The organism is Shewanella psychropiezotolerans (assembly GCF_007197555.1).
Lineage (GTDB): Bacteria > Pseudomonadota > Gammaproteobacteria > Enterobacterales > Shewanellaceae > Shewanella > Shewanella psychropiezotolerans.
Genome location: NZ_CP041614.1, coordinates 519,044 through 576,714, shown reverse-complemented (window position 1 = coordinate 576,714; position 57,671 = coordinate 519,044). Strand labels below are relative to the sequence as shown.

Here is a 57,671-nt window from a genome sequence, read left to right as displayed (position 1 = left end):
TAGGAGAGCGGCACCTGGTAACAGGTGCCGCTTATCCGACCGATGCGAGTTAGTACCTGCAATTCGCCCAAAACAGCACTCAACTCTTTGCAATACTTTTTCTCATCAGTTAAAGAAGTAATTCTTTCTGTTTAGCGACAACTCTTTAGTTAACCTGTGCTTGTGTTTATATACAGTATTATTGGCTTTTTGCGGATATCTACCGATTTTTGCGTATTCAGTTCACGATTTACTATTGAGTGATAATAAAAAACAGAGTAGATTCAGGTGATTAAAAACGCACAAGGCGTGTATACAAAGTTAAATAGAGATGGATGTGACAATTTAAAAATGATATTTATTCTAAAAATATTAATTATATTCGGACTTGCAAAATTACTTGAACAGAATGAGAAACCCTTCCTTTATGCAGGTATTTACACATCAATATTCCTTGTTCTGTCTCTTCTTTTTGGTGCAGGATTTGTTGGTAGTCTTATTGGGGCTACTATCTCATTTGTTTTTGCGGCAATCTACTTTTGTCTTCTAGACAGATTTATGAACGATGTATGGTATTGGCCAATTTTTGCAATCGGGATTTTGGTTGGTTTCGTATAAATATATCAATTTGACCAGCAGCTAAATCCAGGTTCGCCAAGGATCTCATGCGATTTTCTAAGCACATGGCTCACGAGCCTGAGGAACTGTGTACATTCCTTATTGCTCTGTACACTATCACGACCGTGGGCACTTACGATGCTATGAAGAGCGCAATCGGTTGCAAAATACCGTATTCTAAAGGCTATAACCCCGAATTTATGTAGAGGATAATATCAATGGCTAAGCAAAATTACAGTTTAGAAAAGCGCCAGAAAGAAATAGCAAAAAAGAAAAAGAAGGAAGAGAAACGATTGAAAAAAGTAGGAGTAGATGGTAATCAGCCGCAGGACGATCAACCTATATTGGAAAACGACGATAAATAGGTGGTAATCGGCACATAACAAGCTAAGTATGACCAGTTGATCTAACCTTATTTTTTTGATTGAATATTCAACTTACACAATGACATGGCAAAGGAATAACAAATTGAATTCTCGCGATTTCACCACTAAAGAAGAGAATGGCCAAATAACAGCAGTGCAAAGTACAAGTTACTGGACTGTTGATAAGGGCGGGATGCTAATCACTGGTAATGTTGATGGGCAAAATATTTTAGAGTTTTCATCAAAACCAATTAAAAATAAATCTGCATTAGTTAAGTGGGCTCTGGAAGTATTCTATTAACAGTTAACTGTAATATAAAAACTCTACAGTAGCTAGTACACCAGTGGCCCAACTTAATCAGGGGCAATCGTTATTGTTCGGGTACGTCTTAGAGTGATAACCCAAGACGTTATTGCCCCGTTCCGAGTTAGCTACATGATTTTGGTTATTTCGAGCATAAGAACATTGACCAAATTTTCGTAATGCGACAAAGTAATTAGCGATCTATTTTCTAACCTATGGGCTACTTCCCTAAACTTCGCAAGGCAGGATGATACCAGCATGAGTACACTCTACGTCATTGGCAATGGATTTGATTTGCATCATGGCTTGTCCACATAATTAAAAGGTTTTCGTAACTATTCCAAATATAGTTCCTTTCATCGCTTATATGAAAATGGTGTTTTTATGATGTTAGCTGAACAGAATTTGTATGAACACTGGGAGCAGCTAGAGATAAATCTTGCTAATTTTGATGTCGATGAACTCATTGAACATGCTAGCGAATATTATGATGATGACCCTCATGAAAATCAATTTGTTTATGAGGTCGAAAATGCCATTGACGTGCTTACCAACGGACTTCGAGCTGATTTGAGCGGGTATTTATCATTGGCTGAAATTCAGGCTGTTGAGCAAAATAATATATTGAAGCTCGATACTAATGCTCGTTTTCTATGTTTCAACTACACCAACACCCTTGAGCGGATTTATAACATATCTCCAGACCATATTTGTTACATTCATGGCAAACTGAATAGCCAAGAAGCTCCAATTGTTATAGGGCATGGTATGGAGGATTCTGAATACAATCCCCAGCCCCAAATTGATATATCCATACTCTCTGAAGAAGCGAGGGAAGCACACTCTGATTCTTACTCACCTGATTACGAGTGTGCTGTTCGTGAAGCTCATGAATATTTTAAAAAGAGTTACAAGGACACAGCTGCTTGTATCAAAGCTTCTAGCGCGTTCCTACAGTCTTTATCAGATATTGATAGAGTGATAATCCTAGGTCATTCTTTAACTGAAATTGATCAAACTTACTTTGACTATGTAAACAAGATTGTCAGGCCAAATTGTCAATGGTGGGTCACCTATTATCCATGTAACCAGAGAAATGTAATATTCGAACGGATTGAGGGACTTGTGGATGATCACAACAGGATACATTTGTTCGAAATGTCCCAGCTGACAATGTGCCTTTGAAATACTTTGTAGCAGCCAAGTACAGTACAATTGGTCGTTAATTTAAAGTTGACTCATGTTGGTATAGAAAAAATTATCTAAAACTTCCCCATAATCAGTATTCCGTTCTCATGAATATCTACAGGCAAACTTAAGTATTCGAGTGGCACGTTTGTGCCCCATTATGTTTTAGCATCAACATTTAGTTACACATATATCCTACCCATTTCCCATATATTTTCTCATAGGTTACAACTCGATTATCAAGATGCTAAGTCATAGCAAATGAAAAGCACACCATCATTTACATGAGAGTAGTTAACTGTATAATTAGCCGCAGATAGGAAATGGTAATGACGCATTAGAGCTTAAGCAATAACGAATTTATGCCCTATACCTGCTCCACACCCCAAAGTCAGCATCAAAAAAGCAAACCAATTAACCTGGACTAGGCAGTGGCCAAGTCTAGCAAGCGATTTGTGCCTTGCAAGCAGTGCAACGCATAAATACTAAGACGTAAAGTCGAATGGGGAAAATTTAATATGGACGCAAATACTATAGCTTCTGTTTCTGAGGCCATGAAAAATGTTACCTATTTTTTCAGTAACATTATTTCTGGGTTTAACGATAAGCGTGGTGAGATTTTGGAAGAGCACATAGAGCCTCTTTATAATCAAATGACTCTAATCCATAAAGATTATATGGCAGGATTTTTAGCGGCTAAAAACTGTATTGAGAATGATGAAGATCCTAATAAAGAGTTATCTAAATTCTTAGAGGGACGTCGGTTGACAGCTTTGGCTGAGCGTGAAGCCTCTGATAGTTTTGCGAATAGTTTAAAAAGTCTTGATAAAGTCCTGCTTTTATCTAGAGAGAAAGAGTTAATTAAGGTGTTTGGGGATGCTTGTATTAATTATCTAAAACGAAGTTCTCGGGTCGGTAACATTTCATGGTATAGCGAAGTGATAAGAATCAACGCGACGTATATTGATATTCGAGATAACTGCTCCCTTCCCTATAAAGCTTGGGAACATCCTGAAAATGGTGACAATGTAAAAGCTCGTATTTTAGAACATATTCACTCTCTATTAAATGGTGAGTTGGGTATGGTATTTAAACCAGTAAATGATGCCTATTACAGTATTAGGCAAGAAATTAGGTAAACCCCCGATCAATTCGCAATGCGTTTAGTTCAGTGTTTAAGACGGTTTACAGCGGCTTTTGTATTGCGTGGCTCAGACTTTAACAGAGCGTTGGCTGATTTGCATATACATTAAGTTTTCCCTGTAATAAAAAATGAGGTAATAAAGTGGATGAATGTGAAAGCTGTAGTGGTAATGGTTGCAGTGCTTGTGATGAAAGTGGTTATAGTGATGAACCAGCTTGGTTCCAAGACTCTGATGATGAAGATTAATTAAAGTAAAAGGAAGTCAATAGTGAAAATATATACAATAGTTACTCCCCTTAAAGGTTGGGATGAGCATATGATCCGATGCTCTGGCTGTAACCAATATGACTGTGTGTGCGTTCATCTCGCAATTAAAATCAGCTAATAAATTGCTTAAACGGACAAAAACAGTTGATTTTGTTCGTGCCTCACAAATTATAACCAACTGTTTTAATCCACTTAGTGCGGTGTTAAGTGCTTACGTTAATAATTTGGAGTCATCATAAAATGACAAGTTATAAAGATATCGTGAAAAAGACGATATCGTGGTTGATGGCAATTCATCTGGAAATAATGATTTTCGGTATTCGATTAGAATTCCATATGTGAGAACGGGTACTCAAATTGCACTTGTAGTCATGATGAATCCAGCAACTGCAAATAATTTAGTATCAGATAGTACTATTAATAATGTACTGACCAGAATCTATAACGAGCGCCGGGAAGTCAAAGAAGTTATTATCGTAAACTTATATCCTCTTTATGAAACTTACTCATCTGAATTGGAGTTGCACCAACAACAAAGTGAATTGAATTTTGAGAGAATTTCTTTGTTATTAAATACTGTGGACTTTGCTGTCTTGGGGTGGGGGAAACCTAAAGGTGCATCAGCGAGAAAGCTGAATGAAATAAAATATCATAATCATGCATTAAAGGTTATTTCGATGCTTCAACAGGCAGATATTCCTGCCTTCAAAGTTGGAGAGTTACGCGAAGATTTGTACCCTAAACATTTGGGCAGAGCTCCTTTTGCAACATTGATATCAGAGATAAATCTTGATTATTTATCTAAAAAACTTCGTGGTATTCTTTAGATCGCACTTAATCGGGTAGCTGGAGGTCTCTAACCTCCAGCCCCCACACCACCCTGCATGCGGCTCCGCACACGACTGAATAGATTCAGGAGGTAGAGCAACGCAGGAGCATATTGCCGAGGGCGGTTCATCTAGAACGCCTAACCTAAACTTTTTTTCTGGTTGTAGATGAACTGCGATCCATCCATCCTTAGTGAGTACAATCCCGTTTCTTAAGATAGTCATTACTTATGATAATGTGAATCGTAAATTTTAGAGCTTAAGCACTAACTAACTTTTGTCCACAAACGAGTTAATGGCCAGTAAAAATTCAAATGTGATCACCAAGGGACTTTGTCGTACCTTAACTACCAAGCGACTTTGTCGTTTTTAATAATTACCAAGGGAAATTGACGGATCTAACTTTTAGTAGTTCTCTGATTGCCACTGTGAGCTTTTCAGAGGTTACTAAGGATGATCATTATGGATTCTCAATCCCAACTTACTGTTGATGTGATTGCTAAGGTTGCTCAAGGCAAAATCAGCATTCTTAACGCCTCAAAACTGCTCAATAAGTCCCGTCGAACCATTGAACGCTATCTCAGTCGATACAAAAAAGATGGCATTCGTTTTGTTGTCCATGGCAATACGGGGAGAGCCCCTGCCAACAAGATCCCTGGCACATTGAAAAGACAAGTTCAGTCACTCATTAAAGAAAAATACTACGACTTCAACCTACAGCATTTGGCTGACATGTTAGAGGTGGTGGAAAGTATTCAAGTTAAGCGTGAGACTCTTCGCTCTTGGGCTCATGATATTCACCATGTGAAACGAGCGAAGCATCGCCGTTCAAAAGTGAGAAGAAGGCGTGAGCGGATGGAGTCTGCGGGATTAATGCTGCAAATGGATGGCAGTCCACACCTGTGGTTCGGTGATAATAAGTCTTGCTTAATCACCATTATCGACGATGCGACCAGCGATATTCATGCCGAGTTCTTCCCGTCCGAGACCACCGTTGGTTGTATGAAGGTCATGAAAGCCTATATCAAGAAGCGAGGGCTGTTTAAGACGCTTTACGTCGATAGAGCGGGCATCTTTGGTGGACCGAAGCGTTGTAACTTCTCACAAATGCAAAGGGCCTGTAAGGAGCTTGGGATAGAGATTATTTTTGCTAACTCTCCTCAAGGTAAAGGGCGGGTTGAACGAGCGTTCGATACCTTCCAAGACCGCTTGGTTCCTGAGCTTCGTCTGGCAGAAATAGCGGATATGGACAGTGCCAATGATTACCTTCAAAACGTTTTCATTCCAGATTACTGGTTGCCGAAACTTACCGTCAACGCAAAGAATATCCGCTCAGAATTCAAACCCGTTCCTAAGTATATCGACCTTGATGCGATCTGCATCCAAAAGGAATATAGAAAAATCCGGCGCGATCATACCTTCAGTTTCAGCAACACCATGTACACGATAGACTCCCCTTAAGGCATTCAATCGTGAACCAGAAAGTTGAAATACGAAAGCAGTTAGATGGCGACTTCGCCGCTTATTTTGCCGATCGTAAGCTCGCCATCTCTGAAATCAAGGAGCCGAGCAAGCTCACGGAATATGGAGAGGAAGTGCAGAGAAAACTCGATGCCATCAAACTTGCAGAAGCGCTAGGTAACTTATCTGAAGCGGCTCGGATCAGTGGTTGCTCTAGGGAAAGTATCTACAATAATCGACGGCTGCTTGAAACTCAGGGACCTCTGGCGCTCAAAAGGATGTATGGCATCCCTCGTCATACCAATCGTATAGACCAAGATACTGAGGATAAAATCATCACCTTAACGTTAGAAAAACCCCACCTGACCCAAATCCATATCAGCGGTGAAATGATGAAAAGGTACAATATATCAATCAGTCACTCTACAATCAGAAACATCTGGGTAAGAGAAAAACTGAATACTAAGGTGTTACGGATCGAGCGTGCAGAGGCATTAGAAAAAACACCTTAGTGAAAGTGATATTAATGGACTAATATCGATAGTGTAAAACGACAAAGTCCCACGGTAATTAATCCGTCAGTCTCCCTCGGTAATCACAGGCCAGTAAAATTCAAATCGAAGAAGCAAACATTCAGGTGTAAACGCGGCTGTGACCGTCCGTGACAAGGATGTCACGGCCGAGGCTATAGGGATATATTTACGCCGTGTCACAGAAGTTTTTGCACTTAAGGTCGCTCTTAGGCATCCATGCCTTCACGACATTCGTATATCCATATACAGCACCCACGGCAGGTGATAGATAAAATTAAAGTTGCGATCTTCAATCAACTAGCCAAACATCAAAGTCGCCCAATGAACCGAACTCAACAGATATTTAAGCAACTTGTTATCCGACAATGTCCAAAGCCTGCGTCTAAATTATCACTGCGCTTTTTTCACGAATTTATAGATAAATCTGTCAGTCTTACCCGTGTCTCTTTCTCGAACACATTGATCGACTTATTGTCGTTAGGATTTCTTAAGTAAAAGGCCTCCTCGACCAGCTTAAAGCCAGCTTCGGCCATCTGATACCTGACGATATTCGAGTCAATCCTATGCACTGAATTTGGCGCATCATAGCCTGAACCTCTGATGGCTTCATGATCGATAATAATAAATACACCATCATCTTTCATCGATGCCTTTATCTTAGCCAGCGCAGCCTTATGATCGACTGCCTGCTCGCGAAACTCTGTTCTCTCACCCGTTTTCTCATCTATGTTATAGGTGAAGAAAAGGTCATGATAATTCAGTGCCGTAAAGGCGATATCTATGCTCTTTGCTGGAATGTCCATATCAGCAATATCTATCTTATCCAGACGAGTAACATTGGACAGACGGTTAGCCTTAGTCCGCTCGGTAATCCCTTCTCGGCGAAGCGCCAAATCACGCTATCATTTTGCGCGTATACCTTGCCTTTACTGCCTACGGCCATCGAAAATAACTCAGAGTACCAACCGCCACCGGCGAACAGATCCAGTACCTTATCTCCCTGTTCCACTCCAGAAAAATGCATCACCTCGGCAGGCTTACGTGCCTCATCGCGGGCCTTATCTTTAGCAGGGCGCCCTGCTCACCATCAGTTTATTGAGATCCAACATGGACAGTGGCGTGGCAAGCACAGACGTTGCGGTAAAGCTTGTTGCCAGCAAGAGAGCTAGAGCAGAGATTCTCATCATCATTCCTTTATATTCAGAGTAAGCAGATATTGGATTTAGCTATCATGATTAACGGGCATCAGGTTACTGATAATATCGATTGGTATTAGTACAGTAATGTCCAATTAATCTCGAGTGATACAGGTGAGCTAATTGTTACAGATTATTTTATGCCGACTGCCAACTACAACTCCTATTCCACAGAGCTGCCAGCCTTGAATTTCCTCTGTTTGATTCCAGCTGCCATCCCCACAGGACTGGCTCTGTTAGCTCAATAAAAGCTGACTATTCATCCTTTGTAACACTCAAACACCTGATAAAAGCGCTTAAATATCTTAAGTTAAGATTGACTCCATCATTCAGGAAACGTCCATATGAAGCCAACGGCACCACAGATCCCCTATCGGGTACTATTGCCTATCGCCGTCGGATTCATCTGCTTTGTTATTTCAGCTCTCGAGCTCAGCCATGCAACCCAGCTCGATATCAAGCATAGTGGATTATCGAAGCAGCAAGCCAAAACGGTAAACCTATGGATCACTCAAGGTATCGATGCGGTTGAACAGACGCTTTCACCTATCCCTATGGACTCGCTGACCATAGAGGTCGTAAGAAAGAGATATGCCCGAGAACCTGTACCTTTTGCGCAAGTGGATCGCGGCTCACCGACTAAAGTGAAGCTTCAGGTTGATGCCAATGCATCCTTGCAGGAATTTGTCGATGACTGGACCCTGTATCATGAGCTGTCCCACCTTTATCTGCCTTATCTTGACACCCCTCATTTTGGTTAAACGAAGGCTTTGCCACCTATATGCAATATCTGACCATGCTAGGCGCTAAAGTAATAGATCTAAGCCAATATGAAGCTCGCATGAAAGATGGCTTTGACCGGGGTAAAGCAAGAACCCGCTCACATCCAGGAAGGCTCAGTGATGTGTCTGATGATATGTGGAACAGAGGTGCCTTTACCCGAGTATATTGGTCGGGAGCCGCCTACTTTGCCGAAGTTGACAGGGCCTTAATCGCCCGAGGAACAGATCTCACCCATGTCATAGGGCAATATAGCCAGTGCTGTTTACGTCAAAATAGCTCTGGCTGGCAGCTCGTCACGCAACTGGACAAGGTAAGTCGTAGCAAGATATTTACCGATACTTACCTTGAGTATTATCAACGTCGGGATTTCCCCTCGATTTCTCCAGGAACACTCCAGAAAATTAGCCACCACTATCATTCAGAAACAGAAGCTTAGACCACTCCTCTCTCTATTCGCAGATCTTGAGAGTTAGCGTATGATAAATAAAGTTGAAGATAACAGGCTGAAATAATAATGGGACATACCGCACTAGTTATAGGCGCAACCGGAGTAGTAGGTCGTGAGCTTGTCGAGCTACTAAGCCAGTCAGCCGATATAGAAAAGGTGACTGCGGTAACTCGCCGCCCCATAGAATACAGTTCGGATAAAATCATTAATTGTGTGGTGGAATTCGACCGACTAGAGCAATATTCATCAGCCTTCAAAGCCGATATTATCTTCTCCTGTTTAGGCACCACATTAAAGCAGGCAGGTTCAATCGAACGACAAAGACAGGTCGATGTCGACTATCAACATCGAGCTGCCAAATTAGCTCGAACCAATGGGATAAAGCACTATCTATTAGTCTCATCCAGTGGGGCTAAGCCTAACAGTTCAAGTGCCTACCTAAGAATGAAAGGCGAATTAGAAGCTAAGGTGGCTGAACTAGGCTTTACGCGGATCAGCATTATTCAACCTTCCCTGCTGTTGGGCAATCGTCAAGATTTTAGATTTGGAGAGAAACTAGGCGCAAGCTTGCTTCCCTTAATATGCCGACTTCCGGTATTGAGTAAGTACCGTCCAATAACAGGTAAACAGGTCGCCGTTAAGATGTGCCAAATTGCACTTCAACAAGTAGCGAGTGTAGATAATAATGACGAGCCTAAGCTGCAATACTATCGACTCGATGAACTGTTTGATTAAGCTCACTTTGAAATTCAGCTCGGGGCTAGATTTAGTCATATTCTGAAGGGCCTAAGTTAGCCTCTAGGTAGCCCTTCAAACCTCCAGCCATAAAAAAGTAATTCTTCATCCCCTCCTTCTCAAGTAAATACTGTAACCAGCGGGTTTGCTTACCTACTGCGTCATAGATGAGTAAGGTTAACCCATCCTTTTTCGCTTTCTTAATTAAGCCTATAATTTTGTCAGATGAAGCGACGCGGGTGACTTTAGTCAATATGATCACATCCCGTTGAAAGTGTTCCCTGATATCTATCACCATGACCTTTTTGCCTATTGCTGCAACAAAATCAGCGGGCGGAAGCAGGTGAGCCTGACGCAAATCATCATCGATTAACTTATCCAAGGAAACCGGGCTCTCACCTAATAAGACTGCCGCATCCGGGTGTGCCTTAGTCCAACCAAAGATCCCTAAGTCAAACGTCGACACATCTTTGATGCCGAACTTAACTGCCTTATCACAGGCCTTATAGGATTTTGCGCAAGTGATGCCATTACAATAAAACACTATGGGTCTTGAGTCCCTTTCTCTAATCTTCATCAAGCGGGTAATAAAGCCTGCGTTGGATATTGAAATATTGACCGCATTCTTAATATGTAAGGTATCGAATTCATATTTTGATCTAACATCTACCAGCACAGTAGAGTCTAACAGCCGATACAAGTCTTGATGAGATATGGTGGGAATGTCACGATATTTTTCTCTGAGAGGAAATTGAGTCACATCGGCAGAAAACGCCATTTGAACGAAGAAAATAACAGACATAAAACTGATGCATAGAAATCTGATAAAACGAGAAGATATTTCCCCTTTCTTAATCATCACACTGTCCACCATTACTGAGAAAACATCACCAAAATTGACTTTCAATAAAGTTTAGTCAGCCCAAGCATGACCCGCAAGCCATTACATTTAAATCAACGACTTGGTAACCCCCTACAACAGTAGGCACCCTATAGAGTTGGCTTAGCCGATTAACCACAAGACAGAGGCTTAAAGATAACGACTTATTAGTTACCCTCATAGTCGAATGGTATATAATAACCACACTTTTTTTATGGTTAAATTAAGGCTTAAGCAAGATGATAAAAATGTTTAAAGAGCTATTAACAATGACACAAGAACAATCAAATCCACAACGTCTTTTACTGCTCTTCGCCAAGGCTGAAGCAAGCAATACTAAAAAGAGCAAGAAACATCAGCGTGGAACTATTTCACCTGTTATGTGTGTTGACAAGTTACCAGAAGAGATCAGCACTTTCGCTACATTAGTTAAAGAGGCCGACGCGATCAATAAAGACTGGGATTTCATTTTTATTGCAAGCTTAAGTGGGGAAGAGGGGCAAGCGCCAAGTACTGAAGATGCAGAGCCGTTTTTAAATAAAATGGTAAATGATATTGAAACAGGCAATGGAATGGGTCGCTATGTCATCTTTGACAAAGATGAAAACCCCATCGAATTAGCCATAAACGATTAATCTTACCTCAGTAGTGACTAGCAGAACTAGTCACCACTTATCAAATAGTAAAAGCATGAACCTGTCATATTTACACGTGATTAAACATGGATATTCTCATCTAGAAATCTCACTTGGATACCAGAAATATCAGCCTTCTCAACTAAACGGTGTATATAGGCTTGAATCGCAAGATGTGATGAACGATGAACCAGATAGCCACGGATCTTATCTGCAACCATGACATAATCAAGTGACTCCCCTTTAATTTTACGTGCTATATTAACAACATGAAGTCCATAACGAGATTCGATTGCCTTTGTCGCTAATCCTTCAGGCAGTAACATCAACTGACGCTCAAACTCAGGCACTGTTTGACCAGCACTGATCTGGCCTAACGCTCCCCCGGTCTCTTTAGAGGGACAAGCTGAATGATGCTTAGCAAGTGATGCAAATAATGTAGGATCTTTTTGCAGTTGTGCAATGATATCTTCTGAATCTGTTTTAGCATCATCACGTCCTTCAAAATCGTCTTTTGCGGCTGCTAATAAAATATGATCAACTTCCATTAATGGTCTGGTAGCAAATTTCTGGCGATTGTTCTCGAAGTAACGAAGGCAATCATCTTCGCTAGGATCATCATAACTGACCATCTGCTCAAGTAGCCGCTGAACGTTTGATTCTTCATTGCTTTCAGAGATATCAAAACCTTTAATTTTTGCTTGTTCAATAAGGAGTTGACGAATAACGAGTGTTTGTCCAGCCTGCTGAACAACCACATCAAAATAACTATTGGCATGATATTGCAACTCATTAGCAAGAGCTATCTCTTCGATGGTGACCCCGTTAACTGTAATAACAGGCAGTGATTCTTTAGAGGGATTATAGGGGTACTTGCGCCACATGAACTCATAATTACGACTCTTTTCATTAGACATGTTTAAAAAATTGGTCTATCTCTATTGGATTGTTCAGCTAATTAAAACGCTTTTTTTCGCCAAAATTATTGATTAGCTAACCTTAATCATTAGGGCTCACTATATAAGTAAAGTAAGCCCTAGAAGTTACCGAATTAGCGCTGACGTACAATCTGGTAGTTACGTGCAAAGTACTTCACTGGCACACTGATTACATGGACTAGACGTGTGAATGGGAAGATCATGATTAACGTAAGGCCGACTAAGATATGAACTTTATAGACAATATTGACCGAATTAATCGCTTCTGCCGCTTGCACACCTTGTAGTGTGACGAGACTCTGTGCCCAATCAGCCAGTAATGCCATTACAGAACCATCTAAGTGGTCCATAGACACAACAATAGTCATCAATCCCAGTAGCACCTGTATCAGCAACAGGCACAATACCAAGATATCTGAACGCTTGGAGTTGGCTCTTACACGTGCGTTAGTTAAACGACGTTTAATCAACATGACCAGACCAATAAGACAGAAAACACCAAATGTGCCACCACTGACCATTGCCAATAACTGTTTATTTGGCGTAGAGATCACATGATGATAGACAGACTCAGGTGTTAATAGACCCACAAAGTGACCCGCTAAAACAAAAATGACACCAATATGGAACAGGTTACTCGCTACGCGGAACCCTTTTTGGTCTAAAAGCTGACTTGAGTCCGCTTTCCATGAATATGGTTCACGATCATATCGAATCCAGCAACCAACAACCAACACAGTTAAAGCAATAAAGGGATATATCCCAAAAAGTAAAAAATTTAAATTTGACATTATTTCTCCTTACAATCCTGCAACTTGCGCAGCATCGGCATCATGCCACCTAATAGGCACTTGATTTACAGTATTAGGATCAAGTGATTTCTGCGAATGGTGAATACCTGATTTCGGGCAGTCCCCAACCATAGGATCATCAAAGCGAATCTCTTTATCTTCCCACTCTTTATCAATTGCCTCGACAGTATCATCTCGTACCTCTTTGCTGACTGTATCAACAATTTCTGCGCGGTCGACTTCGACTCCGGACACTTCGATAAGTAAATCTAGAAGCACATTATAATGGCACTTGCGCTCAATCAATCGCTCTGACAACATTGTTAAAATGTGACAAATATCCCCTAACCACTCTTGGATATACACTGGCAATTTCTCACTCAAATACTCAAGATACAGAGGGATATAATCTGGCAGCTGAGATGAATCAACTTCAAAACCATTAGACTTATAGACATTCATCAGATCTACCATCGCCTGCCCACGGTCACGGGATTCACCGTGAACGTGTTCAAACAAAAGTAGAGAAAGTGCACGACCACGATCAAACAGTAAGTCATAACTTTCCTGAGCGTCATATAACTCCCTTGCAGTCAGTTGGCGGATAAACTCCACCAAGGCCGCACGGCTTTGAGCACTGAGTTCATCCGACTGCTCCACTACACTTATCATTTCATCGGCAGCGCCAAACAGCGCTTCAGTTGGATAATCTAATAGACGTGAAACAACTTTAAGGATCAGCACAGTATTACTCCTCCACACTCACAGTTTTAATAATATGACGGCGAGCGACCTTCTTACCGCCGAACATATTCACGCCATTACTACCATCGCTACAACCATTACCGAACGTGAAACCACAGCCGCTCTTCTCACCGTAAGCCTCTGGTACATTCATCTCACGATGTCCGCTTGGAATAACGTAACGATCTTCATAGTTTGCGATTGCAAGGTAGCGATACATCTCATCAGCTTGCTTCTTAGTAAGACCTGCTTGCTGCAGAACTTCTAGATCTTCAATACCCTCAACGTTTTCAGCACGCTTATAAGCACGCATTGCAAGCAGACGCTCAAGCGCTCTGACAACAGGCTTTTCATCGCCCGCAGTTAGAAGGTTAGCAAGGTATTTAACCGGAATACGTAGGGCCCGCACATCGGGGATAACGCCAGCTTTGCCAAGGGTACCTGATTCAACAGCATTCTGAATTGGGCTTAATGCTGGAATGTACCAAACCATAGGCAAAGTACGGTATTCAGGATGTAAAGGAAGCGCTAACTTCCAATCCATCGCCATCTTGTATACCGGTGACTTCTGTGCAGCTTCGATTACAGAGTCTGCCACACCATCTTTACGCGCCTGAGAAATTACAACTGGGTCAAATGGGTCAAGGAATACTTCGAGTTGTTTCTCATACAGATCTTTTTCAGATGGAGTAGATGCCACCTCTTTGATCTTGTCAGCATCATAAAGCAGCACACCTAAGTAACGAATACGGCCAACACAAGTCTCAGCACAAACTGTCGGCATACCAGCTTCGATACGTGGGTAGCAGAAGATACACTTCTCTGACTTACCTGACTTCCAGTTATAGTAGATCTTCTTGTATGGGCATCCAGAGATACACATTCTCCAACCACGACACTTCTCTTGGTCAATAAGAACGATACCGTCCTCTTCACGCTTATAGATGGCACCTGATGGACAAGATGCAACACAAGCTGGGTTGAGGCAGTGCTCACAAAGACGTGGAAGATACATCATGAATGTATTTTCAAACTCGCCATACATCTGTTTCTGCATGTTGTCGAAGTTTTTATCTTTACTACGCTTTTCGAACTCAGTACCTAAGATCTCTTCCCAGTTCGGCCCCCACTCAATCTTCTCCATACGCTTTCCTGTGATGACAGAGCGCGGACGAGCTGTTGGCTGGTGTTCTACAATCGGGGCAGTGTGCAGATGCTGGTAGTCATAATCGAATGGCTCATAATAATCATCGATCTCTGGCATATTCGGGTTGGCAAAGATACTCGCTAATACACGAAACTTTCCACCTATACGAGGTTGAATATCGCCATTAGACTTTCTTTCCCAGCCTCCATTCCATTTATCCTGATTTTCCCACTCTTTTGGATAACCAATACCAGGCTTAGTTTCAACGTTATTGAACCAAGCGTATTCAACGCCTTCACGCGACGTCCATATATTTTTACATGTAATAGAACAAGTATGGCAACCAATACACTTATCAAGGTTTAGCACCATACCTATTTGAGAACGTATTTTCATGGTTCTACTCCTTAAGCTTCATCTGGGTTAGTTGGTAACGGACGCGGCAGATCATCAGTATTAGAACCCTCTAACCAATCAACTTTATCCATCTTTCTAACCACCACCATCTCGTCGCGGTTACAACCAACCGTTCCGTAATAATTGAAGCCCCAAGATTGCTGTGCATATCCACCTATCATGTGAGTAGGTTTCATCACAATACGAGTCACTGAGTTATGGTGACCACCACGAGTACCGGTCATCTCACTACCAGGTACATTCATAATACGCTCTTGAGCATGGTACATCATGGTCATGCCTTGGTTCACACGTTGTGAAACAACAACACGACAAGCGAGTGCACCGTTGGCATTGAATACTTCAACCCAATCGTTATCCACAATACCCGCATCTTTCGCATCAACCTCGCTCATCCAGATGATTGGCCCCCCACGAGAAAGTGTCAACATCAACAAGTTGTCAGAGTAAGTACTATGAATGCCCCACTTCTGATGAGGTGTGATCCAGTTAAGTACAATCTCTTTATTGCCGTTTTGCTTAGTGTTTTTAACAAGCTCAATAGTCTTAGTATCGATAGGAGGGCGGTAAGAGACGAACTGCTCACCAAATGCCTGCATCCACTTATGATCTTGATAGAACTGCTGACGACCAGTAATGGTTCTCCATGGCACCAATTCATGAACGTTGGTGTAACCAGCGGTATAACTCACATGTTCATCTTCCAGACCAGACCAGGTTGGAGAAGAGATGATCTTACGTGGCTGAGCTTGTAAATCACGGAAGCGGATCTTCTCTTCCTGCTTAGATTTAGCAAGGTGGGTATGGTCAATACCAGTGAATTCACCAAGTGCAGCCCAAGCTTTAACAGCAACGTTACCATTAGTCTCCGGTGCTAAAGTTAAGATGACTTCACAGGCATCGATAGCAGACTCAATGATTGGACGACCTTCACTGATACCTTCATCGGTATTACGATGGTTAAGATCACCGAGCAACATGATCTCATCATCTGTGTTCCAGCTTATTCCCTTGCCACCGTTACCTAGCTCATCCAGCGCCGGGCCAAATGAGGTAAACTTCTTGTAAGTATTTGGATAGTCACGTTCAACGACAACCATATTCGGCGCCGTCAGACCTGGAATCAGATCACACTCACCCTTCTTCCAATCTTTAACGTCAAATGGTTGGGCAAGCTCACCAGGTGTGTCATGCAGCATAGGTACTGTGACAAAGTCAGTCTCTGTACCTAAGTGTCCAACACAGACTTCTGAGAATGCCTTTGCGATACCTTTATAAATATCGAAATCAGATTTAGCTTCCCATGCTGGGTCAACCGCAGTCGATAGTGGGTGAATGAATGGGTGCATATCTGATGTGTTCAGATCATCTTTCTCATACCAACAAGCCGTCGGAAGAATAATATCTGAATACATACAGGTCGATGACATACGGAAATCAAGGGTTACAACCAAATCTAACTTACCAGTAGCCCCCTCTTCGACCCACTCAACTTCCTCAGGCTTGAATTTATCCTTCTTACCAACGTCCTCATTCATCACACCATTTTTGGTACCAAGCAGGTACTTAAGCATGTATTCATGCCCCTTGCCCGATGAACCAAGTAAGTTTGAACGCCAGATAAACATGTTACGCGGAAAGTTCTCTGGAGCATCTGGAGCCTCACAAGCAAACTTAAGCTCGCCAGACTTTAATTGCCCAATGGCATAATCTTTAGGAGACATGCCTGCAGCTGCCGCATCTTTCGTCAACTGAAGTGGATTTCTATTTAACTGAGGAGCTGATGGTAACCACCCCATACGCTCAGCTTTGATGTTGTAATCAAGCATATGTTCGGAGAACTGGGTCTTATCAGCTAGGGGCGATAAGACCTCATGAACACTGACTTTCTCATGACGCCACTGTGAAGAGTGGTTATAGAAGAAAGAAGTACCATTCATCTGGCGTGGAGGACGTGACCAATCTAAACCAAACGCTAATGGTTGCCAACCGGTCTGTGGACGAAGTTTTTCTTGGCCAACATAATGTGACCAACCACCACCAGACTGACCCACACAACCACACATCATTACCATGTTAATAAGGCCACGGTAGTTCATATCCATGTGATACCAATGGTTCATTGCCGCACCAACAATAATCATTGCCTTACCGTGAGTCTTATCAGCAGTATCAGCAAATTCACGTGCAACCTTGATTACTTTATCACGGGATACGCCTGTTATCTTCTCCTGCCATGCCGGAGTGCCTGGAACGTCTTGATCATAGCTAGAAGCAACATTCTCGCCACCCAATCCACGATCAAGACCATAGTTGGCCATCATCAAATCGTATACGGTTGCAACAATAAGCTCTTCACCTGAAGCCGTTGTGACTTTCTTGCTTGGAACATTACGAACCTGCACTAACGCTTGATCACATGCAACCCAATGCTTATTAGCATCGTCGCCAGCAAAGTGCGGGAAAGAAACCGCTGACACATCGCCACCGATCAAAGAAAGTTGCAGCTTGGTATCTTTACCCTCTTTACCTTCACGCTCTTGAATGTTCCACTTTCCTTTCTCGCCCCAACGGTAACCGATGGATCCAGTAGGAGAAACAAACTCATCTGAGTTCTCATCAATCGCAATAGTTTTCCACTCAGGATTATTTTCCTGACCTAAATTATCAACTAGATCTGACGCACGTAGGAAACGAGTCGTCTTAAGTGAGTTATTATCATGCTTGTCAAGTACGACAAGCATGGGGAAGTCAGTGTATTGACGTACATAATCAGTAAAATACTCACTTGGATTATCTAAGTGGAACTCACGCAGAATAACATGACCAAATGCCATTCCCAGTGCAGCATCCGTACCTTGCTTAGGGTTTAACCACTCATCGGTCAGTTTAGAAACCTCAGCGTAATCGGGTGTAATTGAAACAGTTTTTGCACCTTTATAGCGAACCTCCGTGAAAAAATGAGCATCTGGTGTACGCGTCTGAGGGACATTAGAACCCCAGGCAATAATGTAGTTAGAATTATACCAATCAGCAGATTCTGGTACGTCAGTTTGCTCACCCCACGTCATTGGCGATGATGGCGGAAGATCGCAATACCAATCATAGAAACTTAAGCACACACCACCGATAAGTGAAAGATAACGAGAACCGGCAGCGTAAGAGACCATAGACATTGCAGGAATAGGTGAGAACCCCACTACACGGTCTGGACCAAATGTTTTAGTCGTATAGACATTCGCTGCGGCAATAATTTCATTCACTTCATCCCAGCTTGAACGAATAAATCCCCCATCCCCCGCTTAGATTTATAGGAATCAGTCTTAGCTTTATCTTCAACAATAGAAGCCCAGGCATTCACTGGATCTTGATTTATACGCGCCTTGCGCCACAGTTTAAGAAGCGGCTTACGTACTTTAGGGTACTTTAATCGGTTGGCACTATAGAGGTACCAAGAGTAACTTGCCCCACGAGGACAGCCACGAGGCTCATGATTAGGCAGATCTGGGCGTGTTCTTGGGTAATCAGTTTGCTGAGTTTCCCAGGTAACAAGACCATTTTTAACATAAATCTTCCAGGAACAAGAACCTGTACAGTTAACACCATGGGTCGAACGCACGATCTTGTCATGTTGCCAACGTTGCCGGTAACTATTTTCCCATTCGCGATTTTCACTGGTGGTATCACCGTGCCCATCACTAAACTCGCCTGTTTTCTTCTTTAAGAATTGTAAGCGATCCAGAAAATTACTCATCTATTTACTCCGTTTAACGATGACTGATAGTCCAGATTAGCGTCATCCAATCACTAAACACCGGTCATCGATATTGTTATCACCCATGGTTTTATCGGGGAGTCACTCCCCCGTAAAATATTCCACACATGTTAAGGATTTTTATGCTCAGCCCCAGGGCGAAGATAGAACCACCAGTTAATGACGATGCAGACCACGTAGAATATTGCGAATCCGTACAAGGAATTTTCAGGTGTAGTTAACTTAATTTGCTCACCGAGTTCTTGGGGAATGATGAACGCACCATAGGCAGCAATGGCGGAAGTCCAACCCAGTACAGGTCCAGCCTGCTCTTTGTTAAATACCATAGAGATGGTACGGAAGGTTGAACCATTACCGATCCCTGTGGCTGCAAACAGCACGAGGAAAAGTATTAAGAAGGGAATGAAAAAATCTTGAGGCGTCGCAGAAGCGTATGCAGCCTTCATAAAGTAAGCAACACCCACAGCACTTGCAACCATCACTATCGCACAGATCTGAGTCACTTTAGCGCCCCCCATCTTATCTGCAATCCACCCGCCCACAGGACGAATAAGTGCACCAATAAAGGGGCCCATCCAAGCATACATCAGAGCACTTGGACCATAGGGGTTGATGAGATCGTGGTTCATCACTCCGTCGACCATCACATGCTCATAACCAAAAATCACTTTGATAGACAGACCAAAACCTGCAGAGAATCCGATAAATGAACCGAACGTCATGGTATAGATAACACTCATTACCCAGGTATGGCGGTTACCAAAAATCTTGTATTGATGATTAAGGCTCTGTTTTACCTGACCAGGAATGAGCTTCAAGAGGAAAACAGTCAGTGCAATAATAATGGGTAATACAAGCCACTTGCTCAATTCAAAGCCTGAACCACCGACCTTCTCCGGTAACATTAACCACAGGCCGAAGATCGACGTTAAAAAACCGATAGCCAACATGCCTGAGATGATGCCAAATGATCGCGTTGTACCAGGTAGTTCAGGTGTGACGTGAGACGTTTTAATATTATTCATCCCCATCCAACCAACAACGGCGAGTGGGACCAAGAATAGCAACCAGATATAACCGGCATTATGGATCCACGCATCACTACCTGCTGGAATTTTACCAATCAAGGTTCCGGAGGTGTTGATCAACTGCATCGGCTCACCACCGAACAGACCGAAAGTCATAAATAGCGGCACTAAGATCTGCATGGTCGTCACACCTAAGTTACCCAACCCCGCATTCAAGCCAAGTGCCAAACCTTGTTTCTTCTTAGGAAAAAAGAAGCTGATATTTGACATAGATGAGGCGAAGTTACCGCCACCAAAACCCGATAACAAAGCGAGTAACTGGAAAATCCAAAGTGGCGTATTCATATCTTGCAGCGCAATGCCAGTTCCAATGGCAGGAACCATCAGGAGTGCCGTGGTAAACACAATCGTATTGCGCCCACCACATAGACGAATAAAGAAACTACTTGGTATTCGCAGTGTTGCCCCGGTCAAACCAGCAACAGCCATCAAGGTAAACAGTTCAGATGTGGCAAATGGAAAACCTAAATTCAACATCTGAATAGTAATGATGCCCCAATACATCCAAACAGCAAAACCACACAACAAACTTGGGATCGAGATCCAAAGGTTGCGATTAGCCACCTTCTTCCCTTCACGCTCCCAAAATGTGGGGTCCTCAACGTCCCATTTATTTATATCCGACATTATTTCCTCCAATAATTACAAGACGATCTTGATTCCTAGGCCAATATAAAGGGGGCTATATAGCCATTGATGTCATATCGACACCCTTCATGGAATATTTTGAAATCGACATAAAAATATCACTGGAAGAAAACAGCAAGTTGATCTAAATCATAGTTTTCATTGGTTACTTGAGGCCGTATAATTAACACTACTACCAAAGTATTAGCACCGAAAACAAATTAAGTTGCTGTAATATATTGATTAAAAATCATTGATGTGTACTTAAGATTTGAAAGAGAAAAATATGAACTATTAAGTGGTATAAAGATTAATTACACATTTCCCCTGCGAAATGTTACTAATCACTTATCCAATAGATGGGTGGCTTAAAAAGATGCAACAGGCTGCATTAAACTGTAATTCAGATCACACGCTTAATAAAAAATCTTCACTCGTTTCTAGTGCTCGCCTATATACGGCAATTATCATTACATCCTGCCTATTGAGTATGTTCGCATCTATTGTTGTTACAGACGATCTTCGTGGCGATGCAGAACATATTAATCGTGTCGGTTCATTAAGAATGCAAGTTATCAAGATGTCCCGAACCTCCCTTTCAGACCAGAGTAATGGCACAAACCTATTACGGAATGAAATGAGGGTATTTGATACAAAAATAAATGATATCTTATTTTATTTAACCAATAGTACCATCGGCAATCCGGAAACAATTAATCAACATACACGGGTTATTGCTCAATGGAATAATATTAAAGACAATACTTCTCAGATTGAACTAACTGAATATGATCAATTTGTTGAGACAATTGATCAGCTTGTTAGCCTGTTACAAACGGAGTCTGAGAAGAAACTAATGTTGTTAAGTATCATTCAGGGCTTTGACGTATTAATGATCCTGCTGATATCCATCTTTGTTTTTATTAAGTTAAACAACTCACTCATCAGTCCACTTAAACAGTTAGTCAATATTGCATCAGAGATAGGCAAAGGCAATTTTGATCTAAAAGTGGCTCAAATTGAAAATAATGAGCTTGGTGTGCTATCTCACACCATTCACCAGATGGCTGACCAACTTTCTGATACTCATAAAGAATATGAACGTCGAGTTGAGCTAAAGACCAGGCAGCTTACTCATAGTAACTTATCCTTAAAGGTACTATACACAGCCGCAAAAGGTCTGGCTAACTATGAATATCGAAAAATAAACCCACAGATAATCGATGAACTTGAGCACATTATCAATAATGGAACGATCTCCATTGCGCTCACTGAACACCACATTGACAATCTTATAGAGTACAGAGTGAACGGGAGAAAAACTAAACATAAGGATATGAATATAAGGCAATTTGTTTTGAAGAAACAGGGCCATTTCTTTGGAGATATTATCTGGCAATACCCTAAGAAGAGTGAACCTGAATCATGGCAAATTCAACTTTTACAAGCGATGGCGGACATTGTCGCTACAGCGATTGAATTGGAACAGAAAAAGATCACCGAAAATAGGCTACTGATTTCAGAGGAACGTGCCGTAATAGCAAGAGAGTTACATGACTCTTTGGCGCAGTCACTGTCCTTTTTAAAGGTGAAAATGAGTCTATTAACAAGACAGATAGAAAAAAAAGTAGCTGAAGATCAAGTAAACAGCACCATCCATGAGATCAAAAGTGGTCTTAATAGTGCCTATATACAACTAAGGGAATTGTTGACTACCTTTAGGTTGAGGTTAGACGACCCCTCTATTGAAAGTAGCCTAAAAGGCACTGTTGCTGAGTTCACAGAAAAGTGTCAACACCCAATCCAATTTACTTTAGATCTCCCGCAGCATTCACTCACTGCTAATAGAGAGATCCACCTACTGCAAATCATCAGAGAGGGGTTATCTAACATACACCGCCACGCCAAAGCCTCGAACGCGGGCGTTAAATTAGTAAAAGCCAATGGTAAGATTCTGCTTGAGATCTGGGACAACGGCATTGGACTACCAGAGAATATCGAGCAGATAGGCCATTTCGGTTTAGGTATTATGAAAGAACGTGCTAAGTCACTCGGTGCCGATATTCACATGTTATCTAATCTCCAAGCGGGTACCATAATTTCCCTAACCTTTGATATATAACGATTAAGTAAGAGTAAAAATGACCAAAGCTACTATATTGCTCGTCGACGACCACCCTACACTACGTCAAGGGTTAGCCCAACTTCTCTCACTCGAAGATGATCTTGAGGTAATTGCACAAGCCAGTTCTGGTGATACAGCAATTAGCCTCGCGATTAAGCATAAGCCAAATCTGATTTTGTTAGATCTCAATATGAAAGGTTTAACTGGTATCGAAACTCTCATCTCTCTTAGAGGTGCGGGAGTAGAAAGTAAAATAGTTATATTTACTGTATCAGACAATAAATGCGATGTACTACAGGCTATTCGATTTAATACCGATGGTTATTTGCTAAAAGACTCAGAACCGGAAGAGTTGATTGATAAATTAAGACAAGCATTAGCAGGCGATTTTGTTATCAGTGCACCGCTGACTCAGATCCTGGCGCGTAGCCTAAGAAACGATAATAAACAGAGCGAGCCCTTAGACAAGTTGACCCCAAGAGAGTTACAAAACCTAAAACTTATCGCATCAGGAAAGAGCAATAAATACATCGCTAATAAGCTCGATATCACAGAATCAACGGTGAAAGTACATGTCAAAAACCTTCTGAAAAAGCTGGGTTTTAAAACTCGTATCGAGGCTGCACTATGGGCTGTAGAGCATAAAGTTAGTCATTAACTTCACATAAGAGGAAGCATGATTATTATGTAGGCAATCAATATAGGACATCTACAATGAATAAAATACCAGTCGCACTAAGAGCACCTAGGTAAGGTGCAGATAATTAGCTGCGCTTATCTCACGTGTTGAGCGACACTCTCGTTCCACAATCAAGATGTCCGATTCTATTAGACCGAATATAGTGGTGTGGATGGCTAATCACCTTACACATCGACATCTAGCTTTCATGGTGATATTAATCTAAATACTTCCAGCTATCTGCGCCATCGAAATGCCTTACCTTGATATCTTTCATCTGAGCGATAGGGGCCATGCGAAAATTAATGCCATATTTAGCATCAGGGACTTTATCCGTCGTTACATAATGGGTCAAGCAACCACAGTTTTGGCAGTGATGAAACTCGATATACTCCTCTCCCCATCGATAAGCCTGAGTGGCCGGCACACTCGTTCCCGCAATATCTGTGATAAACGAGAGTTGAACTTGGTCCGGCGTATAGTAACCCCATAGTGAACCATAACGATTACAGGTGGAGCAGTTGCAGGAAGTGAGTGATTCAGGGGAGTGAGTCACTGTGATTTTCACATTGCCGCAATGACAGCTTAATTCCATTTTTAGTTCCAGTGCTTTGAAAGGTTAGCACTGTAAACTAAAGCAAGTCGTCGCTCTCCACAATAGTATTACTTTCAAAACTGAGCTTATAAGAAAGCCACGGCTTTGCAGCAGAAAACCCCAAAACTAAGAGATTTGGGGTTTATAAATATTATAAACGTGTGATTTTAGGCGTTAAAAAGTCATCTTTACCTAAGGTCAGCTGACCCTTTTGACTAGCATCTTTGCTCTGCCACTGAGTCCAAGCTTCAGCCTGAGCCTCATCAACATTAGTTTTATAGTCCTTATACCAGACAGAGACCTGCTCAGTTTGGTCTACGAGTTTCAGCTCCTCTAACCATGAATCGAATTCAGGGTTTTGTGGACTAAACTCAGGATTAAATTTCCCATCAAGCTCAGCCTTGATAGGACGAAGCTGGAAACCATTGCCATAAACAAAGCGCAGCAAAACATAGTAGCGCTTACCAGCTTCGACATCTGCATTTAAGAAAGTTGCAACCGATGGCAGTGTTGTATGGGACATAAACAGATGATGGCCAGGCTCAACGTTTTGCACCATCATAGTTTTAGAGCCTAACATGCCATAAAAGGTCTTATCCTCGCCTTTTACATCATATAGGCCAACCAAAAATGCACCGCTTATGCTATTAGCGGGGTTTAAGAATATGATCTGTGCCTTGTCGGCTTGTGGGAGTTCAATAACTTGTTGAGTAGAAGGTGTGATGAATGGTTTACCTGCACAACCGCTTAAACTCATGATCGCGATTAGCGTTATCAACTTCAAGTATTTCATTGGGTTTCCTTGTTATGAAATGTATTCCCTCATAAGTCGTCTGAGCATATGAGAGATGGCGCGAATATTAGCGAGCAAAAACACACAACTCAATAACATTTACACCACATTAAACAATAGGAATCAGAATTACATTCCATCCAACTGATTTATAACGATTACTTTCCATTTCAGCAAGATAAACGCCTAGCGCTTACCCTAAGTATTAATCGTGACCTTCTCGACAATAATAGGCTCGCGCGGCACATCGTCATGCCCCATCTTCGACGTGGTTCTGGCCTTCTCTATCTTTCTTACCACATCCATGCCAGCAGTGACTACGCCAAATACCGCATAACCCCAGCCAGAATTAGTGGTACCAGTGTGATCGAGAAAATCATTATTACCAAGATTGATAAAGAATTGACCCGTTGCAGAATGAGGCGCATCGGTACGCGCCATGGCTAAGGTGCCTTTAACATTTTTTAAGCCTCGATTGGCTTCATTGACAATTGCTGCACGAGTGGGCTTTTCATCCATATCCACTGTAAAACCACCACCTTGGATCATAAATCCCTTGATCACCCGATGAAAAATGGTTCCGTCATAGAAACCGTCCTCACAGTATTTCAAGAAGTTCTTCGAGCTCACTGGCGCAGTTTCCATATCGAGTTCAATCTCAATATCGCCAAAATTGGTGGTAAAAATAATCATGATAAGTCGCTTTGATAGAAAAAATAATAAAGACAAAGTATACCCTGAAACCACAGAAAGGGCTTGAATCCACAGTTTTATCTTCCATGATTTAACTCGCCACTCCTTTAAGCACAAATTTACCTTGCACACATAACCAAGGTATTCATTTCATTATAATTCAGTAATTCACACTGCTCAGTATTCTTACAAGAGACCTCAGATACTTTCGATGTACGTTTCAAAGTCGAGTATGCATCGAGGAAACTCCCTGGCCCGACACTAAATCTGGTAACCCCAAATTTAAGCAGAGTATCGGCTCGCTTTGAAACAGCTAAGTGATCACCAGCCAACATAAAGTTCAAAGGCAAATCCAGATTGTTAGCTAAACGTGTAGCAGCCTTGTCTGAATCTAATCCGGGAATAAAACCGCAATTAGCACCAGCGGCCTGATAACGAGTTAAACGGGCCTCGGTCATAGTTAGCGCCTCTTGGTTATCGGCCAGCCCTCGTAGAAAGACATCGGTTCTGGCATTGATAAATACCTGCCCACAAGATGCAGATGCCCGTATCGCTGTTATTTTCGCCACCAGCAATTCAGGCGTTTTATCGCCATCTTCTATGTTGATACCGACCACGCCTAATCTCACTAGCTTAGTCACTAAGGACGCCACATCTGCAGGCTTGTCACTATAGCCATCCTCTATATCGACGGTCACAGGAAGCTGGCTCACTCGCATGATATTTGCGACAGCAAGCAGCAATGCATCGACGGGGAGCTCACCGCCATCGGCATAACCTAATGACCAGGCTAATGAGGCGCTACTGGTCGCCAATGCCTTAGCCCCCGACGCTTGCACCACTGCCGCGCTGGCAGCATCCCAAACATTGACGAGCATCAGAGGTGATGACTGTGAATGTAACTTGCGAAAAGTATTCAGGTGAGATTCAAACATGTTCGTTAATTCCATTACTTGTGCTCCATGACAACTCTGTGCCAGCCGCTAGTTTAGTGACACGCAGTCTAGCAATAGACTTGCCCTTATCCTCGCGGGAAACGGAACTCAACACAGATTGATCTAGTATTCCTGTTAATCTCGGCATGATTTACTGGCTAAACCTGGATAACTAGCAAGACATATCGACTAACAATTCCTCGGCTTAACCCTGCCATTTATGAGCTGTTTTTTGATAGAGTAAGAAGCAGAATAATAATAAATCGAGGTTTCCATGCCCACCCAGACTCCCTTTATGAATCGCCACTCATTCACAGCTAAACGCATTGTTTCCGTGCTGCTAGTGACTGGTACACTCGCCTGTGTATTATTCGCCACCAGCAGTCGTGCGCAGAGTACGGCGCCAACTGTGGCGCCTTCTCAGGAAGATATGCGCCTCTATGATATTGCCACGGCGCCAAGCGCCGACAGGCTGCGCAGTGATGTCGAGAAGTTGGTGAACTTCGGCACCCGCCACACCTTGTCAGAGACAGAGTCTGATACCCAGGGCGTAGGCGCGGCCAGACGTTGGATTAAAAATGAGTTTGAACGCATATCCGCTGACTGCGGCGGCTGTCTGGAGGTGATAACTTTATCCGATACCGTCACTGGCAAACGTATCCCTCATGCTACTGAAGTCGTCAATGTCATTGCCATCCAGCGCGGTACGCTCGAGCCTAAGCGCGTGGTGATGATGAGCGGCGATATCGATTCTCGCGTCACAGATGTGATGGACTCAACCTCTATATCACCCGGTGCCAACGATAATGCATCCGGTGTTGCCGGAGCCATCGAAGCCGCCCGGGTACTGTCTAAATATCAGTTTGCAGGCACTATTATCTATGCCGCGCTATCTGGCGAAGAACAAGGCCTCTATGGCGGCGCAGCGCTTGCTCAATACGCCAAAGATCAGCACTGGCAGGTACAAGCGGTACTAAACAACGACATGATAGGTAACATCGAAGGCATCAATGGCGTCATCAACAACCACACGGTACGGGTTTTCTCTGAAGGGGTTCGCATCGCCGAAACTGCCGAAGAAGCCAAGCAGCGTTATTTCAGCGGCGGCGAAAACGACTCGGCATCCCGCAACCTGGCGCGCAAGATAAAAACCTTGGCCGACCAATACATGACGAATCTCGATGTGATGATGGTTTATCGTTTAGATCGCTTCGGCCGCGGCGGCCATCACCTCCCCTTTAACAAGGCAGGCTTTCCCGCCGTACGCATCATGGAAACCAACGAGAATTACAACCGTCAGCACCAAGATATTCGTGTCGAGAACGGCATAGCCTACGGCGATGTGATTGAAGGGGTGGATTTCAACTTCAATGCCAAGCTCACCGCGCTTAACGCCATCAGCCTGGCATCAATGGCCTGGGCTCCAGCACCACCAGCTTCTGTCACCATAGAAGGGAAAGTCTCCGCCAGCACCACCTTAAAATGGCAGCATAATACTGAGCAAAATAATGTCATCGGTTACCGCGTCTATTGGCGGCTCACTACCGAGTCTGAATGGAAGCACAGTCGATATGTCGGCAAGGTGAATTCATTCAAATTAGAAAACATGGTCATAGATAACTACTTATACGGCGTCGCTAGCGTAAGTGCTAACGGCAACACCAGCCCGGTGGTCTTCCCCGGCGCAGCAGGCGCTTTTTAAGCTGAATATATGTTGGTGATTGGGCTCTCTAATTAAGTGCCTAGTCACCTTTTTCCTTTCTGCTTACGCCAGCTCATAAATTCCCCATCGATTACACTAAAGCTAACCAAACAAGCTAAACCAACTAAACCAACTAAACTTGAGACTAGTGAATTTCGTTTGATATTGATTGCGAAATAATTTCAATCGGTATAACCCGCTGCTCAGTGGGTCATCGATATTGGGAGCAAAGCGTGTATGAATCAAATTATGATTAAGCATCAAAATGACTCTCAATATATAACCTCATTCGTTTCATTTTTGCCTAAGCATACCTGCCAGTTGTTGGCGCTACTAATATCAATAATAAGCCTAGGGAGCATAGAGAGGGTTTATGCCGACAGCTTAGTCGCCCTAGATCCGCTCATGGAAAGCGAACCAGCCACCATGCGGATCTGTTATGAAGATAAAACCCATTTTCCCTTCACAACTAAGGAGAGCATCAGCGATAGCAATACCCTTGGTTTACGCGGCACCTTGGCGGACCTAATTATGACATCCGCACACACTTCAAGCCTGCCTATACAACTCGTTAGGCTACCTTGGAAACGCTGTATTCAACATCTAGCCCAAGGGAAAACCGATGCTATTTTTGCGGCTATATGGACACAAGAAAGAGAGACTTGGGGGGTATTCCCTAAGCTAAATGGCAATATCAATTTAGATCAACGTTTATGGCGGGGCAGATATCGTGTATTTACCCATAAACACTCGAATCTTAAATGGAGCAACGGACAATTTTCAGGGCTGAAATTAGGTGTAGCTGCGCCATTAGGTTATATCGCCCATGAGAAACTGTCTAAGTTAGGGACATTACCCGCCAACAACTTAACGCCGAGTGAAGGGTTTATCCTACTCGCCAAAGGAAGGCTCGATGGCTATGTGATTGAGACATACATAGGGAAAAACATGATTAAACAGCTGAACTTAACCGATGAGCTCACTGCATTAAAGGAAGATTTTATGCACGTAAATTGGTATATGCCTGTGTCTCACCAGTGGTACCGGCAACATCCAGAACTTACGCTAAAATTTTGGCAAACATTAGCTGAAGTGAGAGAGGAGCAAGGTGACGCAATTTTCAATAGCTATATCAATCCGTAGCATCTCATTATCCACTCAGCGCTTGTATCAATCTCCTTTACCTAAGCAGGCAAAGATAAAATGCTTAGCGGCCGACGAATGCGTTTATTTACAGCTTTACTGCTGCAAAAAAACGGCGCCAGGACCTTTGTTCGCGGCTTCATCGCCAGGATTACGCAACTTACAAGACTTAATGGATAAACACCCACAGCCTATGCAAGTATCGAGTTGATCTCTGAGTTGAGTAAGTCGATCGATTCGCGCTTGTAATTGCTTGCGCCAACTCAATGACATTTGCTGCCACTGCGCCGTAGAAAGGGACTTATGTTTTGGTAGTTTAGCAAATACCTCTGCAATCTCGTTTAACGATATCCCTAATCGTTGCGCCGACTTAACAACAGCAATTCGTCTCAATACATTACCGTGATAACGGCGTTGATTGCCCGAATTTCTTGCACTGTGAATAAGTCCCTTCTCTTCATAGAAATGAACCGTTTGTACACTTACACCTGCACGTTTTGCCACTTTTCCAACACTTAACTCAGTCGGGGTCACAGAATCCATCGCCGAACTGATAGATTTCGAATTCATAAAAAAACACTTTACCTATAGTTAACCATAGGTTTTACACTCATCGAAATAGTAAATCAAGCGAAGACTAATGTAAGGGACAAACATGAAGGTTCAACAAAAGGCACCAGCGCTAACAGGCATAGATCATCTCCATTTGTACGTGGAAAACAAGCAAGCAGCTCTTGAGTGGTATAAGAATATATTAGGTTTTAGCCCAGTCGACACGCTAGCTGACTGGAATACCGAATCGGGTCCGCTCACTATCGAAGATGCCAGCGGTATTATTCATCTTGCCTTATTCACCCGTGATATCCAGCCTCCCGTTACCTCAATTGCCTTTAAAACCAGTGGTGAACAGTTTCTACTCTGGCTAATCCATTTTGCACACCAAAAGATAAAATTAAGAGTCGCCGATCACCAAGTCTCTTGGTCAATATACTTCAAAGATCCCGACGGAAACATGCATGAAATAACCACTAGCGAACATAAATTCGTTACCGATAACATCAAACAATAATCCTCACAAAGATAACGTTAAATATTTAGCAAGATAACAATATAGGGGCCACCTATTTTCTCCCTAAATCCTGCTTCCACTATTACCAGCATATTAATCAGTACAGCGGCCCGTTAGCGCTCGGTTAAACTCGAACGAAAAACCAATAAAAATACAACCAAACCCGATCAAAAGAAAAACCAAATAAAAACATAAAGACATAAAAACTAAAGAGGTCACTCTATAAAACTGGAAAATTGATACATTTGTAAATAAATGCAGAAACAAAAGATTTCACGCTGATACCTCTGCTAAATTACCGCCCTATATTCGATGGGGAGAAATCATGAAATTTAAAATACTGGCAGTAATAACAGCCTTAAGCCTGACTCAATGTACAAGTATGAATATGGAGCAATGCCAACTTGCAGATTGGTATTCCATAGGTATGAGTGACGGTAATAACGGCGCAGTGTCTTATACCGTCAATGACTATATCAAAGACTGTAATGAGTTCGGTTTAGCCGTGAATAGCGAAAAGTGGACTGCAGGCTATCAAGCCGGGCTTAAGAACTACTGCCAGACAGAAAATGGTTACAAGCTGGGATTACAAGGGGCTTACTACAATGGTGTTTGCTCCAATAATGAATTCCTAAAAAGATATAATGAAGGCCATCGCAAATACGAGATAAAACAGCGGATCTCAAGTATTGAATCGAGACTGAAAGGTATCAATCATGAAATAACCAGCCTGAATAAAAAAATTAATGCAGGCCAAGAGGTCGCTAATAACAAAGAAGACAAAAAGAGCCTGAAACGAGAAGAAAATAAGTTAGAAAAAGAGCTAATGCTACTGCGTATCGGTGCTGCAGATATACTCCCGATCCAATTCATCTTCTAAGCCTTAATCCTAATCCCTAAACCAGGGCTCTAAACTAGGCCCACCATCTACCCCTAAATTAAGTAGTCCTCTAAATAGGCCCCTAATGTCAGAATCTTACAGTGTCTGCCTATAGTTATCGATTAGGTCATCAAGGAAAGAAAACAACAATGTGTTCATACTTGTAGTATCAGTTGCAAGCAGGACTTCCCTGCTCTGAACCCAAGGCTCACTCGCCACCAGACTTGTATCTAACGCTGAGTTAACTAGCCCTTGCATACTTTCCTTGGTGAACTCTAGGTGACACTGAAAGCCGTAGACAAGTTCTGAATACTCAACAATTTGCCGGGGACAGCCAATACTCGATGCCAGTACCTTAGTCGATGGCAAGATTCCCGGCATGTCATTGTGCCAATGGCCAACAACTTCTTGGTGCTTAAAGTGTTTGAGTTTGGAATGACTCTGCCCTATGTCTGTAAGCATGATAGGAAAATAGCCAATTTCGGTAGACGGACTAAGTTCAAATTTGGCCCCTAGCGCTTCACCTATCAATTGCGCCCCCAGACAAACACCAAGAATCGCCTTACCAGCTTCAATACACCGGCTGATAAGACTTATTTCGTTGTTTGCATTGAAATAAGAACACGTTTCTACTGATGTTGACGGAGATTGAGGCCCGCCAAGGATAACCAGTAGATCGAAATCAAGCAGGTTTGGTAATTCATCCCCCAGATATAACCGGGTACTGGTCTGTTTAAAACCTCTGCCCGATATCCACTGAGTAAAAGCCCCGGGACCTTCATAGGATTCGTGAATAATAAAATGAACATGCATTGCTATACCCCTCAAATTTGTCGAATGAAGCATAATGCTATCGAAAAGAGGCGTGTCTTAACCTATCCTATAAGCCATAAAGCATCGATAAGTCGCCACCATGAATAAAAAGTTAGCCAATGAACAAATCAGCGCATCTAGCACTAGCCAAGTCATAGCTAAGACTATCCATATGCCCGCTAATTTTGTTGATGACTGGCATACACACATCTGGCATCAGATCATTTTTCCAGTCACTGGGCTACTGCAATCTGATATTGGCAAGAGCAGCTTTATCGTTCCACACAATGCCATACTCTTTGTTCCGGCAAATACCCCACATAAATCAGTCGCCGTGACTCAAACACGGTTCTTATCCCTCTACTTAAACCCGAGCCATTCAGCCATGGGGCAAAACATGAAATTTCTGAATGAGCCAAAATCTTGCTTAGTGACACCGTTTCTAAAAGAACTGATCCTGCTCTTGATACAAGGCGATAAAGCCACACAGACAGAAGAGATGACAGCACATCTGCTTTTAGTCCTCAATGATCAGCTAGTGCTAGCAAACAGTTATCAGATCCCCCTATTAATCCCAGATGACCGAAGACTAAAAACGATATTTTCTCAGCTAAAGCAACAGCCAGATTTACAACTCACCTTATCTGATTGGGCGAGAAGGGTCGGAGCATCAGAAAGAACACTATCCAGGCTGTGCGCCAAGGAGTTCAATCAATCCTTTTCACTATGGAGGCAGAATGTCCGGCTAGTGCTGGCGCTGCAACTGTTAGAAAGCAAACAATCAATCAACAGCATCGCCCTGGATCTAGGCTACCAATCAGATTCAGCCTTTATCCATGCGTTTAAAGGCTTATTCAATCAAACACCCACCCAATACCGAAAAGAGTATCGAAAGAACGCCCTCGCCTAGCGAGCTCACTGAAAACTAAGCTGGTACATTTATTTTTTCACAGCCCCGATGAGTGATAGAATCGATGCCTGTTTAACTTAAAAATCATACAAGGTAGTGCAATGAATCCCATTCTTGCGATCTTAAAAGAGCACAATGTTAGCGACGCACAGATCAAAGACCTGTTCCAGACTCTGACCGAAAACCCTATGGCTGCTATGGCCACAATCGGCCAGTTAGGTATCCCACCAGAGAAGCTACAACAGCTCATGGGGCTAGTCATGCAGAACCCTGCCCTGATAAAAGAAGCCGTTGTTGAACTAGGCCTGGATTTCTCGAAAGTTGAAGCCGCAAAAGCACAACTACAGAAGTAGGCCCACACAGCTAAAAACACTTCTTTAAAAATAAGGCCAGCCACAATTAATCCAAAGAATTGTGGACGGCCTTATCTTTTTGTCACCGGCTCAATTTGCTACATAACTCCCAGCACCATTAATCTCCGTCACCCCTTTAAGAATCAACAAGCTGGCTCAAAACTAACTAAGCAAACTAACTAAGCCACCCATTATAAATCAACAACATACCTACCAAACCCCTGATTATTAATACTCAGCTAAGCGACAAAGTTAACTCAGCCTGTTATAGGGCTATACAGAAACTAACTAGGCCATCCATTATTAATCAACAACATATCTATCGAATCCATGATTATCAATACTCAGCTAAGCGACAAAGTTAACTCAGCCTGTTATAGGGCTATACAGAGTTGGTTATCCATAAAGTTGGTCGCTTTAAGAGGGGGGAGGTGAATTAAATGCAGGACTACCCAACCCATTAAATGAATAGGTTAGTTGGAATAAGGAATGATTGAACGTATCAGCTTGCTTGTAAATACTGACAACATTGAGAGAAATGCCGTCGTCGCTTCTCTAAGTGTTCACAGTAGCTCGTTAGCTCCTGCAAGGTGCCTACAGGCCCATGGAATAGCTTACCAAAATCAGCAGTGAGTTTTATCCAGTTATCACTGGGAATATTGAGTCGTGTCAGTATTCTTGCTGCATTGACTGAAATTTCACCTCGCTTATCATCACGAAGTATACGGCCCGTTTCATCAACTAGATCTAAGTAGTCTTTAAGGTCAAAGTTGATACCTTTAGCTTGCTGCTCATGCTCATTGCCAATAAAAGATAATAGTTTTACCGGTTGCTTCCCCTTCAAGGCCGCCTTAACTCTTAGCTGAAGGCTGGTATAATCAGAATTTTCTGGTGTTTGAGCTACCTTCGCACGGATAGGGTTCAGTTCAACATAAGCCATACACGCTAAAACGGCCGCTTCATCGAGTAAAGCTTGGCTTTTAAACCTTCCCTCCCAGAAATGCCCGGTGCAGTTATCTTCATCGTTGGCTTTCCTAGCTATGGGTTCATTGAGACAACGCATGAACCAGCTAATATCACTGAGACGTGAGCGATAAGTGGCAATGAGATGTTTTAACTGAGCCACTTGGTACTCATCAATAACCTCTCCTTTAGCGAACTTCTGTGTAATCTCTGTACCCTTGAAACATTTATGCCACTGTTCAACCACCTCTCTATCGGACCAGGTATTGACCGTCTCTAAATCAATATACAGCACTAAATGCAGATGATTACTCATCACGGCATAGGCAGCCACATCAATAGCAAACACCTCTGTCAATTTGAGGAGCTGCGTTTCTACCCAACCCCGACGATGGTCATAGTTTTTGCCTGTATATTTGTCGTCTCCGCAGAGATGGGCGCGGCGGACTACGCGACTACAGCAGTGATAGTAAGGTGTGTCTTCGAGACTAATTTGAGTACTTCGAGGGCAGGGCATAATAATCTCCAGCTTAAACTCTTCATTAAGCTTAGTAAGAAGAGTAACTGTATGCCATTAACTATGGGTGGCCTAATTTATTGATTGCACTCAGATGCGAATCTCATGCATATTTGGAAACTGACGCAGTCTTTTTTGACCTTAAGGAATTTCATGATTTTAATTACTGGTGCCAGCAGTGGCTTAGGGGCCGCGCTGGCAAATATATATGGCAACGAGGGGCGTTCGCTATTGCTCACCGGGCGTAATGAGCAACGCCTTGCCCAAGTGGTGAGCACTATTTCCGGTGAGGTCACCACCATCTCCGCCGACTTGTGCCAATCCCGGGAAATATCGGCGCTGCTAGACTCACTGCCACAGGCCCCAGATACCGTGATCCATTGCGCTGGCAGTGGTTATTTCGGTGCAATCGAACAGCAACAGCCAGACTCGATCGGTGAACTGATCCACAACAACCTGACGGCGACGATCTTGTTGCTGCGGGAGTTGGTGAAGCGCTATCGCAATGACAAGATCAGTGTCGTTGTAGTCATGTCGACGGCGGCCCAGGTCGCCAAAGCCGGCGAGTCCACCTATTGCGCAGTCAAATGGGCGATACGGGGACTGGTCGAGTCTCTGCGCCTGGAGCTCAAAGGTAGCCCGATGAAGTTGATCGCCGTCTACCCCGGGGGCATGGCCACTGATTTCTGGAAAACCAGTGGCAAGGAGCTCGATACCTCGGGGTTTATGACCGCCCAGGAGGCCGCCATCATGTTAAAACAGGCTCTGGTCAGCACAGATCATGGTTATGTGTCAGATATTACGATCAATCGAGCCTAGTTGCTCATCTGCACAGCGCTTTGCCTGACATCTTGCCGACTCTAAGTAGGATGACTTGGGTAGCGATACCCAAGTCGCCTGAGATATAAAAAGTCGGTATTAGTTTACTCAGCCCCTACTTGTTACAAATCTGATATATTTAAAACTAATATATTTTGGTCAAGATGATGAAGAGGAAACTGGATGGGCTTTGAAAGAGAGACTCGTGTTGAACCGCTTCATTCATATTTCTCACATATTCTTGCCCGAATCCGATATTTATTGCCATTAATGGTGATGATCCTTTCGCTGTTTATCGACCCCGTAAAAGCCGATATATTAACGCTCTCTCTGACAACGGGTGACAATTACCCGCCTTTTACAAGCCGTGAACTTCCCCAAGGCGGCATGGCGACCACACTGGTGATCAACGCCTTCAAAAAATCTGGTTATTTGGTTGAAGAAATCGAATGGCTTCCATGGAAAAGAGGGGTTACGCTCACACAGCGAGGACAGTACCATGCTACATTCCCCTATGGTTGGACCCCAGAACGCGCAGAATATTTCTATTTTTCGGCTCCCTTCTTTCCGACAAAAAAATATGCTTGGTCGCGTTTGGGGCAAGCAAACACATTAACGAACGAAGAAGATTTACAGGGAACGGTTTATTGTAACCCGCGCGGATATGCGGACTTTGGGAAAATAAAGGAACTTATAGATCGAAACCTACTCCGCCGTGAGACACCCAATAGTATGCTGCATTGCTTCAAAATGTTGCTGCAAAAGCGGGTTGATTTCGTCAGTGCGGCCCCCAACGATGCCATGAAAGCACTTTTAGAGGCTGAGATATCGCCACAAGAGGTTCAACGATCTGAATTTGTTGTTACAGAAATCCCGCTTCATGTGATTGTACCCAAACAAATACCACGGGCTCAGGACATAATTGACGCCTTTAACAAGGGGTTAATTATACTCCGGGAAAATGGCCGTTATGAGGTTCTAAAGGAAGAATTCAATTGGGTGGAGTAACACAATGAAAAGTGAGAAAAGCGAGGTCAGAATCTGACCCAATCTGTTATAGGTGTCTATTATTTCACCAGTACCTAATTTAAGCATCCACATTAAACGCAAGACAGTCTCGCATTTAATGTAATAGCATAGACTTGGAGCCAAGTTAGCCTTGGCAATCTACTGGTAAATAGTCATCTGGAATGTGTTCACTAGTGCACCTCCAACTGATGTAGCCCATTTCATCCACGTTCGGGATTAAGTAGATCTCATATTGCTGATAATCACCTAAAGCTGCAGAACCTAGAAAACTTAAAATGCCATCACTGTATAACCAGTAGGTAGGCAACTCACGCTCTAATGCGATATCAGCCACATCCCCAGGCCACTCATTGCGGGTCTTATAATAGGCTTCAACCGCCTCGCTCACAGGCATCATCGCCTTGTGGTTGGTTTCGACACTTTTAATCGCCAGAGTGATATCTGTTACTTGTGCCTCAGCCTCCACTTCGTCAGTGTCATACTGACTCATCTCCGCGGCTTCTACGCTTGAATTTGTTTTCTCTAGATATTGTTTATATTGAGGAATCGCGATAGCAGCCATAATACCTATGATTGCCGCTAATACGATGATCCCCCACCACCATTGCCCATACGTGGTACACACATACTAAATAAATAAGCGACGGCGTGGCGTGATGGTGGGAAATAAGTGCTGCCGGTAGACCGTGCATGCACCCGAGCCATACGCTTAGTCAACCAAGGATAGCTGCCGTTTAGCTCGTGCAGTGACATCCAAAAGCCATTTGTTTCTTTGGCTTGATTAATGTATTGCTCGACATTCATCCGCTTCCATTGCTCTACCCCAGCTGCGAGTACCGCTACGGCATTAGTGGCAGAACCGGGGTTGTTACAACAACGCTCGCCATGCAAATCACAGGTGTATTCACACGCTCTTGCGTAGGCCGGGCCAATCAAAGGTAACCAAGCCGAAAATACCAATAACGGTCCCTTGCCCAAGTGATTACGGCGAATGTGACCAAGCTCGTGACCGATATAAAAATTGAGTGCATCTTTATCGGTTTCTAACGCATCGACGATGAAAGAAAAAAGCACGATATAATTACGACGCAAGAAACGTGTCGCTAACGCATTCAACATACCGTCGGCCGCCAATAAATACACCTTAGGTGGTTCAGGCATATCTAAGCGTGCGCAGCAGGCCAAGTATTGAGTGTAAAGCTCTGGAAGTTGCTTTGTATTGACTTCAACCGCTGAGCCTTTTAAATAACACATGAAGGCCATATATGGCCATGTTACTATCTTCATTAGAAAACCAGTTGCACACCCACCATTTATCCGACTGCGAATTAGCCATCGTTCAGCTCGATTGGCTTTTATAAGTAAGTAGAAAATTGGTAACTAGCTGTAGATTAGGATGTTATTGATTTCCAGTGAATGGCTTGATTTTTTATTAATCCAAAGTTGATTTTATAGCCACCAATAAATCTTCTAAAAATGGTTGTGAAAGATGAATAGAAAAGTATTAGGACGATCATAATTACGTATGAATTCTACGACGATAGCGGCTGATTTTTATGTGCCATCAACCATCTCTGCAGAGGGGCAGGCTTTCCTAAGTAAAACCTTCTCCCATGAAATTAGAAATGCTTCTGTTATTCCCTCTGAGCTTGATAGTGAGGGCTGGAAGCAGTTGCAAGATTTGTCAAACGAACAGGTAAAATCATTCAATGATTCAGTGGTATCACTTTATCAGCCTCATATAGAGGAAATGATGCTCGAGGGTGTACGAATACTCGATATTAAACCTCAAAATTGGCAAGATAACGCTAAAGTCCTTGTCTATATTCATGGTGGTGCTTATGTTGCCTATAACCCTGAATCTACACTAGCCAGTAGTGTCCCTGTCGCTGCAGATACCGGGACTAGAGTCATCTCAGTCGATTATACCCTCGCGCCACATGCACAATATGACATTATTATCGATCAAGTCTTAAGTGTGTTTAAAGGGCTAAAAAAGCTTGGCTACAAAATGTCAGATATCGCTGTATATGGCGACTCTGCAGGCGGAGGGCTAGCGGCAAGCAGTATACTTAAGATGCGTGATCTAGGTGAAGAGCTTCCTGCTGCATTGGTATTATGGTCTCCTTGGGCTGATATAACCGAAACAGGCGATACTTATCATACTTTAAAAGATGCCGATCCACTTTATCTGTATGAGTTACTCCTGAAACCGTCGGCAGATGCTTACGCTGATATTAAAGATCAAAAGCATCCTTATGTTTCACCTGTATACGGCGATTATAGCAAGCCATTTCCACCTACTTTGATTCAAGCTGGAACTAAAGAGATATTTTTGAGTAATGCGGTACGTCTTTACCAACAAATTGACAGTCAAGGTGGTGAGGTGAAATTAGATATCTACGAAGGAATGTGGCATGTATTTCAAGCGTTTTCATATTATATTCCTGAAGCGCAACTGGCACGTAAGAAGATGGCTAAGTTCATATCAGGGAAGTTCACCGCTAGTGAGAAGTCAGCTGATAATACCAGTCCCACTATAAATAGGTGATCAGTTCAGAGCCACTCAGGCTGAAAGATCACATTATTAGTAGGATTAATATAAGATGCTCAACGACTCTAACAAATTAAACCAATACCAACTCAACATCAACAAAAGTAAACTCATCTGTAAGCTCTGCCTTCAAAGATTCCTTCATCATCATGACGGCATTGCTATTACTCCCTGATAACTTACTTAAAGACAAGCTAATAATCACCAAGTAGCTACTACCAGTCTTACCGATATTGAGTGACTCGGAGCTTATTCCTTGCAGTTCAAGTTGGCGATTTACTTTATCTTCGATAAGTTGATGTTGTGCTTCATCCTGCAATTTACCACCCGCCAACTCAACAAATGCCTCTTTAATAATGCCTACAGGCTGACCAAGTATTGCAATAGCGAGAAGTATCACTAACAAGGCATCACCAATATACAGCAGAAAGTCAAATTGACTTCCGGGTTGAACATAACCAATCACAACTAAGATAGCACCCGTGGAAGCCGAAAGTATTCCGTCGATAAATGAGGCTTTTTGGTCAACTTTGAGCATTGAACTACCCATCTTAATACGCCTGTTTTGCACTCGATACATTGCCGATAAACCCCAACATATTGATACCATGGCTATCGCATAGTAGGCGATTGGTCCTGTCTTAATCATATTAAGCGGCTCTCCTTCCAAGTATTGGAAGACCTTATTGGCATTAGAGGTTATGGCCGAGATGATAACGCCGAGCAACAACAAGCCTTTCATCAACGAATACAGAGCTTCGGTAACGTACAAACCAAAGGGAAATGTCTCTGAACGAATAGTCTTAATTTTCGAGATTTTAAACGCCACTATAGAAGATAAAAACAGGATAAATGACATGTTACCGTCTAGTAGCAGAGCTTCAGACCCTGACAGGTAGAATGTAAACCAGCCGCTCAATGCCATCACAAAGTTGGCAACAAGACCGATGGAAATCGATTGGCGCTCAATAATTCCAATTTTATCTTTCATAATTCTCTACACATTATACGTCGGTTAATTTAACAGTTGATCAGCTAGTTAGTCGTTCATTCTAGTACTAATAAGCAGCCAAAGCTAAACTCAAAATACCACCTTATATCCTCTATATCAGGTCAGGTGACTTATCATTATGAAAAAGTAGAAATAACAAAACAACAACAAAATAACAAAGACGGCCTAAAACCTGACTAAAGGTAGGCTAAAGCTAGATACCATGGGGCTTGAAACGCATCTTATGCTAAAATCCTGCTATCAGCTTTATGAATGTGCAACAGATCTCATTTGTTTGACTGAGCGTAGTGAAACCTACCGTGATTAACTAATGAGGATACAAGATATGAACAAGTTAAATGCCGAAGAGCGTAAAGCCCGAGATAATGAACGTTTTTCACAGCGAGTGGATGAGCGCAGGGTAAAGGGCGAAGATGTCGTTGCTTACGCACTAGCCAATAAGAAAGCCTTTAAGTTTCTGACTAAGTCAGAGAAGCACAGCCTTAAGGAAAGACAAGCAGTGCTTCTGGAAGAAGCGAAGATTAAAGCACAAGAAGCAATGAAGCTTAGAGATGAACAAGAATTAGAAAAGGTTGAAGCGGCATTTCCCGAAGAGGAAGACACGACCAACAGCCATAGTTAATTATTATAGCTGGCCGAGTTCAAAATATGTGGGGGCAGGAAATAGAATGCCCCTACAAAGGAGTCGACCCTGACCCTGACGGCGCCCGATTGATTAGCTTAAAACAAATCTTCCAGCCACTTTTTGGTCAGGCCAATACCGACCATAGCCTTAAGTTTTATTAGCGCCATAGTATCACCAGACTCCAATATCGCAGGGCCACAACGCGGGTCTGAGCGCTGTAATGCTCCGGTCATTTTATGATTAATTGGGATCGGTTCACAGCCGTGTCCTGACTCACAAATAAAGTCCCATTTCTCTTTAGCGGGCGCATGACAAGCGAAGCAGTTGCCACCAAAACGATTCACCACATCAACGAAACCACGTTTTGCAATTGTAGAACCACTTTCATTAACTTCCAATTCAAAAAATTCCCAGTCACCGGTTGCCATAAAAGTACCTGGCTCGCGCTTGACCATCACTTCCGTAGGTACCAGTTGCACCACTGATCCGGTCGGATAAACAGCCCCCTCAGGAGAATTTGCTGCGGCCAGAGTTCCTTCAATGTCTCCCAGCAGATTGTCTACGTAAAAATGGCGCACTGGCGTCATTTCTCGTATGCAGCTAAAACTCTCTTCGTCGATAGTTATAACGGCGGATGCAACTTCAGGCGTTGCCGCATAACTCACTGTACTGCTGATCAGTGTAATGAACAAAATCATCATCCATTGACCAATAGTTAATACTGTTTTCATGGTGTTCCTTATTGTTAAAGCTTATAAAACGAGCCAAATTTAAATCGTGTTTTCGCTACAGGCATTCACAGAGTTACCAGTGGTATCTTGTACTCTTGCCCATAAGCTTATGGCGGCGACACCTACAGAGCCATTGAATACGTTTATTCAATTAAGCCCCACAACAATTGCGCGCAACTAAATTGCCAGCAATCATATTTGATTTATTTGATATTGACAATATTTCTGCTGCATAAACTTTTCAAATAAACGCATTTTTTCAAGCCAAACTATCTTAGTTAACTCTAGTCATAAAAACTTTATGTAGTGTAAAAGTCGGGGGAAGTTTGAGTATTGGTGATAAATAGGGTCAGAGTCTGACCCCATTTTTAGGAATGGTTAATTTTGAACAAGACACTAGTGTAATTAATAATTTAAACCCGCTATTATCATGCTGATTATTATCAAACTGCTAGCTCTTACCAAACGACAGAGTTAAAGCAGTGAATGGATGCTATTGATAAATGATTCTCAAAACTAAGCGAGTGCAGAACACAAAGTCACCTCAAGCGATTGCAGGTCAACAGCAAGAGACGAATGTCGCCTTTTTCCTGCGCCGAGCATATAAAGATAACCAGCAAGTGCTGGTCATCAATGACTTCAAATTCACTTTCAATGATGAAACGGCGCAAATCGATCACTTGATTATCTATCCCTATGGCTTCGTGTTGATCGAATCCAAGAGCATCAAGGGCCATGTCAAAGTGAATAAGCAAGGTGAGTGGACTAGAAGCCATAACAAAAATTGGCAAGGCATGGCCTCACCCATAAAACAGGTGGAGCTACAGCAAGCCCTTCTCAAAGAGCTATTACGGGCACATAAAAACCAGATGTTAGGCAAGTTACTAGGCATCAAACAGCAAGGCTTTGGCATGCGCTGCTGGGATCATCTCTGCGCCATATCCAGCGATGCCGTCATCGATAGGAAAAACATACCAACCCCAGTATCAGAACAACTAGTAAAATCAGAGTTTCTAGTAGAGAAGCTAAATAAGCTCATGAACATCAGAAATAGATTCATGAGACTCGTAAACATTAGCGATACCCGGCCAAACTTTTCTCAAGCAGAGCTAGAATCAATAGGCACCTTCCTGCTCGAACAGAACATAGAAAAGAGCATAGAATCGAAAAAAACTATCAAGGAAACAACGCCTGCACCAAGTAATCCCCAGCAGATACAAGTACCCGTAGCCGTGTATCAAAGCACAACACAGAAAACCGAACGACAGTCCACCCAACACTCACAAAGCGCTCAAACAATTAAGAGCGAATTACGCTGTAAACATTGTGGTGAATCAACAAACTACACCCCAATGTATGGCAAATTCGGTTACTACGTTAAATGCAACATATGCACTAAGAACACGCCGATGAAACAGGCCTGTCCCAAGTGCCAAAGTAAGAATACTAAAGTACAGAAACGAAGAGAAACCTACACGCTTAACTGCCAAGAGTGTGGTTGTACGGAGCAGGTGGTTTAGAGTCTAGGGAGGTTTGTCCCTGACCCCACTTATTCAGCAGAATAATTACTTAAACACAGCCCCCCTATCAACCTTAAGCTTAGCGGCTTCAAGCTCTATTACTAGCTGTGTTTTCCAATCGCTACCATCACTCCAACCTATATAAACAACGCCACTGATATCATTCTGAATCTCGACACCTTGCTTTACAATCGCCGCTACCTTATCTCGTCCTAGCGTACCGATAAAATACCCATGCTCGAACACGACATTTTGTCTTGCTCGCGGCTTAAAGTCAGTATCCCCAGCCTTTCTACCTTCATCACAATGTGTATATAGGATGATCGCATAATCAACCTTTCCATAGCTAATCAGTTTCTCAAGGATAGTTTGACCCGCACTTGCCTGACTTCTTAATATAATCGGCACAAGCCCTAAGTCTTGAATAAATGACTTAACAGAAAGAGTTACCAGCTCATCATGACCATGAACGATAAAGACTTTTTTTAACGATTTCGGTTCCTCACTCTGAACACTTTTTACCTTTTCCTGCCTAGGCTGAAAGGATTGCTGAGTAATTAATGGGGAAAGCACTAGAGGGGTATCAGCACTGGATCGCGGTGTTCTTCTTTTGACTAATGACTGAGCAACGAGATTAGTTAGAGTATTAGGCACCTTCTTTTCCACAGGGTTTTCCCATGGCGGTATCTGTTTATTTACTGAGACTAATTCCTTAATCACATCAGTAAAGCTCATCTCTAGAACTGGTTGTGCTTCATACCCCTGAGTATTTTCATCTAGTAGCTTCCTTTGACCTAGGAGGTAACTAAGCACATTGGCCAATTCTTCATTACTGGCATCCTCCATAAGCACCCTGAACCTATTTGCTTTAGATCCAGAAGATAGCCGATAATATTTATCCTCAGTCATATCTATACCGAAGTCCATAAAGAACGCATTAAAAGTTCTATCGCTGAAATCAAGTAAATACCCTTGACCCATCTTCAAGTATTCTTCGATAACAGACTTTGCTCTATGAGATATATTTGCCATAACTCCTCCTATGGCAATACTAACAGAAACAGTAAGATAGAAGAAACCGTATAACCAAGTCCACCAGCCCCAAGAGGTGAATGATTCAGAGGCTACCTGACTCGCAAAAAATCCCCTTAATCGGGGCTTGATAGATGGATTAATGCGGATAAATGCCTTCGAAAACAAACTTGGTCAGAGCACATTTAGCTAAAAGCTAGATTCCGGCCTAAAAACATTGCCGGAATGACGGTGTAATCAGTTGCGCTGACAGCTAGAAAACAAAAATCCCCGATATTTTTCAATATCGAGGATTTAATTACTCTTTTTCAAGAAATGAGGCTTTAGACCAGCAATGATTTTTTGCTAATTTTGGCGAAGGATAAATCGTGTTAGTACAAGGCGCTGTGAGCGACGCGTAGTCTTTCTTACGCGAGCGAACAGCAACGCCGTAATCACCGATTTAGACCAGTCAAAAAAGCAAAAATTACATCATGCCGCCCATACCACCCATACCACCCATGCCGCCCATATCAGGTGCAGAAGCATCTTGTGGAACTTCGGCAACCATACATTCGGTTGTGATCATCAGGCCAGCAATAGATGCTGCGAACTGTAGCGCGCTACGAGTCACTTTAGTTGGATCTAGGATACCCATCTCAAGCATGTCACCGTAAGTGTCGTTACCTGCGTTGTAACCGTAGTTACCAGTGCCGTTCTTAACGTTGTTAGCAACAACTGAACCTTCTTCACCCGCGTTAATCGCGATCTGGCGTAGAGGAGCTTCCATGGCGCGAATTGCGATAACCACACCGTGCTTCTGATCTTCGTTAAGTACTTCAATATCAGCAATCTTGCTGGCAACACGTACCAGAGCAACACCACCACCGGCAACAACACCCTCTTCGACTGCTGCGCGAGTCGCGTGAAGTGCATCTTCTACACGTGCCTTCTTCTCTTTCATCTCAATTTCGGTAGCTGCACCGACCTTGATCACTGCAACACCGCCGGCTAGCTTAGCCATGCGCTCTTGTAGCTTCTCTTTGTCGTAATCAGAGGTAGACTCTTCAGCCTGGATCTTAATCTGTGAAACGCGAGCCTTGATTTGGCTCTCTTCACCAGCACCGTCGATGATAGTCGTGTCATCTTTAGTGATGATAACGCGCTTAGCCGTACCAAGATCTTCCAGAGTGGCTTTCTCAAGCTCTAGACCAATCTCTTCAGCGATAACGGTGCCGCCGGTCAAGATAGCGATATCTTGTAGCATAGCCTTACGTCGGTCACCGAAACCTGGTGCCTTAACGGCAGCAACTTTCACGATACCGCGCATGTTGTTGACTACGAGTGTCGCTAAGGCTTCACCTTCAACGTCTTCGGCGACGATAAGCAGTGGCTTACCAGTCTTAGCCAGACCTTCAAGGATAGGCAGTAGCTCACGAATGTTAGATACTTTCTTGTCTACAAGAAGAATATATGGGCTTTCAAGCTCAACACTGCCAGTCTCTGGCTTGTTGATGAAGTATGGAGACAGGTAACCGCGATCGAACTGCATACCTTCTACTACGTCCAGCTCGTTTTCCAGAGCCTGACCTTCTTCAACTGTGATAACGCCTTCTTTACCTACGCGCTCCATCGCTGTTGCGATGATTTCGCCGATAGTCTCGTCAGAGTTAGCTGAGATAGTACCAACCTGAGTGATAGCATTTGTGTCAGCACACTCTTGAGATAGGTTTTTAAGCTCGGCAACGGCTGCAATAACCGCTTTGTCGATACCGCGCTTAAGATCCATTGGGTTCATGCCAGCTGCGACGGCTTTAAGGCCTTCGTTAACGATAGATTGAGCAAGAACGGTAGCGGTAGTGGTACCGTCACCGGCTTCGTCGTTGGCTTTAGAAGCAACTTCTTTAACCATCTGCGCGCCCATGTTCTCGATCTTGTCTTCAAGTTCGATATCTTTAGCTACTGTGACACCATCTTTGGTGATCAGTGGTGCGCCGAAGCTCTTGTCCAGAATCACATTACGACCCTTAGGGCCCAGAGTGACTTTAACTGCGTTTGCTAGAATGTTTACGCCCGCAAGCATTTTTACACGTGCGTCGTTACCAAATAATACTTCTTTAGCTGCCATGTTCTTTATCCTTTAAAATTTGTTTGAATGGGATGCTGAAACTTAATGAGTTCTTAGCAAGTGCTTAGCTCACTACAGCCATTAGGTCAGATTCTGAAAGGATCAGAACTTCTTCACCATCAATCTTCTCTTTCTTCACGCCGTAACCTTCGTTGAAGATCACTATGTCACCCACTTTTACGTCTAGTGGTTGAACAGAACCATTCTCAAGAATTCGGCCATTGCCTATTGCAAGAACTTCACCGCGAGTCGATTGCTCGGCAGCACTACCTGTCAGTACGATGCCACCAGCAGATTTTGATTCAACTTCAGAACGCTTAACTATGACACGGTCATGTAATGGACGAATGTTCATCTATGGACTCTCCTAATGATTTTGCCCAACATATTAAGGCAGGCAAATAAAAAATTTTACGACAAAATTATCTGTAAATTACGTCGCTTGATGTTGGATATATGGGGCCATCTAGATGAGAACCAAGGTCTTTACAAAAATAATCTCACTTTTTTTATCCGGCTTTTATAAAAGCAGCACCAATCCTGATAGAATTGCCCTCCTCCAGTAGACAAGACAAGACTTCTCCATGAAAGACAGACACGGGCTGCTCACCCAGCCAATCGGTCGTGTACTGCTAAATATGAGCCTCCCAAACCTGATTGGTATCTTGACCATTCTTGGGTTCAGCCTAGTCGACACATTTTTTATCAGTCAGTTAGGCACCGAATCTCTGGCGGCCATCAGCTTCACCTTCCCAGTGACTCTGATTATATCCAGCATAGCCATAGGTATAGGCGCCGGTGTGTCGACTAACTTAGGCCGTCTCATAGGCGGTGGTCAGGCAGATAAGGCCAAGGTGTTTCTGCATGACTCATTGTTACTGACCTTTATGCTGACTGCGCTTATCTCCATGCTGGGTAGCCTGTGCATGGGCCCGTTATTTAGCCTGCTGGGCGCCAATGACTCCAGCCTGCCACTGATAGATGACTACATGTTTATCTGGTATCTGGGAGCCCCTCTGTTGGTGCTGCTCATGGTTGGTAATCAGGGACTGCGTGCCACGGGAGACACTCGCTCACCGGCTAAGATTATGATGTTGGCGGCCTTGATTAACCTTATTCTCGATCCCCTGCTTATCTTCGGCATCGGCCCTTTTCCCAGACTAGAGATCCAAGGCGCGGCCATAGCCACGGTTATTTCCTGGGCGGTAGCCCTGTCGTTATCCAGCTATCTGTTAATATTTAAGCGTCACTTAGTGGAGTTTGCCGACCTCAACATTGAGCGCCTCAAGTGCAACTGGAAACAGCTGGCTCATATCGCTCAGCCTGCGGCCCTGATGAACCTACTCAACCCACTCGCCAATGCGATGATCATGGCCATGCTAGCCCGTATCGATCATGGTGCAGTCGCCGCCTTCGGCGCCGGGATCCGTATCGAGTCCGTATTATTAATAGCCGTGATGGCATTATCATCCAGCCTGGTGCCCTTTATCGCCCAAAACTTAGGCGCGGGTCAGACCGAACGTGCCCGTGATGCCTTGCTGCTATCACTCAAATTTATTTTGGTGTTTCAGACCTTGCTCTACCTGCCACTGCTACTATTAGCCGAGCCAATTGCTCAGTTATTCAGTGGCGACCCTCAAGTCGTAGAGTGGTTGTCTTTCTATATCTTAATGATCCCCGCCGCCTACGGTCCCCTGGGTATCGTTATCTTGATGGCCACATCACTCAATGCCTACCACAGACCCATGAGCTCTCTGGTCCTCAATGTGTGTCGCCTGTTTCTGATCATGCTGCCTTTGGCCGCTCTGGGGTCTTACCTGGGTGGTGTCAAAGGCCTGCTACTGGCATTGCCTATCACTAACACCCTGATGGGTATCGCCTGTTATATTCTGGCGAAAAATATCTCCGAGCCGGAGCAGCTAAAATACACACAAGCTTATGCCCCTGAAACTAAAAAATAACGCGAAAGGTAACTGACTGATATGCAGCCTGATACTTACACAGACAAAACATTTGTCGATGCTAACTTCAGTGGCGAAGATCTGCAGGATGCCAGGTTCGAACGCTGTGAATTTTATCGCTGTGATTTCAGTCGCGCCGATCTGACCGATGCCTGCTTTATTAATTGCAGGTTCGTCGAGACGGGCACGAGTGAAGGCTGTAACTTCAATTATGCCACTCTTATTAGCGCCAGCTTCAAACACTGTAACCTGAGCATGGCGCTATTTATCGGGGCTCGCTGTTTCGGTATCGAGCTTAGGGAATGCAACCTACAAGGTGCGGACTTCGCCCGGGCCAGCTTTGCTAACCAGATCACCCACAAGACCTTCTTCTGCAGCGCCTACATCACGGAATCTAACCTCTCTTACGCCAATTTAGAGTCGGCCAAATTAGAGAAGTGCGACCTGATGGACAATCGCTGGCGCGGCGCTAACCTACTCGGCGCATCTATGAAGGGATCAGATCTCAGCGGCGGCGAGTTCTCCCAATCACAATGGGGCACATTCGAGCTAGAAGGCAGTAACTTATGCAGGGTGGAACTGGATGGACTGGATCCCCGCAACGTCAAGCTCGAGGGCGTGATGATAAACCAGTGGCAGCAGGAGCAACTGCTGACACCACTGGGGATCATAGTCGCGCCGGACTAAGAAGGCTAATAAGTGGCTCAAGACAGAGCGAAGCAAGCTTAGACTAACCTACATGCGTAATAGCTTTTCTATTGTTAAAACAGTAATATTGTATCGGAATAGCACTGTTAGCCTCATACATGGAATGTAAGGATAGATATGTATAATCTCTTTAAAATCACTGTTATCGCTGTAATCATCACCTTTGTTTATCAACAGTGGTTTGCCGCCCTCCCCCTCACAGGCTACCATCTCTCGTCTGTCCCCGTAAAAGTTAAAATGCTAAGCGGATCTCAAGTCAGTCGCAGCACGGATACCACCTCTGATATAGAGTCAATTATCGCTCCTAAAAGCAAAGAGAAGCCAATTGTTATGGTCGCGATGTCCGTGAGCTCAACCATGGAGAACTTTGAGGAGTCCGACATAGAGTTCATCCCTGATGAATACCAGAAGTTTGATCAATTAGGTTCTATCTACGGCAATATTGCTGGCAAAAGCTTTTCCGTCAAACAGGATCGTGGTTTTATCGATCAAAATGGCAAGCGGGGCTACCAGATGACGATGAAAATGACGGCTCAAGAGAAAGAATTCACCTTAGTACAGCAGGTGTTTATTGTCGGCGAACATCTACTGGTCTTTATGGCCAGCTACAGTGATACACAAGAGGAAAATACCGCCATGGCTTTCCTCGATTCCATTGAGTTTTTATAACACCTGTGTAAGCTTACGGATAACTAAGTGTTCCGTTATCCGTAACCACTTTCGGCGTTCCTACTGTGTTAGCTTTTATCACTAATCCCAAGCATGGTCTCCAGATTAACGAATCGATACCCTTGGCTGCGGTAGTAATCGATAACGGCAGGCAGAGCATCGACGGTATTTGTCCTGTTGCCACCAGCGTCGTGCATCAGGTTAATCACCTCGGGATGCAGATTATTGATCATCACATCACTGATATTCTCTACCGTGACTATAGGTGAGTTCCAGTCTCGGGTGTCCACCGACCATAAAATCACTTTCATGCCTTTTTCGTCCAGGAAGGCTACTTGCTCATCAGTGATCTCGCCATAGGGTGGACGATAGAAGCGAGGTGAAATACCTAACATAGTTTCAAACAACTCATTGGTTTTCAGTATTTGCGTTTGCCACAGATCATTATTCGTCAATGAGCGCCCATGAGGGTGGCTCCAACTGTGGTTTGCTAGTGTGTGCCCCTCGGCTAAGGCTCGCGACATAATGGCTTGATTGGACTTCATGTTTTGACCCATCCAGAAGAAGCTGGCCGGGATCTTATACTGAGCCAAGAGATCTAAAATCTGGGTGGTATAGATAGAGGGGCCATCATCGAAGGTTAAAGCGATAAGCTTGTCTCGATTCCACCCCTCAAGAAAATAGGCCCCGATATAGTCACTGGCCTGCCTGGTAAGCTCACTGATCTCGACTTGATTAGCCACATCGCCAGTTCTGACGTATTGCTCATCCTTATGATTCACTGTTATCGACGAAGCTAAGTTAATCCGAAATAGCCCAGGGTCCAGTGAGAATGCATTGCTGGCATCGCTGCCTGGATAACGGCTGAAATGCTGCTCCACTAAGTAATAACCTAGCTTCCAGGCAATACCATCATCTTTCGGTTCTGTCCCATCAAACCAAACATCGACACCAGTGCCGTTATCAATTTCATTATCGATAGCTGACTTAGCCTGAGTGATTGCATCATTGAGTGCTACACCTATCAATTCTGTCTCTTGGTATAAATGAGCAGGCTTGAGCTTTGACTCAATAAAATGCAGTGCTAATCCGTTACTCACTAGTTTGCCCAGCAGACCATCTTCAACTTGATGAGCCTGTCTTAAGGCCAGATAGATAGCCCTAGCCAAAGGCTGAGTAAGGACGCTATCTTCAGGGACTACAGCAAGGGTCAAGATCACTCGACTCTGACCTAGTTCGGAGCTAGAAATGTCGATAATAAAAGCTTGAGTTTGCAGCGGATCTAGCTTGATGCCTAAAACAAAAGTGTCGAGCGTAAATTGGCTAGAGAAGGCATTGGAAAGCCTGGCTAATTGAGCGTTAAGTCCTGATAACATCTCTTCACTTGGCTCACTATCAATTGCCCAGTAGGTTGGCAGAGCGAGTTCATCCAAGATGGGTTGATAATCGACACCAGCTAGCGTGACACTCGCCCTTGGGGTTTTTCCATTACCAGAATCATTATTGCCAGAGTTATCCGTGCTGCCAGAGCTAATAGACGTTGTATCGACAGGCACCTTAGCCGTTGAGCCACTGCTTCCCCCACAGGCCGATAATAACAGGGAGGCTAACACCCAGATTAACAGTAACACGCTCTCTGACAATATCGGTCGTTCACTATTTTCGATTGCCTGTGACCTTTGCTTAGACTCAATCAACATCATATTCTATATCCCTATCTGTCTTATACCGATTGGTATTAGTTCATTCTCACCCGTGGTCATTTACAGCTAAGAGCATCAGACAGCGAAGCAGGTGACAGCGCTGTCATTTATTTGTTTATTTAGATTAACAAATAACCAGGGGGATAGGTAATGGAAAAGGTACGAGTTCCTAGGATCTAAAGCCTAGACCCTAGGTCCTGGGCTTCATTAAACCCAGGACTTGATAGATCCACGTAGCCGCTCTTCTCGGCCGCAACCTTTACCCGCACTACAACGCTCAAGCGCGCCTAGCATGTGGTCGATAAACCTCTGGCTCGCTAAGCTGATGAAACGTCTTGAAGGGTAGACCAGGTAGCACTTGCCAACATTATATGATTCTACATCTTCAAATTTGGCTTAAGTTAGACCCATGACTTAATAGATCCACGTAGCCGTTCCTCCCTTCCGCAACCTTTACCCGCACTACAACGCTCAAGCGCGCCTAGCATGTGGTCGATAAACCTCTGGCTCGCTAAGCTGATGAAACGTCTTGAAGGATAGACCAGGTAGCACTTGCCGACGTAAGGCTCTACATCTTCAAACAACATAGTCAGCTCACCTCGCTCAACATACTCACGAGTCAGCTTTGTGGGCAAAAAAGCAATACCCCGGCCAGTTAGGCTCGCTTCCAGACAGAGCTGAATACTATTGAGACACAAGTTACCTTTCACCGCTATCTTCATATCATTGCCGAAGGGGACTTCATTGAAAATTCGACCGTTAGGGTAACGAAACAGTATAGAGTTATGCAGCTCGAGCTCCTCTGGCAACACAGGCGTGCCAGCCTTGGCCAGATAATCCGGACTGGCAACAAAATGCAGCTCTTCGCTGATCACCTCTCGCGCCACCATCTCATTTTCATTAAATGAATCTTCTACCATAAAGGCGAGATCGATATTGTTACGGATCATATCCTGAGGATCAGTGCTGACAATCAGCTCGACGGTGAGCTCAGGGTGATGATCCATAAACTCGAAAATGCCATTGGCAATATCCAGTAGCTCGGGCACGGGAAACATGAGGATACGTAGGTGGCCGCCAATCTCGGCTTGAGTATCCGTGAGCTCCACCAGAGTCTGCTCAAGATCCCCGAGGATTGCTAAGGTTTTGTCGTAGAAATGGCTCCCCGAAGCCGTTAACGTCATGGCTCGGCTCTGACGATGAAATAATTTAACCTTAAGCTCATCTTCTAATGCCTGCAGACGGCGGCTCACGGTCGACTTAGGCAGATTCAGCAGATCCGAAGCTTCTACTAAACTCCCCGTTTCTACGATGCGATGGAACAGGGAAATATCTTCAGTTTTCATAACTAACTCTCACTAACTCTCGATGATTTTCACACTCAAATCGGTAACGAAAATGATCATGCTCACGCTTGATTTTAACAATCAAGCCTAAACAGTCTCATTTTATGGAACTTATAATTCCATATATTCCCATTTTGTTCAATATTAGATACTGCTATCTTAGCCAGTATTGATACATCTTGTCGCACACATGGAAACTGGTTTATGAAGTACCTAGCAAAAACATTCGCAGCCTTAATGATCACAGGCATATTGGCTGGCTGCAGCGCAGAGTCGATCGAAGTTGCCCCACAAAGCATTAGACCAGTGAAGTTATTGGAAGTCACAGATGTTAATGCTGCTTCTATTCGTGTCTTTCCGGCAAAAATAGCCGCCACTAAGCAGGCAGATTTAGGCTTTAGAGTGTCCGGTCAGCTGATCGATTTTACTCTGGTGGAAGGTCTGCATGTGAAAAAAGGCGCTATTTTGGCTAGGCTGGATGACAGAGATGCCCGCAATACCTTACTCAACCGCGAAGCCGATCATGAGCTCGCCACCGCCGACTATAAACGTAAGGGTGAGCTCTTACGCCGCCAGTTGATCTCACCGGCAGATTACGATCTCTCTAAGGCTCAACTCAAATCAGCCACTGCTGCTCTGGCCAACGCCCGCGATCAATTGAGCTACACCAATTTGCTCGCACCATATGACGGCACGGTCGCTAAGATCGCCATAGACAATTATCAGATGATTCAAGCAAACCAGTCGGTGCTCGTGTTACAGAAAGATCGTAATATCGACGTGGTGATCCAGGTACCTGAGTCTATGGCCAGCCAGGCAATCAAATTTAATCCCCATGCTAAATTTCAACCTCAGGTACGTTTCAGCGCTCAGCCGGAGCAAGCCTATCCGGTAAAACTGAAAGAGCACGCGACTCAAGTGACTCCAGGCACTCAAAGTTACGAAGTAGTCTTCACACTCCCCAGACCCACTCAAATCAATATTCTTCCTGGTATGAGCGCCGAGTTGACCTTAGATCTCTCTATAGACTCCCAGTTAGATAAGGCAGTGATCCCAGCCAGTGCAGTGATGAAGCGTGATCAAGATGGTGAGAGTATCATCTGGCTCTACCATGCAGACACAGGCAAGGTGACTCCGAAAATCGTCACCTTAGGCCGAGTCACCACAGATGGCATAGAGATCTTAACAGGCTTGAACAAGGGCGATCAACTAGTGGTAGCCGGTGTACAGTACTTGTCAGCAGAACAGAAAGTTAAACCTCTCCACTGGCAACGCGGGGTGTAATACCAATCCTACTTAATATCATCTAAGCCTTTATTTTTACTTTTTCGCCTGCAAGGATTTTACGCCGTGAATTTCGCACAATACTCTATAGAACATAAAGTGGTGAGCTGGATGTTTGCCCTATTGCTACTCGTGGGGGCAGCATCTCATTTCTTGGGCTAGGTCAGCTCGAATTCCCTGAGTTCACCCTCAAGCAGGCACTCGTTGTCACCGCCTACCCTGGCGCTTCACCCGAACAGGTCGAAGAGGAGGTTACCCTTCCTCTGGAAGATGCCCTGCAACAACTCGATGCTATCAAGCATATCACTTCGATCAACAGTGCCGGCCTGTCTCAGATAGAGATTGAGGTCCACGAGCATTACGGTGCAGACGAACTGCCTCAGGTGTGGGACGAGGTACGCCGTAAGATCAACGACAAAATAGGTGAACTGCCACCAGGGGTTGCGACTCCTTCTGTTATCGATGATTTCGGCGATGTGTACGGTATTTTGCTCAACATTTCAGGGGATGGCTACACTAGCCGTGAGTTACAAAATTATGCCGATTTTCTCAGGCGTGAACTTGTGCTTGTCGATGGTGTGAAAAAAGTCACCATAGCCGGCAAAATTACCGAGCAAGTCGTGGTCGAGATTTCCCAGCAGAAACTCAATGCCCTAGGCCTGGATCAAGACTACATCTATAGCCTGATCAATAGCCAGAACGTCGTCTCCAATGCCGGCAGTATCCGCGTGGGCGATAATCGCATTCGTATCCACCCCACCGGTGAATTTAGTCAGGTGGAGCAGATGGAGCGCCTGTTAATCAGCGCGCCAGGCAGTACAAAATTGGTCTACCTTGGCGATATAGCCCAGGTCTATAAAGATAACGATGAGACTCCAACCAATATCTACCACGGCAATGGCGAATCAGCCCTGTCTATCGGCATCTCATTTTCCAGTGGCGTCAACGTGGTCGATGTCGGCGCAGCCATCAATGAAAGACTCGTCGAGCTAGATAACGAGCGTCCAATAGGCATAGAACTCAACACTGTCTATGACCAGAGCAAGATGGTCGATCAGACCATCACAGGTTTCTTAATCAATCTGGCCGAGTCTATTGCCATAGTGATCGTCGTGCTCTTGGTATTCATGGGTGTGCGTGCCGGTCTACTGATGGGACTGGTACTGCTATTGACCATATTAGGCACCTTCATCATGATGAAAGTGCTCAATATTGAGCTGCAGATCATCTCCCTCGGCGCCCTCATCATCGCCCTGGGTATGCTGGTCGATAACGCCATCGTGGTGACCGAAGGCATACTCATAGGCATCAAGCGTGGCCAAAGCCGACTAGAGACATCTAAACAGGTGGTGTCACAGACTCAATGGCCGCTACTTGGCGCCACAGTCATCGCTATTCTTGCCTTCGCTCCGATTGGCTTGTCAGACACGGCCACGGGTGAGTTCTGTGTCTCCTTATTCCAGGTCTTACTGATCTCGCTGTTTATCAGTTGGATCACCGCCATGACCTTAACCCCCTTCTTCTGCCACTTGATGTTTAAAGATGGCGAAGTCAGCAGTGATGAGATTGAGGACCCTTACAAGGGCTTGATATTCCAGTTGTACCGTACCAGCTTAAATCTGGCGATGCGTTTTCGCGCCGTCACCCTGCTCATCGTTATCGCGGCACTGTTCACTTCGGTAATGGGCTTCGGATACGTGAAAAATGTCTTCTTCCCAGCCTCAAATACGCCTATGTTCTTCGTGGATGTATGGATGCCCGAAGGCACAGATATTAAGGCGACAGAACACCTGCTCGGCCGCATAGAAAAAGACCTGCTCGCCCAGCAAGAGACCCATGATATCGGTCTGGTTAACCTCACCAGTGTTGTCGGTCAGGGCGCCCAAAGATTCGTGCTCTCCTATGTCCCGGAGAAAGGCTACAGCTCCTACGGTCAGCTACTGATCGAGATGACAGATCTCACCAGCTTAGATAGATACATGCGCACCTTAGAGAAGGAGTTAAGCCTCAAGTATCCCGAAGCCGAGTATCGTTTCAAATATATGGAGAATGGTCCTAGCCCTGCGGCTAAGATAGAGGCGCGCTTCTACGGTGAAGATCCTCTGGTACTGCGCCAGCTTGCTACCCAAGCCAAGGCTATTTTAGATGCTGAGCCGACAGCCGTAGGTGTGAGACATAGCTGGCGTAATCAGGTGACTCTGATCCGCCCGCAACTTGCACTCGCTCAGGCCCGTGAAACCGGGATCAGCAAACAAGATCTCGATAACTCACTGCTGGTCAACTTCAGTGGTAAGCAAGTCGGTGTCTATCGTGAGAACAGCCATCTGATGCCCATCATAGCCAGGGCTCCGGCCGAGGAACGCCTCGATGCCGACAGCCTGTGGAAACTTCAGGTCTGGAGCTCAGAAAACAACGTCTTCGTGCCTGCCACTCAGGTGGTCTCAGAGTTCAGCACCGAGTGGGAAAACCCGCTTATCATGCGCCGCGACAGGAAACGTATGCTGGCCGTGTATGCCGATCCAATCAACGGCACCGATGAGACTGCAGATTCGGTGTTTCGAAAAATCAGAGCGGACATAGAAGCCATCCCACTTCCAAGTGGTTATGAGTTCGAATGGGGAGGCGAGTACGAGACAGCAGGAGAGGCCCAGGTCTCGGTATTTAGCTCAATACCTATGGGCTATCTGGCCATGTTCCTCATTACAGTGTTGCTGTTTAACTCGGTGCGTCAGCCTCTGGTTATCTGGTTTACCGTTCCACTAGCCTTAATAGGTGTGGTATCTGGCCTACTAATATTCGATGCTCCCTTCAGCTTCATGGCGCTGCTAGGTCTATTGAGTCTGACTGGCATGATCATCAAAAATGGCATAGTACTGGTAGATCAAATAAATCTGGAACTGAGTGAAGGCAAGGAGGCTTATCGGGCTGTGGTCGATTCGTCCGTGAGCCGGGTAAGACCCGTGTTGATGGCTGCGATAACGACTATGTTGGGAATGGTGCCTCTGCTATCTGATGCCTTCTTTGGCTCTATGGCTATCACCATTATCTTCGGCCTGGGCTTCGCCTCAGTGCTGACACTCATCGTCTTACCCGTCACTTATACCTTGGCATTCCGTATTCCTTACCCTAAACAGGCATAAGGAAACAACAGCAAAAAATGGCTTAAAAAAGAAAGTAGTAAGAGGAAAGAACAAGGAGAAGGCTAACGACTCAGCGATTAACAAGTAACTTGCTTCCCGGCAATCCCGATCCCATTGCGGATCGGGTTTACTTTTAGCCCGAGGAAGCATTAAAGCGGCATTAATGCCAATACCTTGATACTGTATTGGGAGTGACTCCCCATTTATAGGTCGATTCAAATGAAATATGCCCACCTCTTATCCTTTACCTTGGCCGCCAGCCTATTGAGCACTATGCCTGTCACTGCTCAAGGGAATCAATTAGATGATAATCCTTCGCAGACCTATCGAGTCGGCGTCATGGTCGAGGAAATTTCAGACGCCTTAACTAA

49 protein-coding genes and 6 pseudogenes (1 of these 55 cut by a window edge) are annotated in these 57,671 nt (G+C 44.0%); 30 read left to right on the top strand and 25 right to left on the bottom strand.

Translation table 11 applies throughout. From position 1 onward, the window contains the following. The first annotated feature begins 267 nt into the window (after positions 1-267). The 7 genes and pseudogenes from FM037_RS02495 to FM037_RS02470 all read left to right on the top strand — a co-directional run bounded on the left by FM037_RS02495 (position 268) and on the right by FM037_RS02470 (position 6,665). Positions 268-597, top strand: a complete 330-nt coding sequence (locus FM037_RS02495) for a hypothetical protein (RefSeq protein ID WP_144044705.1) — start codon at positions 268-270, stop codon at positions 595-597. A gap of 218 nt (positions 598-815) precedes the next feature. Continuing rightward, a complete protein-coding gene (locus FM037_RS28385; protein ID WP_185976942.1) occupies positions 816-962 on the top strand; it encodes a hypothetical protein in 147 nt (48 codons plus the stop codon). A gap of 103 nt (positions 963-1,065) precedes the next feature. After that, on the top strand, positions 1,066-1,263 hold the full coding sequence (locus FM037_RS02490; protein WP_144044704.1) for a hypothetical protein: 198 nt from the start codon (positions 1,066-1,068) through the stop codon (positions 1,261-1,263). A gap of 342 nt (positions 1,264-1,605) precedes the next feature. After that, a pseudogene (locus tag FM037_RS02485) lies at positions 1,606-2,451 on the top strand (AbiH family protein); the annotation flags it as partial. Between the two features lie 521 nt (positions 2,452-2,972). Then, positions 2,973-3,593, top strand: coding sequence for a hypothetical protein (locus tag FM037_RS02480; RefSeq protein ID WP_144044703.1), 621 nt, complete (start codon positions 2,973-2,975; stop codon positions 3,591-3,593). A gap of 550 nt (positions 3,594-4,143) precedes the next feature. Then, a complete protein-coding gene (locus FM037_RS02475) occupies positions 4,144-4,692 on the top strand; it encodes a DUF1643 domain-containing protein (RefSeq protein WP_185976941.1) in 549 nt (182 codons plus the stop codon). Positions 4,693-5,145: 453 nt separating this feature from the next. Continuing rightward, positions 5,146-6,665, top strand: a pseudogene (locus tag FM037_RS02470) (ISNCY family transposase). Between the two features lie 425 nt (positions 6,666-7,090). Here FM037_RS02470 and FM037_RS28995 read toward each other — a convergent pair. Together FM037_RS28995 and FM037_RS28990 are read right to left on the bottom strand one after the other, a co-directional pair. After that, entirely contained in the window at positions 7,091-7,579 is a 489-nt protein-coding gene (locus FM037_RS28995; RefSeq protein ID WP_229381056.1) for a hypothetical protein, read from the bottom strand. Further along, the gene (locus tag FM037_RS28990) at positions 7,501-7,710 is read right to left on the bottom strand and encodes a hypothetical protein (RefSeq protein WP_229381055.1); all 210 of its coding nucleotides are present in this window, start codon (positions 7,708-7,710) and stop codon (positions 7,501-7,503) included. The genes FM037_RS28995 and FM037_RS28990 overlap by 79 nt, the downstream gene beginning before the upstream one ends. Positions 7,711-8,226: 516 nt before the next feature. On the opposite strand from FM037_RS28990, the gene FM037_RS02460 reads away from it, so the two are divergent. From FM037_RS02460 to FM037_RS02450, 3 genes are all read left to right on the top strand, one after another. Then, positions 8,227-8,643: a hypothetical protein gene (locus FM037_RS02460; protein ID WP_144044701.1), complete on the top strand. Its 417-nt coding sequence runs from the start codon at positions 8,227-8,229 to the stop codon at positions 8,641-8,643. 20 nt (positions 8,644-8,663) lie between these two features. Next, positions 8,664-9,101 (top strand): hypothetical protein, encoded by a 438-nt coding sequence (locus FM037_RS02455; protein WP_144044700.1) that lies wholly within the window; start codon positions 8,664-8,666, stop codon positions 9,099-9,101. 78 nt (positions 9,102-9,179) lie between these two features. Next, entirely contained in the window at positions 9,180-9,848 is a 669-nt protein-coding gene (locus tag FM037_RS02450) for an NAD(P)H-binding protein (RefSeq protein WP_144044699.1), read from the top strand. 31 nt (positions 9,849-9,879) lie between these two features. Here FM037_RS02450 and FM037_RS02445 read toward each other — a convergent pair whose 3' ends face one another. Further along, on the bottom strand, positions 9,880-10,707 hold the full coding sequence (locus FM037_RS02445) for a rhodanese-like domain-containing protein (RefSeq protein ID WP_229381206.1): 828 nt from the start codon (positions 10,705-10,707) through the stop codon (positions 9,880-9,882). Between the two features lie 260 nt (positions 10,708-10,967). Between FM037_RS02445 and FM037_RS02440 the strand changes: the two genes are divergently transcribed. Continuing rightward, positions 10,968-11,363 carry a ribonucleotide reductase subunit alpha gene (locus FM037_RS02440; RefSeq protein WP_144044697.1) on the top strand — a complete coding sequence of 132 codons (396 nt, stop codon included), beginning with the start codon at positions 10,968-10,970 and terminating at the stop codon, positions 11,361-11,363. A gap of 80 nt (positions 11,364-11,443) precedes the next feature. Here FM037_RS02440 and FM037_RS02435 read toward each other — a convergent pair whose 3' ends face one another. From FM037_RS02435 to FM037_RS02410, 6 genes and pseudogenes are all read right to left on the bottom strand, one after another. Further along, positions 11,444-12,280: a peptidylprolyl isomerase gene (locus FM037_RS02435; RefSeq protein WP_229381054.1), complete on the bottom strand. Its 837-nt coding sequence runs from the start codon at positions 12,278-12,280 to the stop codon at positions 11,444-11,446. Positions 12,281-12,414: 134 nt separating this feature from the next. After that, positions 12,415-13,092 carry a respiratory nitrate reductase subunit gamma gene (narI, locus tag FM037_RS02430; RefSeq protein WP_144044696.1) on the bottom strand — a complete coding sequence of 226 codons (678 nt, stop codon included), beginning with the start codon at positions 13,090-13,092 and terminating at the stop codon, positions 12,415-12,417. Between the two features lie 9 nt (positions 13,093-13,101). Then, complete coding sequence (narJ, locus tag FM037_RS02425; protein WP_144044695.1) at positions 13,102-13,836, bottom strand: nitrate reductase molybdenum cofactor assembly chaperone; 735 nt, start codon at positions 13,834-13,836, stop codon at positions 13,102-13,104. A 4-nt stretch (positions 13,837-13,840) separates the two neighbouring features. Beyond that, complete coding sequence (gene narH / locus FM037_RS02420; protein WP_144044694.1) at positions 13,841-15,379, bottom strand: nitrate reductase subunit beta; 1,539 nt, start codon at positions 15,377-15,379, stop codon at positions 13,841-13,843. Positions 15,380-15,390: 11 nt separating this feature from the next. Then, positions 15,391-19,154, bottom strand: a pseudogene (locus tag FM037_RS02415) (nitrate reductase subunit alpha). Positions 19,155-19,285: 131 nt separating this feature from the next. After that, positions 19,286-20,890, bottom strand: a complete 1,605-nt coding sequence (locus FM037_RS02410) for an MFS transporter (protein WP_144044693.1) — start codon at positions 20,888-20,890, stop codon at positions 19,286-19,288. Between the two features lie 376 nt (positions 20,891-21,266). On the opposite strand from FM037_RS02410, the gene FM037_RS02405 reads away from it, so the two are divergent. Next, positions 21,267-23,012 carry a histidine kinase gene (locus FM037_RS02405; RefSeq protein ID WP_144044692.1) on the top strand — a complete coding sequence of 582 codons (1,746 nt, stop codon included), beginning with the start codon at positions 21,267-21,269 and terminating at the stop codon, positions 23,010-23,012. A 19-nt stretch (positions 23,013-23,031) separates the two neighbouring features. Continuing rightward, a complete protein-coding gene (gene narL / locus FM037_RS02400; RefSeq protein WP_144044691.1) occupies positions 23,032-23,673 on the top strand; it encodes a two-component system response regulator NarL in 642 nt (213 codons plus the stop codon). Positions 23,674-23,911: 238 nt separating this feature from the next. On the opposite strand, the gene FM037_RS02395 is transcribed toward narL, so the two are convergent. The 4 genes from FM037_RS02395 to FM037_RS02380 all read right to left on the bottom strand — a co-directional run bounded on the left by FM037_RS02395 (position 23,912) and on the right by FM037_RS02380 (position 26,725). Continuing rightward, positions 23,912-24,289 carry a GFA family protein gene (locus FM037_RS02395; protein WP_144044690.1) on the bottom strand — a complete coding sequence of 126 codons (378 nt, stop codon included), beginning with the start codon at positions 24,287-24,289 and terminating at the stop codon, positions 23,912-23,914. 151 nt (positions 24,290-24,440) lie between these two features. Next, the gene (locus FM037_RS02390; RefSeq protein ID WP_144044689.1) at positions 24,441-25,082 is read right to left on the bottom strand and encodes a SadB/YajI family lipoprotein; all 642 of its coding nucleotides are present in this window, start codon (positions 25,080-25,082) and stop codon (positions 24,441-24,443) included. A 198-nt stretch (positions 25,083-25,280) separates the two neighbouring features. Further along, entirely contained in the window at positions 25,281-25,775 is a 495-nt protein-coding gene (locus FM037_RS02385) for a peptidylprolyl isomerase (protein ID WP_144044688.1), read from the bottom strand. A 119-nt stretch (positions 25,776-25,894) separates the two neighbouring features. After that, positions 25,895-26,725 (bottom strand): isocitrate lyase/PEP mutase family protein, encoded by an 831-nt coding sequence (locus FM037_RS02380; protein WP_229381051.1) that lies wholly within the window; start codon positions 26,723-26,725, stop codon positions 25,895-25,897. A 280-nt stretch (positions 26,726-27,005) separates the two neighbouring features. Here FM037_RS02380 and FM037_RS02375 point away from each other — a divergent pair, with 280 nt between their 5' ends. Beyond that, positions 27,006-28,412: a M28 family peptidase gene (locus FM037_RS02375; protein ID WP_144048785.1), complete on the top strand. Its 1,407-nt coding sequence runs from the start codon at positions 27,006-27,008 to the stop codon at positions 28,410-28,412. 237 nt (positions 28,413-28,649) lie between these two features. Further along, positions 28,650-29,555, top strand: coding sequence for a substrate-binding periplasmic protein (locus FM037_RS02370; protein ID WP_144044687.1), 906 nt, complete (start codon positions 28,650-28,652; stop codon positions 29,553-29,555). 96 nt (positions 29,556-29,651) lie between these two features. Here FM037_RS02370 and soxR read toward each other — a convergent pair whose 3' ends face one another. After that, positions 29,652-30,125, bottom strand: coding sequence for a redox-sensitive transcriptional activator SoxR (gene soxR / locus FM037_RS02365; protein WP_227993111.1), 474 nt, complete (start codon positions 30,123-30,125; stop codon positions 29,652-29,654). A gap of 85 nt (positions 30,126-30,210) precedes the next feature. Between soxR and FM037_RS02360 the strand changes: the two genes are divergently transcribed. Together FM037_RS02360 and FM037_RS02355 are read left to right on the top strand one after the other, a co-directional pair. Beyond that, the gene (locus FM037_RS02360) at positions 30,211-30,624 is read left to right on the top strand and encodes a VOC family protein (protein ID WP_144044686.1); all 414 of its coding nucleotides are present in this window, start codon (positions 30,211-30,213) and stop codon (positions 30,622-30,624) included. Between the two features lie 325 nt (positions 30,625-30,949). After that, positions 30,950-31,504, top strand: coding sequence for a DUF2799 domain-containing protein (locus FM037_RS02355; RefSeq protein WP_144044685.1), 555 nt, complete (start codon positions 30,950-30,952; stop codon positions 31,502-31,504). A 96-nt stretch (positions 31,505-31,600) separates the two neighbouring features. Here the strand turns inward: FM037_RS02355 and FM037_RS02350 are convergent, their stop codons facing one another. After that, entirely contained in the window at positions 31,601-32,317 is a 717-nt protein-coding gene (locus FM037_RS02350) for a glutamine amidotransferase-related protein (RefSeq protein WP_144044684.1), read from the bottom strand. Between the two features lie 100 nt (positions 32,318-32,417). Between FM037_RS02350 and FM037_RS02345 the strand changes: the two genes are divergently transcribed. Then, complete coding sequence (locus FM037_RS02345) at positions 32,418-33,227, top strand: AraC family transcriptional regulator (protein ID WP_144044683.1); 810 nt, start codon at positions 32,418-32,420, stop codon at positions 33,225-33,227. Between the two features lie 101 nt (positions 33,228-33,328). Next, entirely contained in the window at positions 33,329-33,580 is a 252-nt protein-coding gene (locus tag FM037_RS02340) for a DUF2999 family protein (RefSeq protein ID WP_144044682.1), read from the top strand. Between the two features lie 502 nt (positions 33,581-34,082). Here the strand turns inward: FM037_RS02340 and FM037_RS02335 are convergent. After that, positions 34,083-35,060: a transposase gene (locus tag FM037_RS02335; RefSeq protein WP_144044681.1), complete on the bottom strand. Its 978-nt coding sequence runs from the start codon at positions 35,058-35,060 to the stop codon at positions 34,083-34,085. A gap of 153 nt (positions 35,061-35,213) precedes the next feature. Here FM037_RS02335 and FM037_RS02330 point away from each other — a divergent pair, with 153 nt between their 5' ends. Together FM037_RS02330 and FM037_RS02325 are read left to right on the top strand one after the other, a co-directional pair. After that, complete coding sequence (locus FM037_RS02330) at positions 35,214-35,879, top strand: SDR family NAD(P)-dependent oxidoreductase (RefSeq protein ID WP_144044680.1); 666 nt, start codon at positions 35,214-35,216, stop codon at positions 35,877-35,879. Between the two features lie 183 nt (positions 35,880-36,062). Continuing rightward, positions 36,063-36,887: a substrate-binding periplasmic protein gene (locus tag FM037_RS02325; RefSeq protein WP_144044679.1), complete on the top strand. Its 825-nt coding sequence runs from the start codon at positions 36,063-36,065 to the stop codon at positions 36,885-36,887. 145 nt (positions 36,888-37,032) lie between these two features. Here the strand turns inward: FM037_RS02325 and FM037_RS30280 are convergent. Next, positions 37,033-38,189: pseudogene (locus tag FM037_RS30280) on the bottom strand (M48 family metallopeptidase); the annotation flags it as partial. 244 nt (positions 38,190-38,433) lie between these two features. Between FM037_RS30280 and FM037_RS02315 the strand changes: the two are divergent. Next, complete coding sequence (locus tag FM037_RS02315; protein ID WP_144044678.1) at positions 38,434-39,459, top strand: alpha/beta hydrolase; 1,026 nt, start codon at positions 38,434-38,436, stop codon at positions 39,457-39,459. A 76-nt stretch (positions 39,460-39,535) separates the two neighbouring features. Here the strand turns inward: FM037_RS02315 and FM037_RS02310 are convergent, their stop codons facing one another. Beyond that, positions 39,536-40,453 (bottom strand): cation transporter, encoded by a 918-nt coding sequence (locus tag FM037_RS02310; protein WP_144044677.1) that lies wholly within the window; start codon positions 40,451-40,453, stop codon positions 39,536-39,538. Positions 40,454-40,799: 346 nt separating this feature from the next. On the opposite strand from FM037_RS02310, the gene FM037_RS02305 reads away from it, so the two are divergent. Continuing rightward, positions 40,800-41,096, top strand: a complete 297-nt coding sequence (locus tag FM037_RS02305) for a DNA polymerase III subunit epsilon (protein WP_144044676.1) — start codon at positions 40,800-40,802, stop codon at positions 41,094-41,096. A gap of 98 nt (positions 41,097-41,194) precedes the next feature. Here FM037_RS02305 and FM037_RS02300 read toward each other — a convergent pair whose 3' ends face one another. After that, a complete protein-coding gene (locus FM037_RS02300; protein WP_144044675.1) occupies positions 41,195-41,830 on the bottom strand; it encodes a hypothetical protein in 636 nt (211 codons plus the stop codon). A 503-nt stretch (positions 41,831-42,333) separates the two neighbouring features. On the opposite strand from FM037_RS02300, the gene FM037_RS02295 reads away from it, so the two are divergent. Continuing rightward, a complete protein-coding gene (locus FM037_RS02295) occupies positions 42,334-43,350 on the top strand; it encodes a nuclease-related domain-containing protein (RefSeq protein ID WP_144044674.1) in 1,017 nt (338 codons plus the stop codon). 45 nt (positions 43,351-43,395) lie between these two features. On the opposite strand, the gene FM037_RS02290 is transcribed toward FM037_RS02295, so the two are convergent. From FM037_RS02290 to FM037_RS02280, 3 genes are all read right to left on the bottom strand, one after another. Next, positions 43,396-44,382 (bottom strand): TIR domain-containing protein, encoded by a 987-nt coding sequence (locus FM037_RS02290; RefSeq protein ID WP_144044673.1) that lies wholly within the window; start codon positions 44,380-44,382, stop codon positions 43,396-43,398. A 466-nt stretch (positions 44,383-44,848) separates the two neighbouring features. Continuing rightward, on the bottom strand, positions 44,849-46,489 hold the full coding sequence (gene groL / locus FM037_RS02285; protein WP_144044672.1) for a chaperonin GroEL: 1,641 nt from the start codon (positions 46,487-46,489) through the stop codon (positions 44,849-44,851). A gap of 64 nt (positions 46,490-46,553) precedes the next feature. Continuing rightward, complete coding sequence (locus FM037_RS02280) at positions 46,554-46,844, bottom strand: co-chaperone GroES (protein WP_013049650.1); 291 nt, start codon at positions 46,842-46,844, stop codon at positions 46,554-46,556. Between the two features lie 229 nt (positions 46,845-47,073). On the opposite strand from FM037_RS02280, the gene FM037_RS02275 reads away from it, so the two are divergent. From FM037_RS02275 to FM037_RS02265, 3 genes are all read left to right on the top strand, one after another. Beyond that, on the top strand, positions 47,074-48,450 hold the full coding sequence (locus FM037_RS02275) for an MATE family efflux transporter (protein ID WP_144044671.1): 1,377 nt from the start codon (positions 47,074-47,076) through the stop codon (positions 48,448-48,450). 21 nt (positions 48,451-48,471) lie between these two features. Then, positions 48,472-49,137 (top strand): Qnr family pentapeptide repeat protein, encoded by a 666-nt coding sequence (locus FM037_RS02270; RefSeq protein WP_144044670.1) that lies wholly within the window; start codon positions 48,472-48,474, stop codon positions 49,135-49,137. A gap of 138 nt (positions 49,138-49,275) precedes the next feature. Further along, positions 49,276-49,827, top strand: coding sequence for a hypothetical protein (locus tag FM037_RS02265; RefSeq protein WP_144044669.1), 552 nt, complete (start codon positions 49,276-49,278; stop codon positions 49,825-49,827). A 68-nt stretch (positions 49,828-49,895) separates the two neighbouring features. On the opposite strand, the gene FM037_RS02260 is transcribed toward FM037_RS02265, so the two are convergent. The 3 genes and pseudogenes from FM037_RS02260 to FM037_RS02250 form a co-directional block, all read right to left on the bottom strand. After that, on the bottom strand, positions 49,896-51,530 hold the full coding sequence (locus FM037_RS02260) for a polysaccharide deacetylase family protein (RefSeq protein ID WP_144044668.1): 1,635 nt from the start codon (positions 51,528-51,530) through the stop codon (positions 49,896-49,898). Between the two features lie 207 nt (positions 51,531-51,737). Further along, a pseudogene (locus FM037_RS28970) lies at positions 51,738-51,920 on the bottom strand (LysR family transcriptional regulator); the annotation flags it as partial. Positions 51,921-51,931: 11 nt separating this feature from the next. Continuing rightward, positions 51,932-52,876, bottom strand: a complete 945-nt coding sequence (locus FM037_RS02250) for a LysR family transcriptional regulator (protein ID WP_144044667.1) — start codon at positions 52,874-52,876, stop codon at positions 51,932-51,934. A gap of 204 nt (positions 52,877-53,080) precedes the next feature. On the opposite strand from FM037_RS02250, the gene FM037_RS02245 reads away from it, so the two are divergent. The 3 genes and pseudogenes from FM037_RS02245 to FM037_RS02235 form a co-directional block, all read left to right on the top strand. Beyond that, the gene (locus tag FM037_RS02245) at positions 53,081-54,160 is read left to right on the top strand and encodes an efflux RND transporter periplasmic adaptor subunit (protein ID WP_144044666.1); all 1,080 of its coding nucleotides are present in this window, start codon (positions 53,081-53,083) and stop codon (positions 54,158-54,160) included. 66 nt (positions 54,161-54,226) lie between these two features. Continuing rightward, a pseudogene (locus tag FM037_RS02240) lies at positions 54,227-57,300 on the top strand (efflux RND transporter permease subunit). A 219-nt stretch (positions 57,301-57,519) separates the two neighbouring features. Further along, on the top strand, positions 57,520-57,671 hold the 5' portion of the coding sequence (locus FM037_RS02235) for a hypothetical protein (RefSeq protein ID WP_144044665.1). It continues 217 nt past the right edge of the window; only the first 152 of its 369 coding nucleotides appear in the window; it begins with the start codon at positions 57,520-57,522; its stop codon lies off the right edge, out of view.

Bases quoted from the DNA above. Each gene is read 5' to 3' on its own strand.
- FM037_RS02340 (WP_144044682.1), top strand. From the start codon at position 33,329: ATGAATCCCATTCTTGCGATCTTAAAAGAGCACAATGTTAGCGACGCA.
- FM037_RS02405 (WP_144044692.1), top strand. From the start codon at position 21,267: ATGCAACAGGCTGCATTAAACTGTAATTCAGATCACACGCTTAATAAA.
- FM037_RS02445 (WP_229381206.1), bottom strand. From the start codon at position 10,707: ATGATTAAGAAAGGGGAAATATCTTCTCGTTTTATCAGATTTCTATGC.
- FM037_RS02375 (WP_144048785.1), top strand. From the start codon at position 27,006: ATGAATCGCCACTCATTCACAGCTAAACGCATTGTTTCCGTGCTGCTA.
- FM037_RS02460 (WP_144044701.1), top strand. From the start codon at position 8,227: ATGAAGCCAACGGCACCACAGATCCCCTATCGGGTACTATTGCCTATC.
- FM037_RS02450 (WP_144044699.1), top strand. From the start codon at position 9,180: ATGGGACATACCGCACTAGTTATAGGCGCAACCGGAGTAGTAGGTCGT.
- FM037_RS02315 (WP_144044678.1), top strand. From the start codon at position 38,434: ATGAATTCTACGACGATAGCGGCTGATTTTTATGTGCCATCAACCATC.
- FM037_RS02280 (WP_013049650.1), bottom strand. From the start codon at position 46,844: ATGAACATTCGTCCATTACATGACCGTGTCATAGTTAAGCGTTCTGAA.
- FM037_RS02350 (WP_144044684.1), bottom strand. From the start codon at position 32,317: ATGCATGTTCATTTTATTATTCACGAATCCTATGAAGGTCCCGGGGCT.
- FM037_RS02455 (WP_144044700.1), top strand. From the start codon at position 8,664: ATGCAATATCTGACCATGCTAGGCGCTAAAGTAATAGATCTAAGCCAA.
- FM037_RS02390 (WP_144044689.1), bottom strand. From the start codon at position 25,082: ATGAAATACTTGAAGTTGATAACGCTAATCGCGATCATGAGTTTAAGC.
- FM037_RS02335 (WP_144044681.1), bottom strand. From the start codon at position 35,060: ATGCCCTGCCCTCGAAGTACTCAAATTAGTCTCGAAGACACACCTTAC.
- FM037_RS02300 (WP_144044675.1), bottom strand. From the start codon at position 41,830: ATGAAAACAGTATTAACTATTGGTCAATGGATGATGATTTTGTTCATT.
- FM037_RS02330 (WP_144044680.1), top strand. From the start codon at position 35,214: ATGATTTTAATTACTGGTGCCAGCAGTGGCTTAGGGGCCGCGCTGGCA.
- FM037_RS02440 (WP_144044697.1), top strand. From the start codon at position 10,968: ATGATAAAAATGTTTAAAGAGCTATTAACAATGACACAAGAACAATCA.
- FM037_RS02260 (WP_144044668.1), bottom strand. From the start codon at position 51,530: ATGATGTTGATTGAGTCTAAGCAAAGGTCACAGGCAATCGAAAATAGT.
- FM037_RS02410 (WP_144044693.1), bottom strand. From the start codon at position 20,890: ATGTCGGATATAAATAAATGGGACGTTGAGGACCCCACATTTTGGGAG.
- FM037_RS02245 (WP_144044666.1), top strand. From the start codon at position 53,081: ATGAAGTACCTAGCAAAAACATTCGCAGCCTTAATGATCACAGGCATA.
- FM037_RS02325 (WP_144044679.1), top strand. From the start codon at position 36,063: ATGGGCTTTGAAAGAGAGACTCGTGTTGAACCGCTTCATTCATATTTC.
- FM037_RS02345 (WP_144044683.1), top strand. From the start codon at position 32,418: ATGAATAAAAAGTTAGCCAATGAACAAATCAGCGCATCTAGCACTAGC.
- groL (WP_144044672.1), bottom strand. From the start codon at position 46,489: ATGGCAGCTAAAGAAGTATTATTTGGTAACGACGCACGTGTAAAAATG.
- FM037_RS02355 (WP_144044685.1), top strand. From the start codon at position 30,950: ATGAAATTTAAAATACTGGCAGTAATAACAGCCTTAAGCCTGACTCAA.
- FM037_RS02305 (WP_144044676.1), top strand. From the start codon at position 40,800: ATGAACAAGTTAAATGCCGAAGAGCGTAAAGCCCGAGATAATGAACGT.
- FM037_RS02360 (WP_144044686.1), top strand. From the start codon at position 30,211: ATGAAGGTTCAACAAAAGGCACCAGCGCTAACAGGCATAGATCATCTC.
- FM037_RS28385 (WP_185976942.1), top strand. From the start codon at position 816: ATGGCTAAGCAAAATTACAGTTTAGAAAAGCGCCAGAAAGAAATAGCA.
- FM037_RS02380 (WP_229381051.1), bottom strand. From the start codon at position 26,725: ATGGAATTAACGAACATGTTTGAATCTCACCTGAATACTTTTCGCAAG.
- FM037_RS02270 (WP_144044670.1), top strand. From the start codon at position 48,472: ATGCAGCCTGATACTTACACAGACAAAACATTTGTCGATGCTAACTTC.
- FM037_RS02290 (WP_144044673.1), bottom strand. From the start codon at position 44,382: ATGGCAAATATATCTCATAGAGCAAAGTCTGTTATCGAAGAATACTTG.
- soxR (WP_227993111.1), bottom strand. From the start codon at position 30,125: ATGAATTCGAAATCTATCAGTTCGGCGATGGATTCTGTGACCCCGACT.
- FM037_RS02275 (WP_144044671.1), top strand. From the start codon at position 47,074: ATGAAAGACAGACACGGGCTGCTCACCCAGCCAATCGGTCGTGTACTG.
- narL (WP_144044691.1), top strand. From the start codon at position 23,032: ATGACCAAAGCTACTATATTGCTCGTCGACGACCACCCTACACTACGT.
- FM037_RS02395 (WP_144044690.1), bottom strand. From the start codon at position 24,289: ATGGAATTAAGCTGTCATTGCGGCAATGTGAAAATCACAGTGACTCAC.
- FM037_RS02480 (WP_144044703.1), top strand. From the start codon at position 2,973: ATGGACGCAAATACTATAGCTTCTGTTTCTGAGGCCATGAAAAATGTT.
- FM037_RS28990 (WP_229381055.1), bottom strand. From the start codon at position 7,710: ATGCATTTTTCTGGAGTGGAACAGGGAGATAAGGTACTGGATCTGTTC.
- FM037_RS02265 (WP_144044669.1), top strand. From the start codon at position 49,276: ATGTATAATCTCTTTAAAATCACTGTTATCGCTGTAATCATCACCTTT.
- FM037_RS02310 (WP_144044677.1), bottom strand. From the start codon at position 40,453: ATGAAAGATAAAATTGGAATTATTGAGCGCCAATCGATTTCCATCGGT.
- FM037_RS02385 (WP_144044688.1), bottom strand. From the start codon at position 25,775: ATGATTATTTTTACCACCAATTTTGGCGATATTGAGATTGAACTCGAT.
- FM037_RS02370 (WP_144044687.1), top strand. From the start codon at position 28,650: ATGAATCAAATTATGATTAAGCATCAAAATGACTCTCAATATATAACC.
- FM037_RS02250 (WP_144044667.1), bottom strand. From the start codon at position 52,876: ATGAAAACTGAAGATATTTCCCTGTTCCATCGCATCGTAGAAACGGGG.
- FM037_RS02435 (WP_229381054.1), bottom strand. From the start codon at position 12,280: ATGTCTAATGAAAAGAGTCGTAATTATGAGTTCATGTGGCGCAAGTAC.
- narI (WP_144044696.1), bottom strand. From the start codon at position 13,092: ATGTCAAATTTAAATTTTTTACTTTTTGGGATATATCCCTTTATTGCT.
- narH (WP_144044694.1), bottom strand. From the start codon at position 15,379: ATGAAAATACGTTCTCAAATAGGTATGGTGCTAAACCTTGATAAGTGT.
- FM037_RS02295 (WP_144044674.1), top strand. From the start codon at position 42,334: ATGATTCTCAAAACTAAGCGAGTGCAGAACACAAAGTCACCTCAAGCG.